Raw genomic sequence first — 57671 nt, forward strand, 5'->3', positions numbered from 1 at the left:
ACTGAGGCCACATCGAATCCTTATCGACTACTTATGCTCTATTTAGACTAGACCATACCGCCGAGGTGACACGCAAACTCACACCGCGGCCTTGCTGCAGGCGGTGCGAGCTGCTGGCGGTCAACGTCTTTGCAGGGTGTTAGATACTAAAACCATCCTTGAGCGGCTCGACCGGACGCTTGAATTCTTTGACGAAGTCCTGTTTCTTAACTTTTTCCGCTTTACCTACACCTTCAGTTTCACCCGTTTTGACTAGCTTCGGCTTCGCTTCCTTGCTCTCGTCAGCACTCTCTTTGCTGCTCTCTTTTTTGCTTTCTCCGTCGCCTGTACCGCCGAACAGGATCCCTAGTTCATCGCGTTGCTGGGCCAGATACAGACTCATTTCAGTGCGCTGCTCTTCGTTGAGTTTGATCGACGGCGGCTTGTCCAGCAGCAATTGATCAACCTCTTCGGCCAGTTCAAACACCTCGTCCCAGTGAGCCGCTTCTTCGGCACTGGTGACCTTGATCTTCTCCTGACCGTTGAGTTCGTAGATATAGACCGTTTTACGTTCAAATCGCTTTTTCATGATATTCACCCGTCCGATCCGGCACGACGTCGGTATCAGGGCCAAACAGCCCTGTTCTTTAAATGTGGATCGGTTACCAAACTTAGTATAGCGACAGCATACGCTTCTGCCGCCTCAGCTCCAGCAATACTCTGTCGATAGCTGATCCAGATCAGAGAAAAAAACGCGGAATTAAAACGGATGTTTCAGTTGGGTTTTCAACAAGGAACACGTTATTAACGGTTGGAGAAGCAATTCGGGCAACAGGCCGGAAAGTTCACTATCAGACCGGTGAATCGGCACCCTGATGCTGATGGATTTCTGCCCCGTACAGCAGCGTCAACGACGCTTCTCCCGACCCTGCGCGCGTGTCAAATTATTTTGACGAATGTATCAATATTTAGTCGCATTTACCCTATAATGCAGCGCGTTCCGGCCCAACCCCAGTAAAGAGGGCTGGCTTAACAATAATATAGGGAGCATTTATGCAAGGCCTGGTTGATTTTCTCAACGGTATCATCTGGAGCCCCGCACTGATCTATCTGTGCTTGGGTGCCGGTCTGTTCTACTCAATTCTCACCCGTTTTGTTCAGGTACGTCACTTCCGGGAGATGTGGCGCCTGCTGTTGTCCAATAAAGAATCCGACAAGGGCATCTCCTCCTTCCAAGCCCTGGCCGTATCGCTGTCCGGTCGGGTCGGTACCGGTAACATCGCCGGTGTCGCCGCTGCCATCGGCTTCGGTGGTCCTGGTGCGGTCTTCTGGATGTGGGTTGTTGCCTTCCTGGGCGCCGCCACCGCCTACACCGAGTCCACCCTGGCTCAGATCTACAAAGAAGAGCAGGACGGTCAGTACCGTGGTGGTCCGGCTTACTACATCGAAAAAGCGATGGGACAGAAGTGGTACGCCTGGATCTTTGCGATCGCGACCATCCTGGCCTGTGGTGTGCTGCTGCCGGGGGTACAGTCCAACAGTATCGGTAATGCGGTCGAGATGGCCTTCGGTCCGGGCCAGATGATTCAGACCGGCATGGGCGAACTGAGCTCTGCCAAGATCATCTCCGGTCTGGCTATCGTGTTGATTCTGGGCTTCATCATCTTCGGTGGTGTTAAGCGGATCGCCCGCTTCACCGAGATCGTAGTTCCGTTCATGGCGCTGGCCTACATCATCATCGCCTGTGTCATCGTAGCCCTGAACGTTGATCAGCTGCCGGCTATCTTCGGCATGATCATCGGCGACGCCTTCACACCAATGGCGGGTGTGGGTGCTGCTATCGGCTGGGGTGTTAAGCGTGGTGTTTACTCCAACGAAGCTGGTCAGGGTACTGGCCCTCACGCTGCCGCCGCTGCTGCGGTTAAGCACCCGGCTCAGCAGGGTCTGGTCCAGGCGTTCTCGGTCTATATCGATACTCTGTTCGTCTGTACCGCTACCGCGCTGATGATCCTGATCACCGGAGCCTACAACGTTCACGGTGTGGGTGATGCATTCCTGATCCAGAACGTTGCCGCCGATATCGCCGCCAACAGCCCCGCCTTTACTCAGATGGCGGTTGAGAGCGTATTGCCGGGTGTCGGCAAGCCGTTTATCGCCCTGGCGCTGTTCTTCTTCTCCTTCACCACCATCCTGGCGTACTACTACATCGCTGAGACCAACGTGGCTTACATCCAGCGCAGCCTGCATATCCCGGGCCTGATCTTCGCCCTGAAGGTCGTGCTGATGGGCGCCACCTTCTACGGTGCCGTGAAGACCGCCAACCTGGCGTGGGGCATGGGTGACGTCGGTGTAGGCCTGATGGCGTGGCTGAACATCATCGGCATCCTGATCATCTTCTTCATGGCCAAGCCGGCTCTGAAGGCGCTGAAAGATTACGAAGCGCAGCAGAAAGCAGGCGTTACCGAATACACTTTCGATCCGGAAAGACTCGGCATCAAGAATGCTGACTTCTGGAGCAAGAAGAAGCGTGAAACGACCAAGGTAGAAACCGATGCGGGAACCGCTCCGGCCAAAGCCTAATCAACGCTGATGCTATTGAAAAAGGGCTGCCCTAGGGCAGCCCTTTTTTGTGGCCGTTCGTAAGATTCGCCAGCTACCGACCCTGGTCTCCTCTAGCGCACATATGGCCTTGAGCACTAACTTGGATTAGACCTATGCGAAATCAATCAGATCACCTCAAGGGACAACCTGTGTAACTATCGTTAGAGAAACGAGGGGGGGTAACAGACTACTCCTGCGCCTGGCGTTTGCCACGGGCATGGAAGACATAGCCGATCAGGTTCATCAATACCTGGGCCGCCAGGATGCTGGTGGATCCGGTCGGATCATAGTCGGGTGCCACTTCGCACAGATCGATACCCACGACCTCACCTTTATTGGCTACCCCCTGCAACACCTCCATCACTTCGTAGTAGGTGAAACCGCCGTGACTGGGTGTTCCGGTGCCGGGAGCAATCGACGGATCGAAACCATCGATATCGATGGTGATGTAATAGTTCACCCCTTCCGGAATCAACGCCAGCACCCCTTCCGGCCCTAGGCGGCGGACATCGCGTACCGACAGCACCGTCGAGCCCGCCGCTTCGGCAGCCTGGTGGTCATGACGGTTGGAGGAGGACACGTTTCGGATCCCCAGCTGGGTCATGCCGGTAATATGGTCCTGTTCGGAAGCCCGACGGATCGGGTTGCCGTGACCGAAGCGCACCCCGTGTCGCTCATCGACAAAATCCAAGTGGGCATCGATCTGGATAATATGGATCGGCCCTTTACCGGCATCGGCAAAGGCGCGGATACAGGGGGCATTGACCGAGTGATCACCGCCGACCACTACCGGCATGGCACCGGCCTCCAGGATTTTACGTACGCCGTACTCGATGTTGGCGTGGGACTTCTCGGTATTGGTGTGGACCATATCGGCATCGCCGATATCCTGAATCCGCACCCCTTCCAGATACATCACATCATCTTCATGATCATAAGCGCCGCTGTGACCAAAGGAGAACAGCGTCGAAGCTTCGCGGACCGAGCGAGGCCCCATACGTGCGCCGGAGCGCCATTGGGTTCCGCAATCAAAAGGGGCACCCATAAAGGCGACATCGGCGTCGATCTGATCCCACTGTTCGCAGGTGGGGCTTTTGGCAAAGGTGCAGAACCCAACAAAGGGCAGGTTCAGGCGTCCGGATTCGTAAGCGTTTTGGCTCATACTGATTAACCTCAGATGGGCAGCGATACTTTCACCGTTCATGCCGAGAAAGTACCGCGTCCCTATCAATTCAGTACATTCAAATTGTACTGAGTGTTATATTCGATTCGGATAATGATCTGGCCCCTTTGCCGGCGGTAAAACCGAGCTTCAGGTCAGTGTAGATGCTGCCTTGAAGAGCTCGGGCTGTACCTGGGTGGATCGACTGATCCTGCCAAAATCATTACATTTAGATTATTCAGCAATCAATTCATGTCAATCAAAATATTAAATCATGACAATTATGATTGAAGCGATCCGCTCACAACTCCCGGCACAAACGGGGCCGCGATACCGCCGTATCGCCCTGGCCATCTGTGCGGCGGTGGACTCCGGTCAGCTGCAAAGCGGCGACAAGCTGCCGACCCACCGAAACCTGGCCGAGCACCTGGGTGTCAGCGTCCAAACCGTCAGCTTTGCCTATGCCCATGCCGAGCAACAGGGCTATGTCCATGGCAAGGTGGGCAGCGGAACCTATGTCGGCCATCGCCAGGCCGAGCAGCAAGCCGAATTTCTCAAGCCCGGCAGCGATACCAGCGACACGCTGATCGACCTGTCGATTGCCAGCGCCATCGCCGGAAACATCCAGCAACAGGCATTCAGTCAAACCCTGCAGGAGATCGCCAACAGTCCTGAAGGGACCGAGCTGATCACGGTGGTCAAACCCTTCGCCGGCCTGCCTCGCCACCGCCAAGCTGCCAGCCGCTGGTTGGATCAACAGGGGATCGAGGCGAGCGCCGACCAGATCTGCCTTTGCAACGGCGTCACCCATGGGCTGATGATCGCCTTGAGCAGTCTGGTCAAACCGGGGGGGATCGTGGCTTGTGAAGCCCTGGTGGACCATGGCCTGATCGCGCTAGCCAGGACCCTAAACATCAAGCTTGAAGGGGTCGAGATCGATGCCGAAGGGATGGTTCCCGAGGCGCTGGAGCATCTTTGCCAGCAGCGGGTACCGGACGCGCTATGCCTGACGCCGAATCTGCATAACCCCACCAGCGCGACCCAGAGTGAATCACGTCGCCAGGCACTGGCAGCCGTCGCCCGGCATTACGGCATTGCGGTGGTGGAGGATGACATCTTCGGCCCGCTAAGCGATCAGAAGCGGCGTCCGATCGCTGCCTATCTGCCCGACAACAGCTACTATCTCAGCGGTTTTTCCAAGGCGCTCGCCTCGGGGCTACGGTTGGGTTATCTGGTCCCCCCCAAGGGCCAGTTGGATGCTGTGGTGGGCCGACTGCGTGCCAGCAGTTGGATGGCGAGCCCGATGACCGCCGAGGTGGCCAGTCGCTGGATCGATGACGGAACGGCGTCGCGGTTGGCGGACTGGCAGCGCCGTACTCTGCTTCGACGCCAACAACTGGCGGCGGATATCCTCAGCGGCTTCGATTACCTGGCCGCCCCTAACGGGCCGTTGATCTGGCTGGCGTTACCCGAAGCCTGGCGGGCCGAGAGTTTTATCTCCCAGGCACGTGCCCGAGGAGTCAGCCTCACCGGCGCCGAACCCTTTGTAGTGGGTCATCAGGCAGCCCCCCACTCAATACGGATCAGCGTCTCTTCGGCCACCTCCGAAGCGGCTCTGGTCGAAGGTTTGAAGCGGCTGACTCAGTTGCTGCAGGAGCAGCCACCGCCCTTGGGCGAAGGCATCCTCTAGCGCAGAATCAAGGCGTCAATCTTTGCCGCAGGATTAACCCGCCAGCTCTGCAATGGCGTCCTCGATATCCTGAGTGAAGACCTTGACGATATTCTGGGGAGCCGGCGAGGCCCGGGTCGCCAAGCAAAAGTCCGATTTCCAGCTTAACCCGAGATGATCGAAAGCCCGCATCTCCCCGCGTTGAACCCACTGTTCCGCATAGTGCTCCGGCAAAAAACCGATAAAGCTGCCACTGGTTATCAGGATCGCCTGGGCCTCCATATTGGAAACCGACGCCACCCCCTGGCTGAGCCGAAAGCCTTTGAGGTCCGCATGCTGCAGGTAGGCTCGGGTCGAAATGGCGTGCTCCCGTATACGATCCGGGGTGATCTCGGCCGCAGGCAGGTCAAACAGCGGGTGCCGGTGGCCACAGTAGAACCCGTGCTGTTCGGTGTAGAGATGGCGGTAACTGAGGTTGCTGTGGCGGTTTTGGAAGATCCCGATTGCCAGATGTAGATTGCCGTTGAGCAGATCCCGCTCCAGCTCCTCCGGCGACTGTACCGTCAGCTTGATCGAAACCTCGTTGGTACGACTGTAGAAACGATTGATCGCCTCGGGGATCGGAAACTCCCGATTGGTGACGGTATTGTCGATCAAACCCACCCGCAGCGTTCCGGTCAGGGTATTTCGAAGCTCGCCCAGATCCGCTTCAAAATCGGAGATCGCATTGAGCATTTCCCGACACTTCTGGTAGGTGTGACGGCCTTTCTCGGTCAGTCGAAAGCCGCTGCGCCCGCGGTGACAGAGCTGGAAACCCAGACGGATTTCGAAGTCCTTGATATGGGTACTGATCGCCGGCTGGCTCATCCCCAGCGCTGACTGTGCTCCGACAAAGCCGCCGTTTTCGACCACGGTACAGAAAGTCACCATATGCTTAATCGAATGTGTGGCCATGACCTGTTCCTCTGACAATTCGCTGGCATTACGCCCAAGATCCCCCGCTCACTGATCACCACTCCGCTAAAACGGGCACCCGAAAAGCTGGGCTTTAACTCAAAACTTACATCAATTATTCAAATGTGAATATAAGTACTTTTATATTTTTTGATGATACTGATTTTGCGATACTCGAACTGTACCTAGCCGGCACCCAACACCTACACAACAACAACTAAGGTAAAGACCATGCTAGAACTGAAGAAGATGTTTAATGGGTTGATTCTTTCTGCTGCCGTTGCGCTGGCACCCACCACCGTCATGGCGGAAGAGTGGAAATTCGCGATCGAAGAGATCCCGGGCTCCATCATGGATACCTATGCGCAGGAATTTAAGAAGCGCATCGAAACCAAAACCAACGGCGACGTGACCGTCAAGGTCTACCCGCTCGGCTCGCTGGGCACCCCTACCGAGCTGGTTGAACAGGTCGCCGACGGCGTTGTCCAGTTCACCAATGTCTCGGTCGGCAACCTGGGTACCATCGTGCCCGAATCCCAGATGTTCCTGCTGACCTATACCCTGCCTAACGATCAGCGTGCGATCTCCAAGATGCTGGCTTCCAGCCCGGTGATCTACGATCAACTGGGTCAGGACTTCGAAAACCGCGGTCTGAAGCTTCACACCATGTATTCGCAAGGCCCGGTGGTCTGGACCACCAACCGAGAGATCCGCAATCCAGCTGATTTCGAGAACTTCAAAATGCGGGTGATGGTCTCGCCGATCCTGCTCAAAGCCTATGAAGATCTGGGTGCCAGTCCGACCCCGCTGCCGTTTGGCGAGGTCTATGGCGCACTGCAACTCAAGCAGGTCGACGGTCAGGTCAACCCGGCTTCCGCCATCGAAGAGATGAAGTTCTACGAAGTCACCGACTACATGATCTGGGCCGGCGAACAGGAGCTGGTCACCTCGGTCATGTCCGGCACCGACTGGTTCGAAACCCAACCGCCCCATCGTCAGAAGTTGATCAAGGAAACCCTGAACGAAATGGAAGGCTTTATCTTTGATGTGGTCCAGCGCTTCAACGATGAGAAGCTGGCCAAGATCAAAGCGGCCAAGCCCGAGATCAAGATGGTCGAGCTGAGCAACGAAGAGCGCGCGGTATTCCGCGATCGCAGCAAGGCGACCCATTCCGCTTACACCGACATGACCGGCTCCCGCGGTGAGGAACTGCTCAACGCCCTGCTGGCAGAGATCGAAAGCCTCAATTGATCCCAACCGCACCGCTCCTGGAACGGGAGTGGTGCCCTTCCCCGCAATTCATCCGTCCGCACGACCTTTGCACCAACCGCAACAGTCGCTAGGCTCTACTAAGCAGCCCCCGATTTGAATGCAGTCGACAGGCCGTCCGGACCCGGCGCCCAGCGCCAGGAGGGACCAATATGAACTCTCAAGACTGCAGCGATCGTCTGGAACACCCGACCGAGGAACGCCCCATGGGCCAACGTCGATTCTCCCCCGCCAAAATCTTTACCTGGCTCGACAACCTGATCGGTAAGATCGAGGCTCAGGTACTGGCCTGGGGCATTATGATCATGGCCGTCAATACCATCGCCAATGTATTCGGCCGCTACTTTTTCAATCAGAGCATCTACTTCACCGAAGAGTTGAACCAGTTTCTGATCGTGATCATCACCTTTATGGGGCTGGGCTTTGTCACCCGCAAAGGACGTCATATCCGCATGTCCGCCTTCTACGATATGCTCAGCCCGCGCCCGAAGAAGCTGCTGATGATCCTGATCGCTCTGGTGACAGCGGTGGCGATGTTTGTCCTGGCCTGGTACGCCTTCGAGTACGTGGCCAAGATTGCCCGTCGCGGTCGCGTTACCCCGGCCTTGCAAGTGCCGCTCTACCTGACCTACATCTGGGTCGTAGTTGGCTTTATCGTCACCGGTATTCAGTACCTGCTCTGCATGGTCAAAAACTTCGACCTCGACGATGAAGAGGTTTACATCTCCTACACCGAGATCGACTGCTACGAAGATCCGGAGATCGCCGAGGTGATGCACCTCTACAACCAGGATCATCCACCCACCGACGCCACCGTTCCCGACGACAATCCGGCTTCGACCACTGTTTCCAATGACGACCAGGAGGCCCGCTCATGACTTTACTGATGCTGACCGTAATGATCGTGCTGCTGCTGATGGGCTTCCCGATGATGATGCCGCTGCTGGCAGCCGCACTGCTGGCCTTCTTCGTCTACCTGCCCGATCTGAGCCTTCAGGTGCTGGTGCAGCAGATGATCGGGGGGGTCAAACCGGCCGCCTTGATCGCGGTGCCGATGTTTATCCTGGCTGCCGATATCATCACCCGGGGCCACTCCGCCGACCGCCTGGTCGATGTCGTGATGCGCTTTATGGGACATATCCGTGGTGGCTTGGCCGTGTCCGTAACCACCGCCTGCGCCCTGTTCGGGGCTGTCTGCGGCTCCACCCAGGCGACCGTGGTGGCGGTCGGAGGCGCGATGCGCCCACGGATGCTCAAAGCCGGCTACAACGACAGCTTCTCCATCGGCCTGATCGTCAATGCGGCCGACCTGGCTTACCTGATCCCGCCATCGATCGGCATGATCATCTACGGGGTAATCTCCGGCACCTCGATCTCGGAGCTGTTTATCGCCGGTATCGGGCCCGGGTTGCTGATCATCGTGCTGTTTTCGATGTACTGCATCTGGTACGCCAAGAAGCACAATATCCCGGTGGAACCCCGCGCCAACTGGGCAGAGCGTTTTGCCGCCCTGCGTCGGGCACTCTGGCCGATGGGCTTCCCGCTGATCGTGGTCGGAGGTATCTACGGTGGTGTCTTCAGTCCCACCGAAGCGGCTGCCATCTGCGTGCTCTACGCACTGGCATTGGAGTGGGTGGTATTCCGCTCGATCAAGGCCAAGGATGTCTTCGATATCGCGTTGTCGACCGGTGCCATCACCTCGGTGGTGTTTATCCTGATCGCCGCCGGTGCGGCCTTCTCCTGGGTACTCTCCTATGCCCAGATTCCGCAGCAGATCATCGCCGCCGTGGGGCTGGAAGGAGCCGGACCGCTGATGACTCTGATCGCCATCAACATCGCCTTCTTCGTCGGCTGCATGTTCGTCGACTCTATCGTGGTGATTCTGATTCTGGTGCCGATCTTCGCTCCGCTGGTCAAAGCCACCGGTCTGGATCCGGTTCTGGTCGGTGTGTTGATCACGCTGCAGGTGGCCATCGGTGCCGCTACGCCGCCATTTGGCTGCAACATCTTCACCGCCGTTGCGGTATTCCGTCGTCCGTTCGTGGATGTGATTCGTGGCGTGCCGCCATTCCTGGTGATTCTGTTTGGAGTGACCGTGGCGATGGTGCTGTTCCCGCAGATTGCGCTGGGACTTCGCGACCTGGCCTTCCGTTGATCTCCATGGTGCCTCCCCTTGTGGTCGCACCCTTTGCTTGCCGGGTCCCTCGGGGTCCGGCTTTTTTTCCATTGGTGATCAGAGCCAACTGTCGGTTAGATCTGATAATCGATGTCCTGATCGATGATTCTGGCTACGCCATCGCTGTGACTGTTTCTCAACAGCGCTTCGAACGCTTGAGCACTAATCGGCGGACGGTAGTAGTAGCCCTGCGCCTTCGGACAGAGGATGTCGGATAAAAAGGTCGCTTGTTCCGCGGTTTCCACCCCTTCAGCAACAACCTCCAGCTGCAAGCTATCCGCCAACGCCATGATGGCCTTAACGATGGCGCAGTCGCTGGGGTCATCCGGGATATCACGGACAAAGGAGCGATCGATTTTTAGCGTGCCGACCGGCAACTGTTTCAGATAGGCCAGCGAGGAATAGCCGGTGCCAAAATCATCGATGGCCAGCGAAACACCCATCAAGCGAAGCTCGTCCAAGGCGGCCATGACCTCATCGCTTTGCTCCATGATCAGACTCTCGACAATTTCCATCTCGAGAAAACTGGCGGGCAGGTTCGAACTCCGTAACGCCTGATTAACCTGCTCAACAAAGTTGCCTTCGGTCAGCTGGCGTTTAGAAAAATTAACCGACATCGTCTCCAACCGGTAACCCGCCCCCAGCCATGTCTGCATCTGTCGGCAAGCCTCGTTTAGCACCCACTGGCCTAGCTTGCAGATCAATCCGGTCTGTTCCGCCAACGGGATAAACTCGTTCGGTGCCAGCCTTCCTCGCTGCGGATGCTCCCAACGGACCAGGGCTTCGGCACCGATTATCTGGCAGTTATCCAGTCGGACCTGCGGTTGATAGTAGATCACGAACTGCTGCTGCTTGATCGCCTCCCGCAGCTGCTGCTCCAACTCGATACGCTGCTGGGCCTGGCGGGTGAATTCAGCGGAGTAATACCGATAGCCATTACGCCCCTGCTCCTTAACCTTATAGAGTGCAGTATCGGCGTTGCGTAACAGGGTTGAGCCTTCGGTGCCGTTTTCAGGCGCAATACTGATACCGACACTGGCGGACAGGTGGAACCAGCGCCCCTCCAGCAGAAAAGGCTCCTCAAACTGGGCCAGAATTTTCGACACCACCTGATCCACCGCATAACGGTCATCCAGATCTTCAGCCAGTACGGTAAATTCATCCCCCCCGATCCTGGCGATGGTGTCCTGCTCCCTCAGGCCCTCGCGCAACCGCTTGGCCACATCCACCAACAACCGATCTCCAGCGGCGTGACCCAGGCTATCGTTCACATGTTTGAAGTGATCCAGGTCCAAGAACATCACCGCCACGGCGTGGTGCTCACGCTTGATCCGTTTCAGCGCCTGATCCAATTTCGCCATAAACAGCAGACGGTTGGGCAACTCGGTCAGGGGGTCGTGGTGGGCCAGGTACTCAAGACGCTGCTCGGACTCTTTGACCACCGAGATATCGGAAAACACCGCTACATAATTGAGCAGCTGGCCGGTCTCATCATGAACCTGTGTGATCGACAACCACTCCGGGAACACCTCGCCGCTCTTACGCTTGTTCCAGATTTCGCCGGACCAGTAGCCATCCCGGATGAGGCAGTGCTTAAGCTCATCGTAAAAGGCTTTGTCGTGGCGTCCGGAGCTTAGTATTCGGGGCGTCTTTCCCAGTACATCGGACTCGGTATACCCGGTTAGGCTGACAAAGGCCGGGTTCACTGCCACGATGGCCTGGGAAGGGTCGGCGATGATGATACCTTCCTGGGTGTTCTCGAATACCGTCGCCGCCAAGCGCAACCGCTCCTCGTTACGAACCCGTTCAGTGATGTCGCGGCGGATGATCAGGGTACCGCCGTCTTGGGTGCGGTATTGATCGACCTCGATCCACTGTCCGTCCCGGGTAGGGTAAGTCAGCTGACGGTCGCAGCGCAGAAACCTCTCCCAGCGCTCCTGCAGCCAATGCCCCCACTGGGCTTTGGGTACCTGAATCAGGCCACTTTCAATCAACGCACGATTCAGTTCTTTAATATGTAAACCGGGCTGCAGCAGATGCGCCACGCCTTTTGCACTGTTGCGATAAGCACTGTTGCACATCAGCAGGCGGTGTTGGCTGTCGAACACCAGAAAGCCCTCGGTGATCGCCTCCAGCGAATCTTCCAGCCGTTGTCGAAGCAAGCGCGCTTCACGGTGGCTCTGAACCTCTTCGGTGACATCCAGCCCCACTCCCCGATAACCGAGGAACCGGTCTGTTGCATCGAAGATGGGATTGCCACTGATACGAAACACCCGCACCTCCCCGTTTGGCAGGTTGGCATCGTATTCAAAGTCGCGAAACGGCTCTCGCCGCTGCAGCACCTGCTGATGAGCTTTCCAGCTCTCCGATGAGCCGTTCTCACCCATCAGGTCCCAACGGGTTTTGCCGATCAGACTGTCTGGATTGACCCCGAGATAGGTTTTCAGCGGGGCTGAGAAATAGCTAAAGCGCAGATCGGCATCCATCTCCCACAACCAGTGGGCGGCAATATCAGCGAACTCTCGGAATCGGATCTCGCTTTCACGCAACGCCTTCTGCGCTTGAATTCGCTCCGAAATCTCAGCGTTCAAGACACGGGTAACCTGTTGGTGATCGAACTCGCTTTTCAGCATCGCCTCAATACAGGCTTTGACCACCGCCGCAAACTGGCGGGCCAGCTCTAACGGCGCCGCCACCCCGACGCACAGTAATCGCTGCTGGTCGAAGTCCACCCCCAGGTTGCAACCTTCGAGCATTACTTCCGACTGCGCCGCCAAGCCCTTATCGATATCCAACACATCGAGTTCAGAACGCAGAATCCGGGCCGCCCCGGGATGCTGAATACCGGCACGGTTGGGCAGTGACGAAGCGACAATCACGCCATCGCTACCCGCCATGATCGATATTTCACAGTTGACCAGGTCCGAAACCTGTAGACAGATCTGCTCGAGCCGCTCGAGGCTGATGGGGAGTTCCTGAAGCTGGAGATCAATGGTGGTATTCATAGCCGGCTTCAACAGCCAAATAGCTGCTTAAACAATGAATTAATTCTTAGTTTAGCCGAACATTAAAAACCCACCGCCAAGCACCCCAGAGCGGGAGCAGCCGGTGATTGAGGGAAGGGCCATATCACAGCCTGGACGCCCGCTTTCTATAAGAAGCAACGCTTAGCGGTACCGGCCCCTGACTCGCGGAACAGCCCCTCCTAGAGAGGGGCTATCGGTGAACAACTACAGCATCAACACCGTGGCGCCCAAGCCCACCAGACTCAGAACCAGGGTGTAGGGCAAGGCCATGACCACCATCCGCATGTACGACAACCGGACTAAGGGTGCGATCGCCGACGTCAGCAGAAACAGAAACGCGGCCTGCCCATTGGGCGTCGCCACACTGGGCAGGTTGGTGCCGGTATTGATGGCGATCGCCAAGGTATCGAAGTGCTGCCGGGAGATGTTGCCGGCGTCAAAGGCCGCTGCCACCTCGTTGATATAGACCGTCGCCACAAAAACGTTATCACTGATGGCCGACAACAGACCGTTGGCGGCAAAGAACATCGCCGGCTGCGCACTCGGCTCCATGGCCAAGACCCAATCGATTATCGGTGTAAACAGGTGCTGGTCATGGATCACCGAGACGATGGTAAAGAACACCACCAGCAACGCGGTAAACGGCATCGCCTCTTCAAACGCATGCCCAATCTGGTGTTCTTCCACCACCCCGTTAAAGCTGGTCACCAGGATAATCACTGTCAGACCGATCAGGCCGACTTCGGCAAGATGCATCGCCAAAGCAACTATCAGAAACAGCGCCGCCGCAAATTGGATGTAGAGGGCCAGTCGATCGCGCTCGGTTCGCTTGGCATCCTGTTCGCGATCGAAATCCCGCAGGATATTGAACACCGTTTCGGGTATCAGCGCGCCGTAGCCAAACCAGCGTTTTTTCTCCAGCACCACTACGGTCAGCAATCCCATCACCAGAACCGGCAGCGAAACCGGGGCGACATTGAGGAAGAACTCGATAAAGTGCCAGCCCATCTTTTCGCCGATCAGCAGGTTCTGCGGCTCGCCCACCAGCGTGCAGACGCCACCGAGCGCCGTACCGACCGCCCCGTGCATCAGCAAGCTGCGCAGGAAGGCACGAAACTGCTCCAGCTCCTCACGTCGATCCTGGGCCACCCGATCATCATTGGAGTGATCGTGCCCCTCTTCGGCATGGGCGCCGGACGCCACCTTGTGGTAAACGGCGTAGAAACCGACACAGGCACTGATCAACACCGCAGTGACGGTCAACGCATCCAGAAAGGCGGATAAAAACGCCCCCATAAAGGAGAAGAGCAGCGAGATCTGGATCTTGTCCCGGACATTGAGCAGCAGCTTGGTGAATACAAACAGCAGCATCCCCTTCATGAAATAGATGCCGGCCACCATGAACATCAACAGCAAGATAACCGGAAGGTTCGCTGCGACCTCGTGGTAGATCTGCTCCGGATGGGTCAGGCCGATAATGACCGCTTCGATCGCCAGCAGCCCCCCGGGCTGAAGCGGATAACACTTCAACGCCATCGCCAGGGTGAAGATAAATTCAAAGATCAACAGCCAGCCGGTGGTTACCGGTCCATAGGTGATCATCAGAAGTGGATTGAGAACTAGAAAGCCGAGAATGGCCGCTTTGTACCAGTACGGGCTATTACCGAGAAAGTTGCGCAGCAACGCATCCCCAAAGGTTTGGATCGATTTCATGTTTGATACTCACAACAGGTCAAACGGGCAGCCGTCTCCCTGCCCTGTTACCAGTGGCTGACATTCGGCTGCACAGAAAGAACTCCATCAGCGACGCTGGGCGCCATATCTGATGGTCAGAGGATCAAGCGGAAGGAGGAGCCTGGGCCCAGTAAGGAAGTTGGAGTCTGCTGTGGGTTTGAGAGCCCTGCGCCGAACCCTGAGAGACTAACGAGCCTGCGAATGAAAGCGCTCCATCAAGCGCGGGGCCGCTTTCTTCGGAATCCTCCAGACTGCCGTCTAAAATCGTTACAACGTCGGGGCCGGCAACAGTCTCCTGCAGGCTGGCGTCGGTCATGCCACCGATCGCAATCAGTAGCGCTAGACCAAATAGCAAGTAACGTGCGACAGCCACTACAGACTCTGCCCCAGAGCCGGACTGATTAACGCTCTCTTCGTCGGGTATCTGATCCGGCAGAAACACCATCTCGTTACTCTTGCAGGGCGCCTCCCACTCCTAGATGAAGACGCGTTTCGATCTGGACATCGGTAGGTCGATCGGTATTGGATCGGCCCCTAGTCCAGTGAACGACTGATTTTCCCCTTCCATCACCCCGGCGGCAAGTAGTATTTATGGACCATCAAGCTTCTGATCCGCAGAGGAGGACTTATAGAATTAGAGGGCTGCGGTAACGATAGAGGCGCTAGTCAGCCCCACTGCGCAAAACCCTATTGGCGCCTCTACAACTCCCTTCTGCTGGATCGTCAAAGAGCGGACCTCCTCGGGTCATAAGCCTTACCAAAGCTAGACCAAAGCTCTCGGCTTTTGATGAAACCAGTGCAGGCTGCAGCCCTGAAATAACCAATTTCCACAACCAACTGCCCATCAAAACGGCTCCCGAACGACGCGAGCTACTGCCATTTCAGCCAATTTAAAATTGTTGAGAAAATTTCACCTGATAACTGCAAAAGCATCGTTTGTAGACTTTAGTCTTAGCCCCTAGCATACGCCCCACTTCAAGCCCCTAAGGCGCTCGGCAAGGTTCAGAGAATCGCCGCGGGGAGCTTATCTTACGAAACAACAGATGAATTTTTTGAGAAACCAGTTATGAGCTCCAGCAACATCAAAATCGACGAATTCGGCAGCATCGATCTCGCCTATTACCGCCGCCAGGGCGAACTGGCTCGTGCCGCGTTTCTCCTTCAGGGCATCAAATCAATCTCCGGTTGGCTGAAAAGCTTGGTACGCATCGAACGCTTCACCCCCTTCCAGTACCACCTGAGCGCTCGATAAAGACGCCGTTTCTATCTTTATTGCAATGGGGTTATTGCACTGGGGTGATTTCCACCCCAGCAAGCTACAGCCAAGTCCGACTATTGCGTCTTTCCGAGTATCGTGACTTCCCGCTGCGGGAACGGAATCTCTACGTGATGCTCCTTAAGCGCATACCAGATCATCAATAACAGATCGGCACCCACCCGGTTTGAACCGTCGTCTACCCCCTCCATCCAGAACTCGATCAGAATATCTATCCCGGATTCTCCAAACTGCTTGATCTCGGCGTCCGGCCGCTCCTCAATGGGAACCGAGTCCCCACTGAGCACCTGGGGGTGCTCCGCCACCACTTGCCTTAACAACGGAAACAGCATGTCGAGATCCGTGCTGTAGGCAACTTGCAACTCCAGAGAATAACGCTGCTTCTTGTTTTTATGGGTCCAGTTGACGAAGGTACCGGTCATAAAGCGTTCGTTAGGCACCATAATGTCCTTGCCATCGAAGGTCTCCAGCGTTGCCGAACGCATATTCAGTTCACGGATCACCCCCGCCCTACCATCTTCCAGCTCAATGTAATCTCCTACCGTAAACGAACGATCCAGAAGCAGGATGATGCCGGAGATGAAATTGGACGCGATGGATTGAAGCCCAAAACCTAAACCAACCCCGAGAGCGCCACCGAAGACCGCCAACGTGGTCAAATTGATCCCCAGCACCTGCAACAGCAGGATAAAGATCACGATCACCAATACCACTTCAAACAGCTTGGCAAAGACCTCCCGGGTGCCTACATCCAGCTCCTCCTGTTTACGGATAATACGTTGCCCAGCTGTGCGAGATACACGTCCCAACCAGAACAGAAGGGAGCCGAAGATCAGCATCCGCAGCACACCATAGGCAGATATTTTGACGTTACCCACCTCCAGGGCGATCGTATCCAGGTAGGCAACCACGGATTCCAGCAGGTCGAAAATATGCAGGATCGAGGCGGGTATCAGAATCCAGACGATTAGTCGCCGCACCAGCTTATTGCGGACAAAATGGTTGATCAGCGAGTAGAGCATGAACACGACCGCCACACTCTGACTGATCCGCACCAGTTGGCTCTGCTGGAAAAGCAGTCCACTTAGATCCACAGAAAAGGCCAACGCCACAATCAACAGCAACGGAAACAGCAACAAACGCGCGGCGTACATCTGATTTCGCAGGCTGGCGTAGGGTCCGGGACGAGGTTCAGCACTGAATATTGGACTGCGAGTTCTGATAAACGCGGCGCTTGCATACGCCAACACAATCGCCATTACGATAAGAGCGCACTGGGCATAGAATTCAGGGCTGCTGAACCAATTCAGCAAGGTAGCGGCAAACTTCTCGAACTGATCCAAAAGCTTCTCTAAATCCAGTTTCACTGATTTCTCCCCTCTACGCAGACTAGATCGTTTCCGCTAATCGAACGAATGCACCCAGAGATGCAGATCCATTGGAGCAAGCTGATACCAACCAGCAACGACAGCGAAATAAGCGGCGACTCAAGCTTGGCGGAATAGTGATTTCTAGCGCGTTCTATACCGCGACTGAATTGTTTTTCTTATAAAAATAGCCCATAGGATTGACCAGCTCCGAAAACAAAAATCCAGAGCCGCTGGTCAAGATAGGCGATGAGGATGCTGAAATAGCGACTGATCAATATGGGGGGATCGAGAATTGATCGGAGTTATCAATCCAAGTTAGCTGCCACGGTTTGATCCGAGCGTGACTTGAGCCTCTGTTGGAAAGATGTCTCTAGCCGGTTACTTCCTCGGTGCCCCTCTAGGACAGAGAGTCCGGTTGAAAAACCTGCAACCGTTCAGCCCAGGTACTCCGGGGTGTTTCCCCCTGAGCCTGTATCGCTTCAGTGATGTATTCAACGAATACTCTCACCCTGGCAGGTAAATACTCTCTCCTGGCATAAAGGAGATAGACCCCAGTTCCGGCCTGGCGCTGACTCGGAAATAGCGGCAGCAGACGGCCCAACTGGAGCCAGTCCCTGGCGATAAAATGGGGTATCTGGGTGATCCCCAACCCCTCCGCGCAAAGCTCGGCCATCGACTCACCGTCGTTGACGATGAAACTTCGGTTGGGATCGTATTCACTAACTCCTTCGGCCCCCTGCACCTGAATGGGCAACAGCTTACCGGTTTGTTTGTAACGAAAACGAATCCACGAATGATCCTGGAATGTTTCTGGCCCAGGCGGAATACCATGACGGTCCAGATAATCCCGGCTGGCACAAATGATAAAGTCGATGGGGCTGAGCTGACGTACGACGAGCTGGCTGTCCTGAACCGAACCGGACCGAATCGAGACATCAATTCCCTGTTCAATGATATCGACATAAGCATCATCGTAATGAATGTCGATGGAAATATTGGGATATCGTCGACAAAACTCCTTCAATAGAGGACGGATATAGAGACGACCATAGGAGACCGGCACATTAATCTTAAGGGTGCCCGATGGGGTATCGTTCTGGCTTTTTAAGGTCTCTTCACACGCTGTTAATTCCTCCAGCACCCTCCTGGCGGTACTGGCATACCGGCGCCCAGCCTCCGTTAACCGTTGCTGTCGCGTCGATCGCTGAAAAAGCTGAATGCCCAAGTCACTTTCCAGGCGATGGATGGCCTTGCTCACCGTTGAGGGATCTGTGCCATAACCCTTGGCGGCTGCAGCAAAGCTACCGCCATCCAAAGTGGCGATAAAAAAACGCAGAGAACGGATTTTATCCATGGAGGAATAGAAACTCTATTCGTGAATTTTGTTCACTATAGATAATAAAAAGCGGCCCTTCAAACACGAATAGCTCTCAATACAATGGCTCTCATCAACTTTATGACTTCAACCCTGAGGTAAAAAATGATGAGTAAATACAGCCTAAAAGCTCCGCTACGCTCGCTGGCAACTACATTATGCATGCTATTTGCGGTAGTGACTGCTGCTGAAGCGGCCGATAAACGAATCGGGATTCTGGTCTATGACGGGGTCCTCACCTCCGATGTCACAGCACCTCTGGAGGTTTTCGGGGTTGCAAGCCGACTCACTTGGTTCAGTGACTATGAAGCGATAACCGTCTCAGTATCAAACCAACAAAGCATCACCACCGAGGAGGGATTGAAGATCGGCGTCGATGCTTGGATTGGGGACGCCCCCGAACTGGACGTACTTATCGTGACCTCCAGCTACGATATGGGCCCGCTGATCGAGAACAACGACCTGATCCGATTTATTCAAGCCACCTCAGCAAAAGCAGACTGGATGTCCAGCAACTGCTCGGGCGCCTATCTATTAGCAGAGGCGGGCCTCTTGGATGGCAAGCAGGCCACAACCTGGGCCGGTGGCGAAGACGAACTACAAAAAGACTATCCGGCAGTGCAGGTACAGGTAGACCGGAACCTCGTCATTGATGACGGGATCGTCACCTCGAACGGCAGCCTGGTGAGTTATCAGGCAGCACTGAAGTTACTCCACCTGATGAGTTCGGAAAGCAAAGCGCAGGAAGTGGCTGATGCCCTGCAATATTCAAGATTTTCCAGCCAACCGTTTTAGGCTGAACTGAAAACCTCAAACACTAAGCGGTGCTATCGGGCCAGATCCCAGAGTACGCATCCACTTATGCCGTTCTAGGCGTAACCTAAATCCTGGCCCGATTTATCCTGATAGCTTTCAGGGTAATCGGGCCAAGCCTCCAACACCCAAGCTAGTCCAAACCAAGCGGTATATCGTCTACAAAGACGCGGGTCTAATCGGTATGTCCGTATAACCACCGTATTTTCCGTCCAGTTCCGACAGTGGCGAGCCAATCTCCTTGAGTGTCTCCAGCGACATTTTTCTCACTCTTTCCTCCAGTAAAAGTTCTTAGACGTCATCAACTTAAGGGCGTTTATTTTGATCCACGTCACAGCCTGATGCTGAAGAGGGCTGAAAAATTATTGAAACCAACTGCCATGGGCGTATAAATAAATTGTTCCTCCCCAAAACACCTGCAGAATACTGCAGTAAGGAATCGACAATGAAGCTCAATATAAACAACCGTCAAGGCAAAGTGTCTCCTGCACTACAGAGCAAGATTGAAGAGTGGTTGGAAGCCAGCCAGGATCGTTATGGAGTAATCAGCTCGGCGCAGATCAACATTGAACAGTCTGAGCGTGAAGATGAAGTTGAAGCGATCCTGCACATCAAAGGCAAAGACATCTTTGCCAAGGCATCCGGACAAAACCTATACGTCGCCATCGATACATTGAAAGATAAGATCGATCGACAGCTGGCTAAAGCAAAAGAGAAGTTGACCAACAAAAAAGGTGAGCGCAAACCAGTACCGACCGAGGATGAGATACTAGTTGACGAGGAACAACTTGAGGTCGAAGAAGGGTAATAGGTTAAGAAGACCTGTATAAACTGAATATCAACAACCTAAGACCCCTGGCTTGATCCAGGGGTTTTTATTTGATCACTACAAGCCGTGTTCCTTTTGCAATAACACCGGCTTTGCAGACTCCTGAGAAGTCACCGAGTGCCTCACGTTTCCTGCTAGCACCTTTAAACCCCACACATTAATGTGATCTATTCGTTCCGGTAGCACTCTGTCAGCAAATCCTGCTGTATATATTTCATCCAACCCATACCCACAACTCGTGTATAATTCGCGCCTTTCGTCGAAGCTACAGGTAATGTGTTGATGTCTGATCAAGAAACACCAAAAGTCGGATTCGTAAGTTTGGGCTGCCCCAAAGTGTTTTAACCAACACAAAGCTTATAGCCTTCTCTCACCTACCGCATCCTCCCTTCCTGCCCATTGCCATATATGCTAGCCTGATCGATTAAACATCGTCATCTCTAGGCAGAAAATGGCTAAATTAGAAACAAACTCAAAGCCAAACAAAGCGCTTATCGAACAAACGCTGCACTCTAATGCACTCATGGCTGTAATCGTTGGCCGAATCATCATTGCGCTCGCTCTTGCAGGAGTTGCTGTAGCTGCAATGTACTTTGGTGTGCAAATGGTTCTTCCTGCAGACCCAAGCCAAGCTAGCCAGATGATTCTGACTTACAAAGACTTCAGCATGTCAGCCCAAGGGTTAGGTGCAGTAATTATGATGTCGGGAGTCGTTCTCGGTATCCTCGCTTTCCTTTGCAAGCCAAAGTTAGAAGTAAGGCCTATAAATAATTCAGGTTTAGTTAACAGACTAAGTAACAAGTCTATCAACGAAGAATCAAAAGAAGACAATCCCTCTAATAATTATTATGAGGACGACGGCCTCATATATGAGCAGTTAGATAACGAAAAAGAAAAATCATTAGATAGAGAAAATAATAATGAAAGGCCAAATGTTTCAAATCATAAGAAAGCAGCTTGAACTTTCATAATTAAATACCAAAGGCCCTTAAATTAAGGGCCTTTTTTTGTGCTACATAGTGAATACTAAGCAAGCAGAGAGATTACAAAGCTGCTCTCAAAAGCCTTCAATTCTAGCCCTCTGTAGTGGTCAAGGAATACTGGCCACGGGTATATAAGCTTTCCAGTAGACTCTCTCGGCCGCATTCGGAGGTAGGTCGTCATTATGGTGGTGCGGTCTGATCTGGCTGTAGTAGCCAACCAATTAGTCCGTGATCGACTGCTTCACTTGAGCAAATGAGCGATACCCTGTTTCGGGTACCCACTCTGTTTTCAGGCTGCGAAAGAACCGTTCCATCGGTGCGTTATCCCAGCAGTTTCCACGACGACTCATGCTCTGTCGGATTTGGTAGCGCCACAAGTGCTGCCGGAACCTGAGGATGGTGTATTGAACGCCCTGGTCAGAATGGAACAACAAGCCTGTGGGTCTCCCTCTGGATTCATACGCCATCATCAACGCTTTGCTAGTCAGTTCGCTATCTGCCTTCAGTGATAGCGCCCAACCAACCGGTTTTCTAGCGTAAAGATCCAACACCACAGCCAGATAAGCCCAGCGCTGCCCTGTCCAGATATAGGAGATATCGCCGCACCACACCTGGTTTCGATCCAACGCATTCGGAATCGCTACATGCAGCTTATCTGCCCGTTTGTAGGCGTGCTTTGGTAGCTGATTACTCACCAGTCCCAGCTCTTTCATCAGCCCACCTGCAACGTATCGCGTTAGCTTCTCACCCCGCTGGCTAACGATGGTGGCTACCGTTCTTGCTCCTGCTGACCCACCACTCAGTTGGTGCGCTGCTCGCACCATCAGCTTGAGCCTGCGTCGATAGGGACTGTCACCCTTCGGGCGGCTGCGCCAATACTTGTAGCTGCTGCGCTGAATGTCGAAGGTCTGGCACAGCATCTTTACCGGATAGCTCTCTTGAAGCCGCTGAATCAGCGAGTATTTTTCAGCTCGTCGGACATCAAGAGAGCCATACCCTTTTTTAGAATGTCTTTCTCTGTTTCCAGGCGTTTTACCTGTCGCTCCAGATCTCGAATCCGTCGTTGTTCAGCAGTCATCGGCGACGCTTTGGGGCTGACACCAATGCGCTCCTGCTTGAGCTGGCGTACCCAGTTCTCCATGGAGGACTTGCTGACGTTCATCGCCTCACAGGCTTCGCGAATGCTATAACCATGATCGACAACGAGTTGGGCCGCTTCGAGGCGGAATTTGGGAGTGAAATTACGGCGGGGTCTGCTATTCATCGGTTCACCTGTGGTCAGAGAAGGTGATGCTATCACCTACAATCAGGTGGCCAAATTCACTATGCCACCACAGGCTATGTGTATGACTATCTTGAAATGGGCTTAAAGAATTTGACAAGTTTTAGGAAAAGTTCACGTGCAAAAAATTAATTCGTTTATTCAACAATGTTATGAAACATCTCAGCATCCAACAAATCACAATTACCTCGGCCCACTAGAATATCCTTTGTGAAATACATCCTATCAATTCCAAAACTTAAAAATGCAGAATAAACTTCTTTGTGAAGACATATAAAATAATCAAGTTCAGAAACAACCCCACCATCACTTAAAATTTTGAATTATATGCCTCTACAAATCCATCATAATCTGCTTTAGCTTCATGGGCACTTTTGACTATCAAATAATTTTATTGATATGTAAGCTGGCTTAAAACCTTTGTTGCCATTATTTCTGCCAAGAAACCGGCAACATAGTACTTAGCAAGGTCGTCTTTGCTAGTAATGGTATTTTTGTTTTTTTGTCCACCCTCCCTAGCCATAATCAGAACAACCCTTTATTGAAATATATATTTCATCAGCAGGGTCTAAATGATTAATAAGGGCTATATGCCCAATCTCATGCATTGCACAGCATACTTTATCGGTATCAACTTCATTTTTTCTTCTACAAAAAAAGCCTGTTCTTTTAGTAAATATTATATTTACTTTCCTGTGCCTTCTATTCTTAGCCCTTAACCTTCCTCTCATCCTTCTCTACAGGCGGAGTAAGTCTTTTAGGTGACTCCTTTTAATTAAAGACCCTAACAATATAAAAATTACTTAACTGATAGAGCTTGCAACCAGCATGGATTAATTCACCTATGCCAGAAAAAATGCAAAAATCAATCACGTCATATCAAGTAATAATTACCTAAAACCAATAATTTAAACACATGACTTATAAGATATAACTGTAAGATTAATAAAAAACCAACTTACCGAGCTCCATTATTAATGATGTAATTAACCCAGAACCTATAGAATCTGAATTTCTATGTAAAAACGCCTCAATTCTATTCTTAGACTCCATCTTTTTATTAATATCAGCATCGGAGTCAACTATTGAAATATCATCATAAAGAGACTTCTTATCGGCATAGCTGACATTTAAGTCATCAACGATACTTTTCAAACTTGAGGCAACCGTATTAATAGAACAATTTGTTACATTATCTCCAACTATTGCATTGCCATTATTTTTAAATTCTTTTATCTCCATGAATCCACCTTCAAAATAGTTATTTACAACATTACTTTCCTTTTCTTTGTCAGGCTGGTCTAAACATAGCATCTCTGATATAGAAACCTTGTCGCCACACTTGTAACATAAAATCCTATCCTCCCCCTTTCTTTGAATATTACGGACAAAGTCATAATTAAACATAAACGGATCTTTGCATGGACAAGGTATTTCCTCTACAACCACCGGGTTATTCAATGAACGATTAATTCTTGCAAAGTCAGCACGAATAAGACCAAGAACATCCATATAATCCGAGCTAAATATCTTAACAGTAATTCTTCTTGAAATACGATCACACTCAATAAGAGAATCTACACCATTATAAGAAATCATAACTCCATTCTTCCAACACAACTTGTCTTTTATATGCTCACTATTTCTAGCAATAAAGCGAGTCATTATCCCAGCTGGCATAAACTCATATTGATACCTATACGTAAAACACTCCGAGTAATCAATATGAATATCTGGTGATGATTCTGGAAAAAGGCTTGGTATTAAAAACTCAGTATCTTTATCTGATTTATAGCATAACTCATACCTAATCATTAGCTGCAACAAATAAGCATGAGTATCTAAAGGGTAGCCCATTTCAAGCCATATCTTTGAAATATAATCAAATTCAAAATGACCTTTAGATCTTAATATTTCTTTTGAATCAAGAGCAACGTAGGCTGCTTTCGTTGCCCACTTAGGATTTAATATAATAATATTTTTTAAATAAGGATCATCTCTGTAGTAAAGCAAAACGCCCAGGTCATGCAGATATTGAGCTAAATTAATTGCATCATGCCCTTCAATACCTAGTTCATTACAAATATCTAAATAGTCTTGAAGAGATATATGATCCTTTCCACTTGTTTCCAAAATAGCACGAACTCTTGACCAATTTGACGGCCACCGATCCCCGATATGAGGAAGCTGAATTAGCGCACTCTCAACAGCTTTTTTTAAAGTAAAAACCCCATCTCCTGTCATGCAACTAGTTTGATAGAACCCTATAACATTATTGAATTTATTTTTGATTGACAATTGATCAACATCTCTTAGCCTCTTATCAATCTTATTTAACACTATTATTATCGGGCTATTCTTACTAAGAAGAGAAATGACATTTAGCCAGTAATCAAAAGACTCTATACTTTCATCTTTCCTAGCCGTCCAAACAAGCACATACAATGATCGATTAGTTAAGAAATACTGATGGGTTGCATAATAAATTTCCTGCCCTCCAAAGTCCCATAGATTGGCACGAAAATTAATCATTCTATCTTTTGATTCTATATACATGTACCAAGAATCAACATCTATACCTTCAGTTGTTCTTTCATTTAAATCCAATTTTGACCCATTATCTATCAGCTTTTTCTTTAATGAAGTTTTTCCTACCTCACCTTGGCCGACGAAAACTATTTTCGCTTCATGTATTTTATCAACTCCATCAGATGATATAGATCGCAGGAATGAAATTATTGCCCCCGTTCCTCTTCGTAATATTTCTTCAGGAACATTATCAATAGGATTATTTTTAAAACAAAGGTATTCAACACCTTCAACATGACTTATTTCTACAGGTATATTTTCAATTAAATTACTAGTCGCTACTAAATCTTTGAGTTTATATAACCCACCTATAGCTTCTGGCAATGCTGAAATCCTATTTCTAGACAAGTCAATACTCTCTAATCCTTTTAGCAGCCCTATCTGTGGAGACACCTCTCTTATAACATTATTACAAAGACCCAAGCTAGAAACACATTTCAATTTACCTAAATTTTGAGGTATATTTTCTATTTGGCATGATGACATGTCTAGAGTCATCAACCCTGACAAATCAAACAATGATGACGGAATATTAACGAATGGGTTATTACCAATAAACAACTCCTCTATCTCTAACAAATTAGAAATACTGGAAGGAACTTCATCGATATTATTACCATTCAAATGAAGAATCTTTATTTTTTTACAAGACAGAATACTTTCTGGAAATATATTTAATTGACAGAATGCTAGATATAATATTTCTAGGTTTTCTAGCTTATGTATCTCGTCAGGAATTTGTTTTATACTTGTACAACTAAGATTCAACTCTACAAGGTTAGAACATTGTAGAATTTCAGTTGGAAAGCCATCAATCAAATAATTATTGCACAAATCAATTTTTTCAATACTGTCAGACAGCTCCAATATAAGATTTGGCTCATAATAGTTCTGATTAGAGAAGTCTAAACTTACTCGTTCAAATTTTTCTTCTCTGAGTAACTCACTCATATACTTTCCGCTATTTTTATAAAATCAACTAAACGACAAATATAATTAGAACAACTTATATAACTACTACAAACACATCAGCCCTGTGGTAATGGTTGCCCTAAATATTGATGATGATATCGAATATATACATCAACTTTTTCGCCGCCCCAACCTTCAGCCTTTTCCAACCAGTGGTGAAAGTCATACTGATTCGTTACTGGATATCGAGACACGATTCTAATCTTACGCTTGTATCGAATCAGCCTTAGCAATTGCCCACCAGCGGACTCAAACTCAAAGAACAACGTCTCACGACGACAAGTTTTTTTCATCGTCACACACTTAACAGTTGCTTGGATCAGGTCTCTAGCTGCTTGCCTTTTTTCTGTGTTTGATTCATCCAACACATCAGCTTCTACATCAGCCAATCATCGCTGTATTCTTCGATTACTGAGCCAGCATCACGCAGCTTGAATTCATCTAGCTCTTTTACTATCTCGATTTTCTGAGCTTCAAGGGCGTGCATATCCCTAAGTAGGGTCGCTGGTGCATTACCCGACATAGCCAATGCACTGGCATTATCTAACTTGGTTTCAATGTCACTTAGCATCTGCGAGCGAATCGCAATAGGTTCCTCGTAACGATTACGCTCTTCTTCTGGTAACCAAACTTTATGAGCGCACATCCAAACCAACGTATCTTCAAGTAACGAAGCGTAGACAGACCATGCTTTACAACTGGTCGTCTGAGTTTGACCACCTAAACATTGATAGCGCAAACGACCAGTACGACGATGCGTGTACTTTGTCATTGATGAGCCGCAGTGACCGCATTTAGCAATACCTAGCCCTGATACCAAACTAAGGTTGCTTTCTCCGCGTGTGGTAACTTTTTTGTTCTCTTTGATGTGGCGCAGCTTGTAGAACTGCTCTTCTGTGAGCACAGGCCAGTAGTAATCGGGGATAACTTCAGTCACATCGTCGATTTTCAGCGACTTCTCACCAATTAGCGCACGGCTACTTGCAAATTTGTTGATCATGTTTACCGACCAACGCTCTTTGTCGCGTTTCTGCTTAGGAGCTTTTGGCGGAGGGTAGTTTTCGTTCAGAAATGTAACGATTCGATAGTTGCCGATGTTCTGCAGCATCATTTCTGCAACTTTCTGAGCCACTTCGAAGTATTTAGGATGTTTTTCTACCGTATTGCCCGTTGTATCTGACCACCAGACGTTACTACCAACAGATTTGATGGCGTAAGCACTACCATTGGGCGCTCGTTTGCCCTGTCGGTGCTCATCAATAATGATCTGGGCACTTGCATTGGTTCTTTTGCGCTTTGTTTCACTCTCTTCGTTGGCCCTGCTGAAGAGCATGATCGAAGTAACCATGCTGACCATCTTTTCAGCTGGATTAGCATCCAAGCGATAAACTTGGTTATCCATGCCAGTGATGATGTTCACGTATTGCAGTAGATCGAGCAGCAATCGAACCGAGTCTTCAATTTTTGCGCGGCTTAAGCGGTCAAGGTTTTCGACAACTAACCAAGATCCCTTTGCTATGGCTCCGGCTTCGCAAGCACGTAAAAAATCACCTAAAGCGCCACGCTCTTTGTTCATGCCTTTAAACGAAGACAAGCCCTCATCGATCATTTCGACGAGTTCTAAATCGTATTCTGTAGCGAGATCTCTGGCTTGTTTGAGCTGACGGGCGTGCGTAGAGCCTGAGCTTTGTTTGTCAGTATTCCAACGTATGTAGCTGTAAAGGCGTGGCTTTTTGCTCATGAAGAACCGCATCCGTGCAAGTTCCTCTGAGCATAACCGTTTCATTTATCGATGGGCAATCCTATAAATTGTCACAGCCCATCCTTAACTGGTTACTTAGTAGTCAACTACATCTTTGTGTTGATGTATAATTTTCGACTTTGTTTTTCGAGTCATCGTTGACGGTACTTGCTGTATGTCTAATAAAGAAAACCCGCGTGTTGGGTTCGTAAGTTTGGGCTGCCCCAAAGCACTGGTCGATTCAGAGCGGATTCTGACCCAGCTGAAGCTGGAGGGGTACGATCTGGTCAATCGCTATGACGATGCCGACGTGGTGGTGGTCAATACCTGTGGCTTTATCGATGCTGCCAAGCAGGAATCGCTGGATGCGATCGGCGAAGCGATCAACGAGAACGGTAAGGTGATCGTCACCGGCTGTATGGGGGCCGACGCCGAGGCGATTCGCGAAGTCCACCCGCAGGTGCTCAGCGTCAGCGGACCTGAGCAGTACGAACAGGTGGTCGAAGCGGTGCACGAGTGGGTCCCACCGAAGACCGAGCACGACCCCTTTGTCGACCTGGTTCCCCCTCAGGGCGTCAAGCTGACCCCGCGTCACTATGCCTACCTAAAAATATCCGAAGGCTGCAACCACAGCTGCAGCTTCTGCATTATCCCGTCGATGCGCGGTAAGCTGGTCAGTCGTCCGGTGGGCGAGGTGTTGAAGGAAGCCGAAGGGTTGGCCCGCGCCGGGGTCAAAGAGTTGCTGGTGGTCTCCCAAGATACGGGCGCTTACGGTCTCGACACGCGCTACAAGCTGGATATGTGGGATGGCCGTCCGGTCAAAACCCGCCTGCGCGAGATGGCCGAAGCGATGGGCAAGCTGGGGATCTGGGTACGGCTGCACTACCTCTACCCCTACCCCCATATCGACGATCTGATTCCGCTGATGGCCGAAGGCCTGATCCTGCCGTATCTGGATATTCCGTTCCAGCATGCCAGCCCCCGGGTTCTGAAGCTGATGAAGCGTCCGGCCAGCAGCGACAATATCCTGCAGCGCATTGCCGACTGGCGCGCCCAGTGCCCGTCGATCACGATCCGCAGCACCTTTATCGTCGGCTTCCCTGGTGAGACCGAAGAGGATTTCCAGGAGCTGCTCGATTTCCTCGAGGAGGCCCAGCTGGATCGGGTCGGCTGCTTCCAGTACTCACCGGTCGAAGGTGCACCCGCCAACGATCTGGGGCTGGAAGAGGTTCCGGATGAGATCAAGCAACAGCGTTGGGAGCGGCTGATGGAGCTGCAGCAGCAGATCAGTGAAGCCCGTCAGCTGGACAAGATCGGTCAAACCATCGAGGTGATTATCGACGAAGTCGGTGACGACGGTGCCTGTGGTCGCAGCAAGGCCGACTCTCCGGATATCGACGGCAATGTCTATCTGGAAGGAGCCACCCAGCTGCAGCCCGGCGACATCGTCAAAGCGGTGGTGATCGATGCCGATGCCTACGATCTTTGGGGTGAGCTGACCGAGTCAGACGACTGACCGACCTCCCTGACCCAACACGAGTAAGGGGCGGCTCCAACGGAGTCGCCCCTTTTTTATCGCAAGCGTCTTCAAGCGCCCCATTACGATCGATCCCCGAAAAGAAATTGATGGCCGGCCGCTACCCCGGCTGATCTTGCCAGGGACTCAATTGCAGACAGGGCCCGCGGAACAAAACCGTCCCCTCGGGGCTTTCACCACGCACCACCAGCAGCTCCTGGCTGGCCTTGATCGCCAACCACTCCGGCTTGGTTAACAACCGGTTTGTCTGCATCGCATCGAGCGACCCCAGGTCGGTTAGCGCCTGGGTTTCACGGTCAACAGCCCATAGCCTCAATCCGCTTAGATCCATCGCATCGAGCCGTTCGTTCCACTGGATATGCAGCTGAGATCGGCCCGGCTTATCGCCCTTGTAAGCGGTGATGATCATCGGTGGTTCGGGCTGTTCCGGTAAGCTCTGCATCACCGCCATGTAGTTAACCGAGCGGAACTGCGGTGACTGGGGCCAGAGCCATACAGCCAGGCAGGCAACCAGCATCAGGGCGGTGGCCCCTCGCCAAAAAGCCAGTCCCTTCCAGAAGCGCCTAGCCCCCGAGGCGTGATCATCCGCCTCCATCTGCCCGCTAAGCTGTTGCCATACCCGCTCCGGTGGTTGCACCGGCTCGACCTCATCGTTCAGTCGATTCATACGCTGCTGCCAAAGGTAAATCATCGCTTCGAATTCGGAGTCTTCCCGCATCAGCCGCTCACAACGGCGCCGCACCCGCTCACTGAGGGAACCCAGAACGTAGTGGCTGGCCAGATGCTCTCGAACTTCGGCAGCTTGGTATCTTAGGCTTCGAGACATTGATGCAACTCCTTCAACCCGCGCCGAATCCAGGATTTCAACGTTCCCAGGGGGACCTGCAAACGCGCCGATAGCTCGGCATGGGTCAACCCATGGATATAAGAGGAGAGGATGGCGACCCGGGGCTCCTCGCGTATTTTCTGCAGACAACGGCTCAAATCATGGTGCTGCTGCCATAACCCACTTTCGTCACCAGCCAGCTGATCGATCAAGCTGTCGTCCAGTTGTTCCGGTTGCCGTTGAATCTGGCGGACCCGGTCGATGGCGTTATTTCGGCTCAGTTGGCAGATCCAGGCCCAGCCACCCCCTAGATCACTGCGATAGGCATCGGCGTTGTTCCAGATTTTGGCATAGCTCTCCTGCAACGTATCCGCCGCCAGCTCTCGATCTGAAATGATCTTCAAGGTCAGGCCATAGAGTCGGGCACTGGTCAGCCGATACAGTGTCTCGAAGGCCGGTCGATGCCTGAGCTTGATCTGCGCAAGGCAGGCTTCGATCTCTCGATTCCATTGTTCTGGTTGCAATCTAAGGTTCCTCGTTGGAGCCGCCACCGAGGTCGTGAACGGCTCCGCAGGGTCAGAGTGTATCGACTAGGGTTGGACGGCTAGATTCCACAGCCCTTTAACCCCATCCCCGCTGATATCGCCTGGCTGCGTATCCTTGACCCAGGTATACAGGGGAAGGCCATTCAGCGCCCACTGCTGGGTTCCATCTTTCCGCGCCACGATCGAATAGGGACCACTGGCGACAGCCCCTTCGGCGACCGTCAACGGCGGCCAAAGTTTGGCACACTTTTGGTAACAGTTGGATTGCCCCGGCTGATCCTTGGCGAACGTGTAAAGGCTGAATTGACGCTCGTCGGTCAAAATCCGAACTCCGTCCTTACTGTATACCTTCACTGGTACATCATCGGCGCGGGCAGAGAACCAGATGTTTTTAACCCCGTGACCGCTAGTATCACCGGCTCGCTGATCCTTAAACCAGGTGTAGAGCGGCTGCCCCGCTAGTCGCCACTGGCGTGACCCATCTTCTCGGGTAGTGAGATCAAACGCCCCCTGCGGCTTGGCACCATCGGCGGCGATATAAGGTGGCCATTTTTCGGCACAGGGGCCGTAACAATTGGACTGGCCCTCAGTGTCCTTGGCGAAGGTGTACAACGTCATCCCTTCAGGCGTTCGCCAAACGACGCCCTGTTCGGTCTGCTGTTTATCCGCCGGTAAGGTAGTCTTCTTGGTGTCGGTAGAGGCACAGGCAGCCAGCCCACTAGCCAGAACGATCGGAAGCAAAACGGTTGTCGGTTTCATCGAATTCCCCTGGTATTTAATAAAGGTACCTAGGGAAACGAACCGGACAGTCCTATGGATGCATGGGGGATAAATTTTTTCATCCACCGCGGAACGGCACGCGCTACTGTTGAATCAGCTGAGCCAGCTCCAGCAGGGCCGGGTCCAGCGGCAAACGCTCACCCAGATCAGCCAAGGGGCGCTGCACCAGGTGACGATTTTCCACGCCGAGCAGGCAACCACCCTGGCCCGCCTGCAGCACCTTGACCGCCACCGCACCCAGACAGGAAGCCAATACCCGATCCCGCGCCGACGGATTTCCGCCCCGTTGGATATGTCCCAGAATGCATACCTGCGGGTTGAAGCCTCGTTCGGTCAACGCCTGCGCTAGGCGCTGGGTCCGCCCCGGCTTGCGCCCTTCGGCCACGACGATGATCCGGCTGCTCGGTCGGGCGCTGGAATCTCCCTGCTTTAACGATTCGCTGACCCGATCCAGATCGATCGCTTGCTCGGGTACCAGGATCATCTCGGCGCCACCGGCAATGCCGACTTCGGTGGCCAGAAAGCCTGAATCCCGCCCCATCACCTCAACCAGAAACAATCGCTGGTGGGAGTTGGCGGTATCCCGAATCCGATCGATCGCGTCCAGGCCGGTATTGGCGGCGGTATCAAAACCGATGGTCTCGTCGCTGCCCTCAATGTCGTTATCGATCGTCGCCGGCAACACTACTAGCGGGAAGTTGGTCTCGGCGGCAAACTGGCGAGCCCCGGCCAGCGAGCCGTCACCACCGATCACCACCAGACCGTCCACCTCCATCTCCCTTAGGTGCTCGTAGCCCTGCCAGCGCACTGCCGGCTTATGGAACTCTTCGCAGCGGTCACTCTTAAGCAGGGTACCGCCACGCTGCAGGATATTACCCACCAGCGGTGACGTTAGGGGACGGATATCCGCCTCCACCAAGCCGCTGTAACCACGCTGAATCCCCAGCACATCAATGCCCTGATGTAACGCCGCTCGGGCAACCGCACGGATCGCTGCGTTCATACCCGGTGCATCGCCACCGCTGGTGAGCACGGCGATTCGACGGATATTCACGCTAGGGGTTAATTCGGGCAGATGGTACATAGTCTAAGCTTCCGGCTAAGTTCAACCCAACCAGCCTAGCGTCCAAATATGACCGAATAAGGAAAATAACAAACCGTTAAGTCGGATTTTGATAGCCATCAAAACCACTTTGAGGAGCACTGGCAACCATCGATCAGATAGGACAGAATTGATTCAGCCCTCAACCAACGAGGGATTGTCCTGAAGGTTACGGTGCCGAATAACCCAACTCAGATTTAGATCTGCAACAACTAACGAGCTACCGAATCAGCGACAACCCCGACAAATTTGAACAGCTAAGGAATTTATATGTTCATCAAGATCAAAAAGAATTGCGGCATCCTGATGGAAAATAACGCAATGGATCAAGGCATCGTGGTGCCGGTTTCCAGCAACTTCCTGATCAACCTGAACCAGGTCGCCGAGATCTCGTTCTATACCCTGAAAGAGAGCAAAAAGCGCCAGAATATCGATCATGCCGAGCTGGTGATCCCGACCAACACCCGCGTTATCCATCTGACCATGGATTACCGCTACGAGAGCCACCAGGAAGATCGCCCCGGCGTTTTCAACCGCCAGGTTAACCAACGCGCATACTACAAGCTGTTCTTCCTACCCGAATGCCCGGGCCAGTACGAAGAGCTGCGCGGTTACATCGAGCAGCAGGTTCTCAACCTCTGATCGATCGACCCAGCCAAGCAGCAGAGGCTTAGAACAGGCTCTGCTGCGGCTCCACCAACTGTTCAAAACTGTCACCGACCAGCGGTAGGATCGCCTCGGCAACGGGTTTGAGTTGTTTCTCCAGATAGTGCTGATAGTCGATCGAAGCGGTGCAGTACTCGGCCGGTTGCGCGCCTTGGACGGTAATCAGATAACTCACTGACCCACTCCGATGATATTTCGGCAGCTCACCACGCTGTTGACGCTGCTGCTCTTCTATTCTCGCCGCCTGAACATGGGGCGGCTGCGACTTTACGTACTCCTGTAACGGCCGCCGCAGTCGTTTTCGGTAAACCAGTTCATCGTCACACTGCCCGGCCAGCAATGCCTCAACCTGTTGCTTCAACCAATGACGGTAGGGCTGGTTCAGAAAAACCCGCCGGTAGAGTTGTTGCTGAAACCGTCGAGCCAACGGGGTCCAGTCACTCCGAACACTTTCCAACCCCTTAAACACTAGCGTCGGCTCCCCATGCTGATCTACCGTCATCCCGGCATAGCGTTTTTTACTGCCCCGCTCGGAACCACGAATGGTCGGCATCAGGAAACGTTGAAAGTGGGTTTCAAACTCGATCTCCAACCAGCTCTCCACCCCGTGCTCTGCCTGTAGCCGTTGCCGCCACCAGTCGTTCAACCTGACCACCAACTGCTTTCCAAGCAACACCGGATCGATCGATTCGACGCTTGCCGGCGGCTGCTGTGCCCAGACAAACAGTGAATCGGTATCGCCGTAGATAACGGTATAACTGCTCTTGTCGTCGGATAAGCCTTCGATAAAGTCGCGACTCTGCATCAGCACCTGATGCCCTCGCAGGGTGATCGAGCCGGACAGACGGTGATCGAAGAAACGGCACTGGTCCGAACCCAGTACTCCATAAAAGGAGTTCATGATGATCTTGATCGCTCGCGACAACGGCTCGTTTTGCTCCGCCTTGGCCTGATCCCGGGCCTGCCACAGAGTGGCGATCAATCCGGGAAGAATCGGATGACGTCGGGAGAATCTGGCGCCGTTGAACCCCTCAACGCAATGTTCGGCGTCTTGTTCAAGCCCGTCGTATAGGCCGTGGGGGTCGATCAGGAAACTACGAATCAGGCTTGGATACAGGCTTTTGAAATCCAGCACCAAAACATCCTGGTACAACCCCGGGCGCGAATCCATCACGTAGCCACCCGGGCTACTCATCCCGGCTTCACCGGAGGCATAGGGTGGCGCGGTACGACCAGCACGGTGCAGCCGCGGTAAATAGAGATGGTCGAAGGCCGCGGCTGAACCACCGACCCGATCCAACATCAGGCCGGTCAAACAGCTTCGTTCGATCAGGTAATCCAGCAGCTTGGCCTTAGCGAAGATCTGCCAAACCAGGCGGCAGTCTTCCAGGTTATAGCGCGCCAATGCCAGCTTATCATGGCGAAACAACCGGGTAATCTCGTTACCTCGCTGGTCCACATGATCGATCTTCTTACCCCGGCCCAGCAGCTGTTGCGACACCGCTTCCAGCGAATAGCTCTCAAACTGAAAAGTAGCGCCCTTGAGGCAGTCGATGCCATCCACCACCACCCGGCCCGGCAGACTGACCCGCGCCCAACCCGTTTCCCGTTCGTGCCACTTTAACGCGCCACCGCCCCGCCCCAGGTTCAATGACAACCCCAGCTGCTCAGCTTTGGCGCGCAGGAAGCGCAGGTCAAAGTCGATCAGGTTCCAACCGATCAGCATATCCGGATCAAACTCTCGCACCTGATCCATAAAGGCCTGCAGCAGCGCTTTTTCGCTGGGGAAATAGTGGATCGAGAGCGGCTCCTGGGCCTCGTCGCCGGACGACCCCTCAGCACCGCGCATCAGGACCCGTGCTAGTTCGACCTTATCCGGCCCTGTTTGACGGTCCCTTCCATTGGCGAGCACTCCGTAAAGGCCGATGGAATAGAGCTCTTGCCCCCGCATCGAGGTTTCGATATCGAACGACAACACCCGCAGGCGCGGGCGATAGTCACAGGGAGCGATACTCGCCTGTTCCAATTGCTGCCAACGGCTACCGGCCCCGGCAGATTGCCACTGACCGGCATTGATCTGCAGCCCACCGCAGATAAAGCGCTCCATCAGATAGCGCTCGGCAGGTCGGATATCATCTTCAATCAGGGTGACGCCGAAACGCTGCAGCTGCTCGCGGGCGCGGTACAGAGCTTCCAACTGATTGAGGTAGAGGCCATCGACCGAGCGCCCCTGAGGGTCGGTCAGTTGCAACGGCTGAAGTCGCCAACAGTTGGCGGCGGCATTACCGGAGAACAGGGATCGTAGCAGCTCCTGCACCTGCTGCCGCTCTTCGGCAAGGGTAAAGAAAACCGCTTCCTGATCACGCACCAGCCAGCGCACCGGGCCCTGGTCGGTACTCAACCAGTACTGAAAATCGAGCCCCTGTCGGCCCTGACGGGCCTGTTGGGTCAGGACAAAACCCGACCGCTTCTCGGGTGGGTTTAGACCGTTTTTACCGGCGTGGGTCACGGCGTCGGTCTCTAAGGTCAAGCGGCCTCAAACGGTGCCACCACCTGCAGCGACGGAAACGCTTTCAATACCGCTTGTTGATCCTGACCTTGGAACAGCAGTTTGAGGTTGGGACCGGCATCCATAGTGAAGTAGAGCGGCAGTCCCTGTTCGCGCAATGCCCAAACCTGCTGCATCGCCGCGACCGACTCGGGCTGCCAGTAAAGCAACGGCGGCCAGGAGGCGATCATGGTGGCATGCATGGATAGCGCATTCTGCTCCGCCGTAGCCCCAAGCAGTTCGAAATCCTGTTGCTCGATCGCCTGATGAATGCGCTCTAGATCGGCGGCGGCCTGCAACGGCCAGCTCTGGTACAGGTGAGCGGTATCGACGGTGCGCTGCATACCGGCACGCGAGCCCACCGACTTAGCCGCCGAAGTCAGCGTCAACAGGCCGATCCGAAAGTTGGGCCAGCTCTGAGCTAAAGGCCGCGCATGGGAGTCCATGCCGTCGTCGCGAACCCCCATCTGCCACTCGACGAATCCCTCAAAGATAGAGCGCGATGCACTGCCGCTACCGAGCCGGGCAAAGGCGGACAACTGCTCGGGGCTCAAACCGAAATTATAGAGTTTATCGACCGCCAGCATCAGCGCGGCAAACCCCGACGCCGAGGACGCCAGTCCAGCTGCGGTCGGGATGTTATTGTGGGTATCCACCTGCAAGCGGGGCGAACCGGGCTGGCGGAACAGATCCAGAAAGCTGACCACCTTGGCCGCAAAGCCCCCTTCCAGCGATTGCACCTCGCCGTTCAGAATCACCCGATCTTCCGCCCCATCGATCGGGCTGAGTTCGGTACGACTGCCCAGCTGGCCCAGGCTCACCGACAGGCTCGGATTGATCGGCAGATTCAGCGCCTTGTCGCGCTTACCCCAGTATTTACACAGGGCGATATTACTCGGCGCGAAGGCGCTGGCCTGCGGGCCGGGTTGCGCCTGCTTCGGCAGCTGCTGCTGTACGATCTGACGCGGGCTTGGGTTCTGACTCATACTGTGTTTTTCCTAAAACGCTAAGGGCGGATGGAGCAGGCTTGGCAGCAAGCGGTGTGACGACAGTCCTCAGTCTAGCCTGAGGCCTAGAGAGGCTACCTGTACCGGGATCCGATCCGGCAATTCAACCGCCTGGGGTTGCCCCAGAGAGATCACACAATCCCCCAGGCCGGAGCCGGAAATCTTGGCGCCTTGCACCAGCGAATCGCCCCGTAACTGATAGATCATCTGCGATAACTTGGCATCATTGACGCCCAACGCATCCATCAACCCCTGATAGTAGTTCATCAACCGCCCCAACAGGGTCCAATCGCCCTGGCCAGCGGCTTCGCAGGCCTGCTCGGCGCACTCGGCCATCAGCTGGTAGAGGTGCTGGTAAAGCAGTGGTAACTGTTCGGCAGCCTCGGCCACCCGCTCCAACACCAACGGGGTCTTCAATTTATAGCCGCAGTAATACAGTCCGATCGATGGCAGCGGTGCCAGTTTCTGCCGCTCACCGCTCTGATGATAAGCCACCATTCCGCCTTCGATCGCCGCCGCCAGATCGGCACCCGATCCACGCCCCTGCACCCGTAACATCACCGCCCGAGCCTGTTCAAACAGTTGATCTGAGTTCGGGCTTTGTCCCAACCAGCGGTTCAATACCGCCAGGGTTGCAACGGTCACCGCCGCCGAAGAGCCCAGCCCCACCAGATGGGAAAAGTCGGACTCAACCTGTAGCCGAACCCCGGTGCCGGGCGATATCCCGGCCTCGACAGCAAAGGCCGTATAACAATGTTCGAACGCTGCCAGAATAAAGCTGAAGGTAGCATCGGCATGTCTCTGATCGATGGGTGCTCGATACTGCCCCAGGGCAGATTCTATCTCCAGCTGCGGCTCATCCAACGGTGTAAGTTCGACCCGTATCCGTTTATCCACCGCCAGTACCAGCGCGCGGGAGCCATGCAGCACCGCATGCTCACCCAGCAGCATCAGGGTACCGGGGGCCGAAGCCCGAATGCTGCTATCGATCTGATTCATATACCGCTCCCATCGTATCCATCTGCAGAGGCTGCCAGGCTGCGGATTGGCTCGACAACGACTCGAGCGTCCGATCCGGGGCATAGATCAACACCAACCCTGCCCGGTTGCCGCTTACCGCACCGGCACCACTGATCTTGGCACTGGCGCCCTGCTGCTCAAGTTCACGCACCTGTTGCTGTACCGATTGCGGTACGACGCCAATCCGCTCCAACAGGCGTTGATTTTGTCGTACCGAGGCATGAATTCGCTCCGGACTGGCCCCCAGCAGCGCCTGCTGGAACTGTTCGGTGACCTCGGCAAACTCATCCCAGATGCCGCTACGTCCGAACTGGCGCCTAACTTGGCTGCCACACTGCCCGGTCGAGCAGTCCGGTTTCCCACTGTCGAAAAGATACCAGCCCTGCTGAAGCGACGCCGGCAATGGTTGAACATCGCCCTGCTGGAAACGCAGCATCCCTCCGCGACCGCAGACTGCCGGGTCCAGTCCACTGGAACGGCCATGCTGAAGTTGCTCACAACGGGTTACCAGAGCCACCAATTGCGGGGTGGCCAACGGCTTGCCGGCATAGCCACTGACCGCTTTGAGCAGCGCGGTGACCGTGGCTGCCGATGATCCCATTCCGGCCCCCAAGGGGATCTGCGAACTCAAGCGCAGCCGACACCCGGCTATGGCAGACCAACACTCGGGAACTAGGGACAGGGCGTACTGAAACAACAAGGCTGGTTGCGCCATCACCGCTTCGATGGGCAGGTCTCCATCGAGAAAGTCCTGGTGGCGTTGCTGTAATTGTCGCTGCAGAGGATCCAGCTGATCCAGACGGACCCGCTCACGGGTATTGAGGCTGTCGAGGACAAGCTCAACATCAGTACCCAGTCCGGCGGCGGCTTCAAGCTCGACTGTGGCATAGCGGCACAAGGCCAAGGCAAGGGCGGGCCTACCGTAGACGACGGCGTGTTCGCCGCTCAGGATCGCCTTGGACGGGGCCCGGGCGTGCATCAGCGGGCGCTGTAAACCCGCTTATGCTGGTTGATCGCTTCCAGGCGGAACGGACCTTTGGTCTGCTCGGGCATACGGTGGTCGCCACCATCGGCCGGGCACTCAAAGTTATAGAACTTGAGGTATTCGGTGTAGCTCAGCTCGGTCCGTGCCTGCAGCATCGCTTGATGCTTATCGGTATGCAGGTAATCGCGGTAACCGGGCATCACCGTGCCGCTGAAGAATTCGGAAACACAGCCGGAACCGTAGCTGAAGAAGCCAACCCGCTGACCGCTTAACTCCAGCTCTGGGTTGTCCAGCAATGAGGCCAGGCCGATATAGATCGACGCGGTGTAACTGTTGCCGATGATGCGGTTGTAGTTCAGCGTCGGCATCACCATCGCATCGAGGGCTTCTTTATCGCGCTCGCTGTGGGTATAGCGTGACAGTTGGGTCTGCGCTTTCTCGGCCATGCGGCTGAACGGCAGGTGATAGCACAGGTAGTCAAGCTGATCGAACTCGGCACCACCCTGCTCCAGGTAGTCGCTATAGGCCTGCTTCAGCGCGGTCAGGTAGATCTTGGTGGAATACTTGCCGTCCACCAGCGCGGTAGAGCGATAGTTGGGACGCCAGAAATCCATCACATCTTCGGTATAACGGCCCGATTCGGGGGCGATCTCGACCAGTTTTGGATTCGCACCGATCAGTACCGCAACGGCACCACAGCCCTGGGTCGCTTCTCCGGAAGAGGCCAGATCATAACGGGCGATATCGGAGGCCAGCACCAGCACTTTGCGCCGAGGGTCTCGGGCCACGATGGCGCAGGCCATCTGGATCGCCGCGGTGGCGGAGTAGCAGGCTTGCTTGAGCTCGACGACCCGGCAACGGTTGGGCAGATCCAGCAGACCATGAACGAAAACACCGGCAGCCTTGGATTGGTCTACACCGGTTTCGGTGGCGAACATCAGGGTATCGATCTGGGAGCGTTCACAACGCTCCAGCAACGGCAATGCCGCCGCCGCCGCCATGGTCACGACATCTTCGTCGGCACCGACGATGCCCATCTTTTCCTGGCCGATTCCCTGGTAGTACTTCTCGGCATCGATATTTTGTACGTCTGCTAAGCTCTTGAGATCAAGGTAAAAATTCGACGTATAAAAGCTGATATCATCAATACCGACAGACATGCTCTAAGAAAATCCTATTCGTCCAACAGTAGCGCATCGTTCAGCCGCAGCTGTTCCAGATCGGCCGCACCGAGCAGGAACATCGCCGTGACAAACTCACGCTTAATGTGTTCAATCGTTGTCATTACCGCTTCGGGCGATTCCATGGCCGGCTTTAAGAAAGGAGCCGCCATGCCGCAAAGCGAGCCGCCGAGTATAACAGATTTCACCATGTCGATACCCGATCTGAGACCGCCGCTGGCAATAAATTGTGCCTGTTGCATATAAGGCCTGGCCAAGCCTAGGGCGGTCGGGGTCGGAATGCCCCAATCCTGGAACAGTAGCCCGAGCGAACGCTCGCCATCGGGACGACATCGGTGGTGCTCGATACGACTCCACGAGGTCCCGCCGCTACCGGCCAGGTCGAAAATCTGTACACCGTTCTCCAGGCCCAGCTCAACATCTTCCGGCGCCAGCCCTGCGCCTACCTCTTTTAAAATAACCGGCTGATCAAGCGCTTCAACCAAGGCTTTGATCTTCTTATCTAAACCGGAGAAATCCGTGTCGCCCTCAGGCTGAACCGCTTCCTGCAGCGGGTTTAGGTGAAGAAACAGCGCATCGGCGTCGAGAATCTCGACCGCTCGACGAGCCTGCTCGATATCAAAGCCGTAATTCAGCTGTACCGCGCCCAGATTGCCCATCAGCAGTGCTGTTGGCGCATACTGGCGTAGCTCAAAACTCGCCTTGGCTCCCGGGTGGCTGAACATCACCCGCTGGGATCCGACCGCCATCGCCACACCACAGCGTTCAGCGGCAATGGCCAGATTTCGGTTGATGGTTCGCAACTGTTCGTGATCGCCACCGGTCATCGATGAGATCAGAAGAGGAAAACTGAGTTTTTTACCAAGAAATTCGCAGCTCGGATCGATCTGATTCAGATCCAGTTGCGGTAAGGCCCGATGACGCAGCCGGATGGCGTCGTAATGATGGTGGTTGCGGTCAACACCGGCATCCTTCTCTATCGCCCGGATATGTTCGGTCTTGCGGCTGTTGGTCGGATCACTCATTTCGTGCTCGAATCGGGATGGCTATAAAAGCAGGATAAGCGCCGGCTAGCGCTCCATGGCCAGATGGGATTGCATCAACTCACCCGGGTTGGTCTGGGCTGCCATCAATGACAGTTCGCCACAGAGAACCGTGGCCGCACACCAGACCGCTAGTCGGCGGGCATTTTCCCCGGGCTCACGCTCTTCTTTACAACCCAGCATGGCCAGATTCTCTTCGACAAAATCCAGTCCTTTGCCATTACCGACACTGCCCATGATCAGGTTCGGCAGCGTAGCGGAGAAATACAGATCACCGTCTCGAACTTCCGCATGCACCACCCCTTGCGAGCCTTCCACAATATTGGCCGCATCCTGACCGGTAGCCAGGTAAAACGCCAACAGCATATTGGCATAGTGGGCGTTGGCACTACGGATGCCCCCGGCCATCAGGGTGCCGATCAGGTTTTTCTTGATGTTCAGCTCCACCACCTGCTCCGGGGTGGTCTTCAATCGACGCTGGCAAAGTTCTCGCGGAATGGTGACTTCGGCGACAACATACTTGCCGCGACCGAGAATACCGTTCACTGCCGTGGCTTTTTTGTCCGAGCAGTAGTTGGCCGAAATCGACACGTAACTGAGCTGCGGATACTGCTCCAGAATCCAAGGAAACAACTGGTCGGCCGCATTGGTGACCATATTGTGGCCGGATGCGTCGCCGGTAGTGAACTCCAGCCGCAGGTAGATCATGTTGGCCACCACCTGGGTATGCAGGTCGATCAGCTTGGCAAAACGACTACTCTTGGCGACTACTGCGTTGAGTTCGGGCAGGCGGCTTTTGAGACTGTTGATCGCGCCCAAGGCAGCACCGGCATCCGCAGCCTCAAGCAGAATCGATCGGCTCATCCGGTCATCGATTACGGTGGCACGGATGCCCCCGGCCAACTTGGTAACCCGAGCCCCACGACCTACCGAAGGCCACAGCGGGGTTTCATAGGTTGCCAGCGGCACCATCACTTCATCGTCAACCTCCTCGCCGATAACTTTAACGGGACCGACATTGCGCATCGGGATCGGGGCTGTAGTGATTTTGTGTGATTTCATCCGCTCGGCTTAATTGGTAGCTGGCAAAGAGAGGTGGTTGAAACAGCCCTGGTAGAACTGTCCAATGGTGGTTTTGCAGCTCAGCAAAGCATAGGTACAAAACCACCCTAAAAAGGCTGGGGCGATTGTATCTGCCGCCTAGAACGAATGCAATTTAGGAACTAACAGCGCCAGCTGGGAGCATCCTTAACAGCTGGTCCCGGGGCGATTACCCTGCAGTTCAGATAGTGACCACGTGGCTATGACTGTTTCTGCGCTTGCTCACTAACACGAGGGGGACTGTAATTTAGTCCCATGGTTTTCTTAGTCTTCGGTCAACAGGCGATAACCGTGCTGGTGCACGGTTTCAATCTCATAGCCGCTGCCTTCCAACGAGAGTGACTTGCGTAGACGGCTAATATGCATATCCACGGTTCGAGTATTGACCTCCTGACTCACCCCCCAGACCTCGGACAGCAGTCGGTGCCGGGATAACAGCTGATTAGGGTGAGTGAAGAGATAATCGGCCAGGCAGAAATCCTTGCCGGTCAGCGCCAAAGGCTCGCCATTGCGACTGAGCTGGTGTTGATTTCGATCGATCAGAAAGGGACCGAACTGCTGCAATTCCGGTAGCTGCTCCTGCTGCTGCTCGTCGAAACGACACAGCAGCACCCGAATACGCGACAATAACTGGTCGGCTTGAAGCGGCTTACAGATGAAGTCGTCAGCGCCCTGTGCCAGCGCCTTGACGATTTGACGCTCAGCCTCGGGAGCACTGATAAACAACAAAGGAATCCGCTCGGCTTGACTGGCAAGTCCCTGCTCGATCAACGCAAAACAGGCCTCGTCGTCGCAACCGCAGTCGACCAGCATCAGATCGAACGGTTGCTGCTGCAGGCAGGCAAGAAATTCAGCGGGTTGGGAGCAACAGGTATATTCATGCCCTGCCTGGTGCAACCAAGACATGATCGATTCAGCCAGTTGACGATCCGGCTCCAGCACAGCGATATGAAGCATTAAGCCCCCTTCCGAGATCAGTCGGTACTACTGCCGACCTACCATCTGAAACAAACACTGGAACGAAACGCTTGGGCAGGTCGGTCGACATCCGGCCACCTTAGGATAGCTGCATGTCTTTTCAGTAAGTATAGAAGCCCTGCGGGCGGGTAAGTTCAGAAATAACCCGGTTTTGTACAACTAAAACACTGTTGCTCAGGAATCGAACTCGGGATCGGACAGCATCGCCCGACGATCACTCAGGGCGCGAAAACGGTCCTGCTGCTTGGTGTTCATGGCACCGATGCTTACGTTGAGCAGACGCTCATTACAGACCGCCAGAATCTCTGTCGCCCGCTGAGGTTGCAACTGCACCAGCTCATAACCGGTCTGAACTAGATTCAACAGCACACTGGGACTATTGGGAACCGTCTCCAGCGCCTTAAGAAAGTACTCGAACGCCTCTTCAAACTTACCTTTCCGGTAGTAGCCGATACCCTGTAGGTTATTACGCCCCCACTCGGTTTCGGTGAAAACCCGACGGCTAAAATCGGCTTTATACTCTTCAGCGACAGCCTGCAACTGGGTGTTTTCCAACCCCTCGAGCAGATTATCGAGTTCTTCCGCCTGCTGACTATCGTCCAGTTTCTTAAAGTCAGCAAACGCGTCCTGAGCCGCAGCATTGGCGCGCTTGATATCACCCGATAATTTATAGGTCTCCGAGGTCATCAACCGCGACTTGAAACGGATCAGACGGTCTTCCTGGTACTCGTAGGCCACATCTTCCAGCGCCCGTACCGCCTCCTGCTCCGCTCGCGATGATAACGGACCACCCTGAGGAGAGACTTTGGTTTGAAGGCAGCGGGCCAGACCGAAATAGTTGTTGGGCTTCTGATAACAGGAGTGACGGGCATACTTGACCGATTCACGGAAAGCACTGATCGCCACATCCCAGCTGCTGTTTTCGCTGGCCACATCGCCCAGATCGGACTGCAGTATCGGTACGGTGGGGTGGACTGCGACCGCTTTTTCCAACAATTTCTGAGCCGGCTCATTTCGCCCGATCACTCGGTACAAGCGAGACAGCCAGTCAAACGCCTCGATACTCTCCGGCGAACGCTCCAACACCTGATTGAAACAAGCCATCGCTTCGGCAAAGTGTCCCTGATGGTAATGGCAGACACCCATTCCCATATAGGCCCAAGACATTCCCCGCTCATCGGCAGCGATCTGCAACAGCTGTCTAGCGCGGTCATAATCCTGCCGATTTATTAGAAGCCGGCACTGCAGCCGGGTCAGATAGGGTCCCAACGAAGGCATCTTGCGCAGCATCTGCTCAATCAGCTGGATCGCTTTTGTCTCATCCCCTTTATCGATCAACTCTTCGGCAGGTTTTACCGCCTGCTTCAATTTGAGGAGTTTTTCCAGCCGATTACCAAACAGCTGGGACGATACCGGTTTAACAAAGAATGAATCGGCAAACGACTCCAATGAGTCGTTGGCAACGCTGGTACTGCCTTCCGGAAGAATCAGTATCTGACAATCCACCGCACGCTTGAGACCTTCGCGCACGGACTCTTCGATGACTTGGTAACCGTTCTTTTCCCCCTCACCGAGGCCGTGCTCAATCAGACACAGATCAAATGACTGCATCCGCAACAGGCTCAAAGCCATATTGGCCGACGACGCCACCTGCACCAATCCGGCTTGCTGGTCCTGCACCAGCGTACGCAGCGCGCTCAACGACTCCAGTCGCTTCGCCACGATCAGTACGGTTTTGTCGGCCAGCAGTGCTGCCATACAAGGGAATCCAAAATTCAGTTGGAGAGTTACGGATAGTTAAACAGACAATACCAAAAAGTGCCTGCCACTCAAGCGCAAACGTTGATGAAGAACAAAATCAATTCAAAAAAAAGCCCTGTCAATTCAGGGCTTTTTATCATTACTGACTTTAGTCGCGAATACTCAGTCTTCTAGCAGACTGCGCCCTTTACCAGCAGCAATACGCATCCGAAGGGCGTTCAGCTTGATAAAGCCGGCCGCGTCCTTCTGATCGTAGGCACCGGCATCGTCTTCGAAGGTTGCGATTGACTCGTCAAACAGGCTGTCATCGGAGCTACGACCGATCACTTCCACGTTGCCCTTGTAGAGTTTCAGGCGCACTTTGCCGTTCACGTCACGCTGGGAGTAGTCGATCATCGCCTGAAGCATCTTACGCTCTTCAGACCACCAGAAGCCGTTGTAGATGATCTCGGCATAACGCGGCATCAGCTCATCTTTCAGGTGCGCGGCTTCACGGTCCAGTGTGATGGACTCGATGGCACGGTGGGCACGCAGCATGATGGTGCCGCCTGGGGTTTCGTAACAACCACGGGACTTCATCCCAACGAAGCGGTTCTCGACGATATCGAGACGGCCGATGCCGTTCTCACCACCGATCTTGTTCAGGTATTCCAGCACGGTCGCCGGGCTCATCGGCTGGTCGTCGATGGCGACGATATCGCCTTTCTGGTAGGTCAGTTCGATATAGGTCGCCTTGTCCGGGGCCTGCTCCGGAGAAACGCTCCAGCGCCACATATCGTCTTCGGCTTCGGCCCAGGTATCTTCCAGAATGCCGCCCTCGTAAGAGATATGGAGCAGATTGGCGTCCATGGAGTAGGGAGACTTCTTACCCTTCTTCTTGAAGTCCACCTCGATACCGTGTTCGTCGCAGTAGGCCATCAGCTTATCGCGAGAATTCAGATCCCACTCACGCCAGGGCGCAATCACTTTAACGCCCGGCTTCAGTGCGTAGGCACCCAGCTCGAAGCGAACCTGGTCGTTACCCTTACCGGTCGCCCCATGGGAGATCGCATCGGCACCAGTCTCGTTGGCAATTTCAACCAGACGCTTGGCGATCAGCGGACGGGCGATGGAGGTACCCAGCAGGTATTCACCTTCATAAACGGTATTGGCGCGGAACATCGGGAATACGAAGTCACGGACAAACTCTTCGCGCAGGTCTTCGATGTAAATCTCTTTCACACCCAGCGCTTCAGCCTTGGCGCGAGCCGGTTCGACCTCTTCACCCTGACCCAGGTCGGCGGTAAAGGTTACCACCTCACAGTTGTAGGTCTCCTGCAGCCACTTAACGATGACCGAGGTATCCAGACCACCGGAATAGGCCAGAACGACCTTCTTAATATCTGACATGGTTGACTCCGTAAACGACCCGCTCCAGAACGGTAGCGGACTGCCGAAAAAAGAACCGCAGAATTATACACGTAAAAACAGGGCGCTGGGATAGCTCAGCCAAAAAACTCTATGCGCGCTGCGGCCAAGATCAACCCGAAGCGCCCTGACTACCCTTCCCGCTCAAGCCTTACCGTGACCCGGCGGTTACGGGCTCGGTTGTTGGAATTGGTATTTTTGACCACCGGATAGCGCTCTCCGTGATAACGGGTCGTGATCATATCCTCATTAATACCGATCTTGGTCAGGTAACGGGTGACCGCCTCAGCCCGCTGACGCGATAGGTCGCGGTTAGCCAATCGGCGCCCCAGATTATCGGAGTGGCCATCGACATAGATGGTTTTGACTGATGGATCATTCTTCACATAGAGCGCGACCAGATCGAGACGCTGCCGGGTAGAGTCCGACAGGCGCCATTGCGCCGACGGAAACAGCACGGCCGACCGGGCAACTTGCTGGAAGTTCACCGGCAACAGCTCGCCAACACAACTCTGATAATTGCTGTAGGCCTGCTGAAAATTGGCGGACGAGATCGCGACCTTGACCGCCGTGTCGGTGCCGTACCAGTTCTGATTGGTCAGCGCCGGCGTACGCCCTTGATAGAGCGAGGTGAGGATATCCTTGGCCAACGGCGGCTGCAGCCTGAACGACTTACTATTGACCGCATCACGAATCATGCCGATCCGATGGGTACCCCGCCCCGGATGCCAAGGCGGCGCTTCGGCCATGATCAGGGTTTCCTTGCCCAGCAATTCGGCCTGGGGCGAGCTGATAACAAACTCCAGCTGCTCTCCGGCCCGATGTTCAAAACTGGCCGTACCGAAATCCGGAATCGGCTGCGACAACCGGCAACTGAACTTGGAGGCTTCCAGCTCCCAACGGGTATCATCCAGCGGCGCGATAAAGGTCACGGCCTGAGCCGGCCCGACCAGCAACGCCGCCACTGACGCCGCCATACTGGCTCGTGCCAACCAAACTGAAACCTTTTCAAAAGCCATCGACATTACCGCGCATTGTGCCTGCAACATCAACAGATGCAGGGAAAGAAAGATTGCCAACTATTGTATTGGTTCGCCTTCGATTGGCAAAACTTTAGCCAAAACTGTTTGAATCCAATCCCCAGGACGGTGGTCGGTTTTCACCGGGGCTGATAAAATCAGCGCTTCTCAGCAAGCTGTTTCCAAGGATCCCCATGCAACGTCTTGAAATCACCCGTCCGGATGACTGGCATGTCCACCTGCGCGACGGAGAAGTACTGCGCAACACCGTCGCCGATATGGCCCGCTACTTCGGTCGCGCGATCATCATGCCCAACCTGGTTCCGCCGGTCACCACCACGGAACATGCCAAGGCTTACCGTCAGCGTATACTGGCGCAGATGCCGACCGAGCGCAGTTTCGATCCGCTGATGACCCTGTACCTGACCGACGGCACCAGCGCTGATGAGCTGCGCAAAGCCAAAGCCAGCGGCTGCGTCACCGCGGTCAAACTCTATCCGGCCGGCGCGACCACCAATTCCGCGTCCGGTGTTACGGCGCTGGAAAATGTTTACGACGCACTGGAAGCGATGCAGGAGCTGGGAATTCCGCTACTGGTCCACGGTGAAGTCACCCATGCCGATATCGATATCTTCGAGCGCGAGAAGGTCTTTATCGAGCAACAGCTGATGCCGCTCACCGAACGCTTCAGCGACCTGAAGATCGTGATGGAACACATCACCACCGCCGACGCAGCCCAGTTTGTCGCTGCCGCCGGTGACAACATCGCCGCCACGATCACACCTCAACACCTGCTGTTCAACCGCAACGACATGCTGGTTGGCGGGATCAAGCCACACCTGTACTGCCTGCCAATCCTGAAGCGCAACATCCACCAGCAGGCACTACTCGAAGCCGCCACTTCCGGCAGTGCTAAATTCTTCCTCGGCACCGACTCGGCCCCTCATGCCCAGTCCGCCAAGGAAAGCGCCTGCGGCTGTGCCGGCTGCTACAGCGCAACCTCGGCAATCGAACTCTACGCCGAAGCCTTCGAATCGATGAACGCGCTGGACAAACTGGAAGGTTTTGCTTCCTTCCACGGCCCCGACTTCTATGGCTTGCCCAGAAACAGCGACAAGATCGTGCTGGAGAAACAGCCCTGGACCCAGGCCGAAACCCTGCAGTTCGGCGACCAACCGATCGTCCCGCTGCGTGCCGGCGAAACCATCCAATGGCGCGTGGTCGCCTAGCCTGAATTCGATAAGGACTTCTATCAGTGGCTAACACCCTATCCCCGATCGCCCAATTGATGTCAGAGCGTTTTCGCGGCTACCTACCGGTGGTGATCGATGTCGAAACTGCTGGTTTCAATCCAAAGACCGACGCCCTGCTCGAGGTCGCGGCCTCACTGCTGACCATGGATGACGAGGGCTTGCTGATCCCGGATCAGACCATCGACTGCAACGTCGAACCCTTCGAAGGGGCCAACCTGGAGAAAGCGGCACTGGAGTTTACCGGCATCGACCCTTACAGCCCCTTTCGTGAAGCGGTGTCTGAAAAGGAAGCGCTGGAGCAGATCTTCAAGCCGATCCGCAAAGCGATCAAAGCCCACGGCTGCAAGCGCGCCATCCTGGTCGGTCATAATGCCGCCTTCGACCTGAGCTTTATCAATGCCGCCTGCGAGCGCGCCGAAATCAAGCGCAATCCGTTCCACCCGTTCTCCTGCTTCGACACCGCCACCCTGGCGGGTTTGGCTTTCGGCCAGACCGTGCTGGCCAAAGCCTGCGAAGTGGCCGGTATCGATTTCGACAATCGCCAGGCCCATTCGGCGGCCTACGACACCGAACGTACTGCCGAGCTGTTCAGCCTGATCGTCAATCGCTGGAAAGAGCTGGGTGGCTGGGACCCGGTAATGCACGATTAAGTCGTATTCCGACCAGAGCTTGACCAACCAGTCAGACACAAAAAAGCCCGCTAAAGAGCGGGCTTTTTATCGCCTGTAAAAAACTTACAGCTTGTCAGCGTTGTCGCTCAGGTACGCAGCCACACCGTCCGGAGAGGCGTTCATACCGGCATCGCCCTTGTTCCAGCCAGCCGGGCAAACTTCACCATGCTCTTCGTGGAACTGCAGCGCGTCAACCAGGCGAATCAGCTCGTCCATGTTACGGCCCAGCGGCAGGTCGTTAACGATCTGAGAACGAACCACACCGTTGGTGTCGATCAGGAAGGCGCCACGGAAAGCTACACCGCCGGCGGACTCAACGTCGTAGGCTTTGCAGATGTCGTGGTTCATGTCGGCAGCCAGGGTGTACTTGACCGCGCCGATGCCACCCTCGTTAACCGGGGTGTTACGCCAGGCGTTGTGGGTGAAGTGTGAATCGATGGAAACACCGATGACTTCAACGTTACGCTCTTTGAACGCGTCTACACGGTGATCCAGAGCGATCAGCTCGGACGGGCAGACGAAAGTGAAGTCCAGCGGGTAGAAGAAGACCAGACCATATTTACCTTTGATCGCTTCTTTCAGGTTGAACTGGTCAACGATGGAACCGTCACCCAGTACCGCAGGAACGGTAAAGTCCGGTGCTTCCTTACCAACGAGTACGCTCATTATTAGCTTCTCCAAGTTGCTTTTGGGATTAAAGTTATAAGGACAGACCCCCCGACCTGCCCCAGCAACAGCCAATGGAATATTAGCTTATGCGATTATTCGCTGTCAGCTGCCTTTTGCGCTGCAGCTTTGATCAGAGTCTCAAGCTCACCATTCTGCGCCATCTCGACAATGATGTCGCAGCCGCCGACCAGCTCGCCTTCAACCCAGAGTTGCGGAAAGGTAGGCCAGTTGGCGTACTTCGGCAACTCAGCGCGAATTTCAGGATTCTCCAGGATATTGACGAAAGCAAAACGTTCGCCACAACCCATGATCGCCTGGGATGCCTGGGAAGAGAAACCGCACTGCGGGAACTTCGGCGTACCCTTCATGTAGAGCAGGATCGGGTTGTTTTCAATTTGATCTTTAATGGTATCGACGACTGTGGTCATGGTTCACCTGTAAGTTAGTTTAAAGAGCGCTCAGCTCCCCCCGGGAATTGCCATGCAAGCCCCTTTTGCCTGCGATTATACCCATATCCGACTATTTTTGTCTGGCTCTATAACGAGATATTTTTGTGACGAAATGAAGTAAATCGATAACCGCTGGCTATACTGACCGTTTCACTATTCTATTTGGCAAATCAACTTCCTGCCAGACTTGACAGTCGCCGCAAGAGTTTGCCAAATCCGAAAACCCGTGGTTAGAATTGACCCTTTTTTTCATCTGGGCACTCGAAGCTCGATAGCTCCTTATAGCCGCCGTAAAGGAATTCGAAAATGACACAATCTCCGCTGATGAATAACTACTCCCGGCTCTCCGTGGCGTTTGAGCGCGGCGAAGGCGCCTGGCTTTACGATCAGCAGGGAAACAAGTTTCTGGACGCACTCAGCGGCATCGCGGTCTGCGGACTGGGGCATGCACACCCGAAAGTGACCGCCGCCATCAGCGAGCAGGCCTCCCGGCTAATCCACACCTCCAACCTGTATACCATCCCGTTGCAGACCGAGCTGGCTCAGCGCCTGTGCGATCTATCCGGCATGGACAATGTCTTTTTCGGTAATTCCGGGGCGGAAGCCAATGAAGCGGCGATCAAGCTGGCTCGACTCTATGGCCACCAGCGCGACATCGATAATCCTGCCGTCATTGTGATGGAACACTCATTCCACGGCCGCACCATGGCAACCCTGAGTGCCACCGGCAATCGCAAAGCCCAGGCTGGCTTCGAACCCCTGGTCTCCGGGTTTGTCCGTGCGCCCTTCAATGATGTTGAGGCTATTCGCACTATCGCCGCCAACAATAGCAACGTGGTCGCGATCCTGGTCGAACCGATTCAGGGCGAAAGTGGTGTGCGGATTCCGGATCAGGATTATCTCAACCAGTTACGCCAGATCTGTGATCAGCAGGATTGGCTGCTGATGCTCGACGAAGTCCAGACCGGCAACGGCCGTACCGGGCGCTATTTTGCCTATCAGCACAACGATATCCTGCCCGACGTGGTCACCACCGCCAAAGGACTTGGTAACGGGGTACCGATCGGCGCCTGCCTGGCTCGTGGCGTAGCCGCCGAGATTCTCGGCCCGGGCACCCACGGTTCCACCTTCGGCGGCAACCCACTGGCCTGCGCCGCCGCGCTGGCCGTCGTCGACACCATCGAATCCGACAGCCTGTGCCAGAAGGCCGCCGATATGGGCGCCCTGCTGGTCGAAGGTTTCCAGCGCGAATTCGAAGGTGCCGGCTACGTTCGCGATATTCGCGGTAAGGGCCTGATGGTCGCCATCGAACTTGACCAGGAGGTCACCGAGCTGGCCGTACTGGCCAAGGTCAAAGGAATTTTGCTCAACGTTACCGGAGAAGGTAAGATCGTTCGCCTGCTGCCACCGCTGATCCTTAACGAAAGCGAAGCCAGCCTGATCATCGGTGTAATCAGCAAACTGATCAAAATTCTGGTTTCCGACGAGTAATCGTCGAACCGACAAACAGTTTAGAGCCGACAACCGTCGGCCATCATTCAACTCCAACACGACAGCGCCCTTGAGTTTTCGAGGGCGTTTTAGGTATTTAGTTATGGACGCTCAAACCCGACACTTCATGACCCTCAAAGATCTCAGCCCGGAAGAGCTGGATTACGTCATCGCCCGCGCGATCAAACTCAAGTCAATGCGCAACGAAGCCGTCATCTACGAGCCGTTCAAAAACCAGGTGCTGGGGATGATCTTCGAAAAGTCCTCTACCCGTACCCGCGTCTCGTTCGAAGCCGGCATGACCCAATTCGGCGGCAGCGCGATCTTCCTGTCCCCGCGCGATACCCAGCTGGGCCGCGGAGAGCCGGTTGAAGACAGCGCCCGAGTGATCTCGCGGATGGTCGACATCATCATGGTCCGCACCTTTGACCATCAGCAGCTCGAACACTTTGCCAGCTACTCCAATGTGCCGGTCATCAACGCTCTGACCGATGATTTCCACCCCTGCCAACTGTTGGCGGATATGCAGACTTACGTCGAGCAGCGCGGTTCGATCAAGGGTAAGACCGTGGTCTGGATCGGCGACGGCAACAATATGTGTAACTCCTACATCAACGCTGCGGCCCAGTTTGACTTCCAACTGCGGATCGCTTGCCCGGAAGGCTACGAGCCCCCGGCAGCGCTGGTGGAAGCCCACGCTGACCGCGTCACCATCCTGCGCGATCCGGCCGAAGCAGTTCGAGGGGCCGATCTGATCACCACCGACGTCTGGGCCTCCATGGGCCAGGAAGAGGAACAGAAAGAGCGTGAAGCGGCTTTCGCGGGTGTCTATCAGGTCAGCCCTGCTCTAATGGATCTGGCCCACCCGGAAGCGATCTTCCTGCACTGCTTGCCGGCTCATCGCGGCGAAGAGATCAGCGAAGATATGCTCGACGACCCGCGCTCAGCGGTCTTTGACCAAGCTGAGAACCGTCTCCATGCCCAAAAAGCGCTAATGGAGTTCCTGGTCTTCGGCATCCAAAAACACATCCCCTGAGTTCACTCATCGACAGTTGGGGCGGCAATTGCCGCCCCCTGTCCACCCCGTCGGCGCCAATTCCGACTATACTTGAATTTCGTTCATAACCAGTCAGCAATGACTCAACGAGAGAGGCGGATGTATGGTCGAATTGAGGCACCTGAAAACCCTGGCCGCGCTACGCGACACCGGTAGCCTGGTTGAAGCTGCCGAGCGTGTCTTCCTGACTCAATCCGCCCTGTCGCACCAGATCAAAGACCTGGAAGAGCGACTCAACTGCTCGCTGTTTATCCGCAAAACCAAGCCGATCTGTTTCACCAGCGCAGGCCAACGACTATTGGCCCTAGCCGATGATGTGCTGCCGATGATCCGCAACGCCGAGCGAGACATTGCCCGCCTAGCCGGCGGTGAAACCGGAAGGCTGAATATGTCGATCGAGTGCCACAGTTGCTTCCAGTGGCTGATGCCCACCATCGACCGTTTCCGCGAGAACTGGCCCGAGGTGGAACTGGACCTGGCCAGCGGATTCAATTTTTCACCGCTACCGGCACTGGCCCGAGGTGAGCTGGACCTGGTTATCACCTCCGACCCGCAACCGATCAACAGCATCCAGTACGAACCCCTGTTCGCTTACGAGATTCTGCTGGCGGTGGCCAACCAGCATCCTCTGGCACGCAAGGGCCATGTCGACCCGAGCGACCTCGAGCAGGAGACGCTGATCTGCTATCCGGTCGATCGCAACCGCCTCGATATCTTTACCCGTTTCCTTGATCCGGCCGATGTCGACCCGGAGATCCGCACCGCCGAGATGACGGTGATGATGATGCAACTGGTAGCCAGCGGTCGCGGCGTTTGCGGATTGCCCAACTGGGCCCTGAGCGAATACCTCGAGCGTAGCTATGTCAGCGCCTGCCAGCTTGGCTCCAAGGGTGTCTGGTCAACCCTGTACGCCGCTATTCGTGACGATCAGAAGGACGCCGAGTTCATGCGCGATTTCCTCGATACCGCCCGTGAAACCTCGTTCAAAACCCTTAACGGCATCCGCGCTACCGCCAAGAACTGAGCAGCCTGCTGTTACCGGCGCGATTCCCTAGTCATCCTCGAAAACAGGGCGTACACTAACGCCCTGTTTTTTCTGTGCACATCGAGTGCACAAGCTCTATATAGGTCGACTCATGGAACTTTGGACACCCGATAGCTGGCGCGGCAAGCCGATTCTGCAACAACCCAACTACACCGACGCCACCCTGCTCAGCAAGGTCGAACAGCAACTGTCTCAACTGCCGCCGCTGGTCTTTGCCGGCGAAGTAAGAGCCCTGCGCAACCAACTGGCCGAAGCCACCGAAGGTCGCGCCTTTTTACTGCAGGGCGGCGATTGCGCTGAAAGCTTTGCCGAGTTCCACGCCGACAACATCCGCGATACTTTCAAAGTCCTGCTGCAGATGGCGGTAGTACTAACCTTCGCCGGCAGTTGCCCGATCGTCAAGGTTGGCCGGATGGCTGGCCAGTTCGCCAAACCCCGCTCCGCCGACACCGAAGTCGTCGATGGAAAGGAACTACCCAGCTACCGCGGCGATATTGTCAACGACATCAATTTCAATGCCGATGCCCGGGTACCGGACCCGCAGCGGCTGCTGCAGGCCTACAACCAGGCCGCGGCAACCCAGAATCTGCTGCGCGCCTTCGCACAGGGCGGCTTCGCCGATCTGGGTCAGGTACATGCCTGGAACCTGGGCTTTGTCGATAAGAGCCCGCTGGGCGAGAAATACCGTGATCTGGCCGATCAGATCGATCAGGCGCTGGCATTCATGAAAGCCTGTGGCATCAGCGGCAATAACACACCGCAGATCCACGAAACCTCGCTGTATACCTCCCACGAGGCGCTGCTGCTCAACTTTGAGCAGGCACTGACCCGTCGCGACAGCCTGACCGAGCGCTGGTACGACTGCTCCGCCCACATGCTGTGGATCGGCGACCGGACCCGACAGCTGGATGGAGCCCATATCGAATTTATGCGCGGCATTCACAATCCGATCGGCGTCAAGGTTGGCCCCAGCATGGCCGCCGACGAGCTGCTGAAGTTGATCGAGATCTTGAACCCCAACAACGAACCGGGGCGTCTGAACCTGATCTCACGGATGGGTGCCGAGCAGGTTGGCGACAAGCTCAGCCCGCTGGTTCGGGCCGTCAAGGACGCGGGGCTGAAGGTCCTCTGGAGCTGTGACCCGATGCACGGCAATACCATCAAGACCAGCAACGGTTACAAGACCCGTGCGGTCGATCAGGTACTGTCGGAGATGAAAGGCTTCTTCCAGGTCCATCAGGCCGAAGGCACCATTGCTGGCGGGGTCCACTTCGAAATGACCGGTCAGAACGTGACCGAGTGCATCGGCGGGGCTTACCAGATCACCGAAGCCAATCTGGCCGATCGCTACAACACCTACTGCGATCCGCGCCTGAACGCCGATCAGGCACTGGAATTGGCATTCCTGATTGCCGACACTCTCAAGCACGCCCGACGCCAGTAATACTGGCACGTCGGTAAAGCGTTCAGGAGTTCGTAATGGTCGATCAAACCGAGGTCAGAACGGCGCTAGACCAGATCGAACAGGAGCTACGTAAGCTGGGCCTGTGGTCCAGCATGCCCCCCAGCCCAGAGGCATTGCAGAGTGTCGAGCCGTTCTGTGTCGACACGCTGAGCCTTAGCGAATGGTTACAGTGGATTCTGATTCCACGGATGAATGCACTACTGGATGGCGGCCTACCTCTACCCGGCTATTGCCAGATACTGCCGATCGCCGAAGAGAGTTTCAAAGAGCTTAAACAGGACCACAGCGCCCTGCTTGACGCCATCGACGCCTTCGACAAGGCGTTGTAAAAGTCTGCATGGCTTCGCGGATCCAACCCTGTGGCTGGATCCGCTAGGCTATCAGCCCCTACTGCTGCTCCGCGAACAGCCCATCCAACACGATATCGTTGTAGCTGACGATACCGCGTATCTGGTCCTCATCAATTACCGGCGCTAATGAGATTCCCACATTCTCAAACAGACGGGCGCAGTAACGCACATCCATCCGGCCTTTCACCCCGATAGTCGGCTTGGCCATAATCTCATAGACATTGACCCGATCCGCCGAGCGATCACAGGCGATCACCTTCTTAGCGATATCAGACAACAGCACCATACCGAACTCATCGTCCTCATGGCGCTTCTTGACGATCAACACCCTGGCACGGCTCTCACGAGCTATATCCAGTGCTTGAGCCACCGTCATCAGGCCGTCCACCTCGACAAAGTCAGACTTCATCACATCTTCGGCCCGAACGATCTTCTTCCCGCTCATAACGAGTCCTCAATTTTCTCAGACAGTTCTTTTACCTGGTGAGCAACACCAACGGCATCTTCAACATCCAGCTGCACCGCGATTCCGGTTCCCGGCTTGGTATCGAAACAGCCGACCTCGGAGATGCGCTCGAGAATATGCCGGCTCAAGTGCTCTTCAACCAGAAAGATGACCACATCACGCTGCGACTCCAGCGACAAGCCGAAGAAGGTTTTGCTCTTGTTAAGCCCCTCTCCGCGAGCATTGTTAATGATCGTTGCCCCGGTCGCTCCCGCTTCACGTGCGGCATCCATCACCGCTTGGGTTTCCGTATCCTCGACAAAGGCGAGGATCAGTTTGAAATGCATAGGTTAACCCCTCGATTCCCTTAAGATTGCTCTCGGTCGAACTCGGCCTGACGCCGAGCGCGGGAGCGCTTTTCTTTAAATTCAGTTATCTGTGCATAGCCCATCACCGTGATCATCGGGAACAGACTGGCAAACGCGATCAGGCCGAAACCATCCAGCAATGCGCTGCGTCCAGGTACGGTTTCAGCCAATCCCAGGCCCAGTGCCGCCACCAGCGGTACGGTCACGGTAGAGGTGGTCACGCCACCCGAGTCATAGGCCAGCGGCACGATCATCTTGGGTGCAAAGAAGGTCTGGATCACCACGAACACATAACCGGTGATGATGAAATAGTGAATCGGTACTCCGGTCACGATCCGATAAGTTCCCAACGAGATACCGATCGCCACCCCCAGCGCAACCGCAATCCGCAGCCCCCAGATCCCAATGGTGCCGCCGGAAACCTCGTTGGCCTTGATCGCGACCGCAATTAGCGAAGGCTCGGCAATGGTGGTACTGGCCCCGATCGCAAAGGCGAACAGGTAGACCCAGTAATAATCCTGCCAGCGCAATACTTCAGCCGCACCGACAATGCCCTGGCGGATAAACTCAGGGTTGGTCAGCTGCTCGGCCATCAAACGGCCTAGCGGGAACAGCGCCTTCTCCAATCCCAGCAGAAAGAACGCCAGCCCGACGATGACGTAGGCAAAGCCGAACAACACCCGTTTCAGGTTAGGGATACGACGACGGATAACAAAGATCTGAAACCCGAAGATAATCGCGGCGATCGGAATCACGTCCTTGATAGTCGATAGCAGAATCGACAACAGATTAGTCAACAATTCCATCAGACGATCATCCCGTAAGCCATAACAAAGATCATCGGCGTCAGCGACGCGAAGGCGATCAGACCGAAGCCATCGATCATCGGATTTCGACCCTCAATCGATGACGCCAAGCCCACACCCAACGCGGTCACCAACGGAACCGTGATGGTCGAGGTGGTGACACCGCCCGAGTCGTAGGCAATACCGATAATCTCCTTGGGCGCCAACGCGGTCATGATGACTACCAGTACGTAGCCCCCCATGATCATGTATTGGATCGACCAGCCCTTAAGGATTCGTACCACGCCGAGCACGAT

General features: G+C 54.3%; 50 protein-coding genes and 1 pseudogene (2 of these 51 only partly in view). 18 read left to right on the forward strand and 33 right to left on the reverse strand.

Features of this window, described 5'->3' with window-relative positions; translation table 11 throughout:
- Window positions 1-11, reverse strand: partial view of a substrate-binding periplasmic protein gene (locus DV711_RS05075; RefSeq protein ID WP_114694543.1) — the 5' portion only. The gene continues 769 nt to the left of window position 1, outside the view; only the first 11 of its 780 coding nucleotides appear in the window; the start codon lies at window positions 9-11; the stop codon falls past the left edge of the window.
- Between the two features lie 128 nt (window positions 12-139).
- Entirely contained in the window at window positions 140-568 is a 429-nt protein-coding gene (locus DV711_RS05080; protein WP_133297399.1) for a YebG family protein, read from the reverse strand.
- Between the two features lie 464 nt (window positions 569-1032).
- On the opposite strand from DV711_RS05080, the gene DV711_RS05085 reads away from it, so the two are divergent.
- The gene (locus tag DV711_RS05085; RefSeq protein ID WP_114694545.1) at window positions 1033-2559 is read left to right on the forward strand and encodes an alanine/glycine:cation symporter family protein; all 1527 of its coding nucleotides are present in this window, start codon (window positions 1033-1035) and stop codon (window positions 2557-2559) included.
- Between the two features lie 208 nt (window positions 2560-2767).
- On the opposite strand, the gene speB is transcribed toward DV711_RS05085, so the two are convergent.
- The gene (gene speB / locus DV711_RS05090; protein ID WP_114694925.1) at window positions 2768-3742 is read right to left on the reverse strand and encodes an agmatinase; all 975 of its coding nucleotides are present in this window, start codon (window positions 3740-3742) and stop codon (window positions 2768-2770) included.
- A gap of 274 nt (window positions 3743-4016) precedes the next feature.
- Between speB and ehuR the strand changes: the two genes are divergently transcribed.
- On the forward strand, window positions 4017-5432 hold the full coding sequence (ehuR, locus tag DV711_RS05095; protein WP_114694546.1) for a MocR-like ectoine utilization transcription factor EhuR: 1416 nt from the start codon (window positions 4017-4019) through the stop codon (window positions 5430-5432).
- Between the two features lie 33 nt (window positions 5433-5465).
- Here ehuR and DV711_RS05100 read toward each other — a convergent pair whose 3' ends face one another.
- Window positions 5466-6365: a LysR family transcriptional regulator gene (locus DV711_RS05100; RefSeq protein ID WP_243633734.1), complete on the reverse strand. Its 900-nt coding sequence runs from the start codon at window positions 6363-6365 to the stop codon at window positions 5466-5468.
- 231 nt (window positions 6366-6596) lie between these two features.
- On the opposite strand from DV711_RS05100, the gene DV711_RS05105 reads away from it, so the two are divergent.
- From DV711_RS05105 to DV711_RS05115, 3 genes are all read left to right on the forward strand, one after another.
- Window positions 6597-7616, forward strand: coding sequence for a TRAP transporter substrate-binding protein (locus DV711_RS05105; RefSeq protein ID WP_114694547.1), 1020 nt, complete (start codon window positions 6597-6599; stop codon window positions 7614-7616).
- 170 nt (window positions 7617-7786) lie between these two features.
- On the forward strand, window positions 7787-8512 hold the full coding sequence (locus tag DV711_RS05110) for a TRAP transporter small permease (protein WP_243633735.1): 726 nt from the start codon (window positions 7787-7789) through the stop codon (window positions 8510-8512).
- Window positions 8509-9789 carry a TRAP transporter large permease gene (locus DV711_RS05115; RefSeq protein WP_114694548.1) on the forward strand — a complete coding sequence of 427 codons (1281 nt, stop codon included), beginning with the start codon at window positions 8509-8511 and terminating at the stop codon, window positions 9787-9789. The genes DV711_RS05110 and DV711_RS05115 overlap by 4 nt, the downstream gene beginning before the upstream one ends.
- Window positions 9790-9884: 95 nt before the next feature.
- Here DV711_RS05115 and DV711_RS05120 read toward each other — a convergent pair whose 3' ends face one another.
- Window positions 9885-12815, reverse strand: coding sequence for an EAL domain-containing protein (locus DV711_RS05120; RefSeq protein ID WP_114694549.1), 2931 nt, complete (start codon window positions 12813-12815; stop codon window positions 9885-9887).
- Window positions 12816-13040: 225 nt separating this feature from the next.
- Complete coding sequence (gene nhaB / locus DV711_RS05125; protein ID WP_114694550.1) at window positions 13041-14549, reverse strand: sodium/proton antiporter NhaB; 1509 nt, start codon at window positions 14547-14549, stop codon at window positions 13041-13043.
- Window positions 14550-15636: 1087 nt separating this feature from the next.
- On the opposite strand from nhaB, the gene DV711_RS05135 reads away from it, so the two are divergent.
- Window positions 15637-15822, forward strand: coding sequence for a hypothetical protein (locus tag DV711_RS05135; protein ID WP_114694551.1), 186 nt, complete (start codon window positions 15637-15639; stop codon window positions 15820-15822).
- An 80-nt stretch (window positions 15823-15902) separates the two neighbouring features.
- Here DV711_RS05135 and DV711_RS05140 read toward each other — a convergent pair whose 3' ends face one another.
- Complete coding sequence (locus tag DV711_RS05140; RefSeq protein WP_243633736.1) at window positions 15903-17000, reverse strand: mechanosensitive ion channel family protein; 1098 nt, start codon at window positions 16998-17000, stop codon at window positions 15903-15905.
- A gap of 613 nt (window positions 17001-17613) precedes the next feature.
- Window positions 17614-18570 (reverse strand): LysR family transcriptional regulator, encoded by a 957-nt coding sequence (locus DV711_RS05145; protein WP_114694552.1) that lies wholly within the window; start codon window positions 18568-18570, stop codon window positions 17614-17616.
- Between the two features lie 129 nt (window positions 18571-18699).
- On the opposite strand from DV711_RS05145, the gene DV711_RS05150 reads away from it, so the two are divergent.
- The 3 genes from DV711_RS05150 (at window position 18700) to DV711_RS05160 (ending at window position 21194) form a co-directional block, all read left to right on the forward strand.
- A complete protein-coding gene (locus DV711_RS05150; protein ID WP_114694929.1) occupies window positions 18700-19386 on the forward strand; it encodes a DJ-1/PfpI family protein in 687 nt (228 codons plus the stop codon).
- A gap of 463 nt (window positions 19387-19849) precedes the next feature.
- Entirely contained in the window at window positions 19850-20212 is a 363-nt protein-coding gene (gene hpf, locus DV711_RS05155; protein WP_114694553.1) for a ribosome hibernation-promoting factor, HPF/YfiA family, read from the forward strand.
- Between the two features lie 472 nt (window positions 20213-20684).
- On the forward strand, window positions 20685-21194 hold the full coding sequence (locus tag DV711_RS05160; protein ID WP_114694554.1) for a hypothetical protein: 510 nt from the start codon (window positions 20685-20687) through the stop codon (window positions 21192-21194).
- A gap of 129 nt (window positions 21195-21323) precedes the next feature.
- Here DV711_RS05160 and DV711_RS05165 read toward each other — a convergent pair.
- From DV711_RS05165 to DV711_RS05175, 4 genes and pseudogenes are all read right to left on the reverse strand, one after another.
- Window positions 21324-22480 (reverse strand): annotated as a pseudogene (locus DV711_RS05165) (IS3 family transposase).
- A gap of 960 nt (window positions 22481-23440) precedes the next feature.
- Window positions 23441-26038, reverse strand: a complete 2598-nt coding sequence (locus DV711_RS05170) for a COR domain-containing protein (protein ID WP_114694555.1) — start codon at window positions 26036-26038, stop codon at window positions 23441-23443.
- Between the two features lie 77 nt (window positions 26039-26115).
- On the reverse strand, window positions 26116-26448 hold the full coding sequence (locus DV711_RS19280) for a hypothetical protein (protein ID WP_133297400.1): 333 nt from the start codon (window positions 26446-26448) through the stop codon (window positions 26116-26118).
- A complete protein-coding gene (locus DV711_RS05175) occupies window positions 26436-27800 on the reverse strand; it encodes a recombinase family protein (RefSeq protein WP_165840005.1) in 1365 nt (454 codons plus the stop codon). The genes DV711_RS19280 and DV711_RS05175 overlap by 13 nt, the downstream gene beginning before the upstream one ends.
- A 175-nt stretch (window positions 27801-27975) precedes the next feature.
- Between DV711_RS05175 and rimO the strand changes: the two genes are divergently transcribed.
- Entirely contained in the window at window positions 27976-29316 is a 1341-nt protein-coding gene (gene rimO, locus DV711_RS05180; RefSeq protein WP_114694557.1) for a 30S ribosomal protein S12 methylthiotransferase RimO, read from the forward strand.
- A gap of 121 nt (window positions 29317-29437) precedes the next feature.
- Here the strand turns inward: rimO and DV711_RS05185 are convergent, their stop codons facing one another.
- From DV711_RS05185 to pfkA, 4 genes are all read right to left on the reverse strand, one after another.
- Window positions 29438-30163, reverse strand: a complete 726-nt coding sequence (locus DV711_RS05185) for an anti-sigma factor (protein WP_114694558.1) — start codon at window positions 30161-30163, stop codon at window positions 29438-29440.
- Window positions 30148-30687, reverse strand: a complete 540-nt coding sequence (locus tag DV711_RS05190; RefSeq protein ID WP_114694559.1) for a sigma-70 family RNA polymerase sigma factor — start codon at window positions 30685-30687, stop codon at window positions 30148-30150. Before DV711_RS05190 ends, DV711_RS05185 begins: the two co-directional genes overlap by 16 nt.
- A 66-nt stretch (window positions 30688-30753) precedes the next feature.
- Complete coding sequence (locus tag DV711_RS05195; protein ID WP_114694560.1) at window positions 30754-31467, reverse strand: hypothetical protein; 714 nt, start codon at window positions 31465-31467, stop codon at window positions 30754-30756.
- 103 nt (window positions 31468-31570) lie between these two features.
- Window positions 31571-32572 (reverse strand): 6-phosphofructokinase, encoded by a 1002-nt coding sequence (pfkA, locus tag DV711_RS05200; protein WP_114694561.1) that lies wholly within the window; start codon window positions 32570-32572, stop codon window positions 31571-31573.
- Between the two features lie 288 nt (window positions 32573-32860).
- Between pfkA and DV711_RS05205 the strand changes: the two genes are divergently transcribed.
- Window positions 32861-33232 (forward strand): hypothetical protein, encoded by a 372-nt coding sequence (locus tag DV711_RS05205; RefSeq protein WP_114694562.1) that lies wholly within the window; start codon window positions 32861-32863, stop codon window positions 33230-33232.
- 28 nt (window positions 33233-33260) lie between these two features.
- Here DV711_RS05205 and DV711_RS05210 read toward each other — a convergent pair whose 3' ends face one another.
- The 11 genes from DV711_RS05210 to DV711_RS05260 form a co-directional block, all read right to left on the reverse strand.
- Window positions 33261-35786, reverse strand: coding sequence for a DNA polymerase II (locus tag DV711_RS05210; RefSeq protein WP_243633737.1), 2526 nt, complete (start codon window positions 35784-35786; stop codon window positions 33261-33263).
- Window positions 35783-36790, reverse strand: coding sequence for a diphosphomevalonate decarboxylase (gene mvaD, locus DV711_RS05215; RefSeq protein WP_114694563.1), 1008 nt, complete (start codon window positions 36788-36790; stop codon window positions 35783-35785). The genes DV711_RS05210 and mvaD overlap by 4 nt, the downstream gene beginning before the upstream one ends.
- A gap of 69 nt (window positions 36791-36859) precedes the next feature.
- Window positions 36860-37810 (reverse strand): mevalonate kinase family protein, encoded by a 951-nt coding sequence (locus DV711_RS05220; RefSeq protein ID WP_114694564.1) that lies wholly within the window; start codon window positions 37808-37810, stop codon window positions 36860-36862.
- Window positions 37794-38810 (reverse strand): mevalonate kinase family protein, encoded by a 1017-nt coding sequence (locus DV711_RS05225; RefSeq protein ID WP_114694565.1) that lies wholly within the window; start codon window positions 38808-38810, stop codon window positions 37794-37796. The genes DV711_RS05220 and DV711_RS05225 overlap by 17 nt, the downstream gene beginning before the upstream one ends.
- On the reverse strand, window positions 38810-39976 hold the full coding sequence (locus DV711_RS05230) for a hydroxymethylglutaryl-CoA synthase (RefSeq protein WP_114694566.1): 1167 nt from the start codon (window positions 39974-39976) through the stop codon (window positions 38810-38812). Before DV711_RS05230 ends, DV711_RS05225 begins: the two co-directional genes overlap by 1 nt.
- Window positions 39977-39990: 14 nt before the next feature.
- Window positions 39991-41022 (reverse strand): type 2 isopentenyl-diphosphate Delta-isomerase, encoded by a 1032-nt coding sequence (fni, locus tag DV711_RS05235; protein ID WP_114694567.1) that lies wholly within the window; start codon window positions 41020-41022, stop codon window positions 39991-39993.
- A 45-nt stretch (window positions 41023-41067) separates the two neighbouring features.
- Window positions 41068-42102: a hydroxymethylglutaryl-CoA reductase gene (locus DV711_RS05240; protein WP_114694568.1), complete on the reverse strand. Its 1035-nt coding sequence runs from the start codon at window positions 42100-42102 to the stop codon at window positions 41068-41070.
- 303 nt (window positions 42103-42405) lie between these two features.
- Complete coding sequence (locus DV711_RS05245) at window positions 42406-43098, reverse strand: response regulator transcription factor (RefSeq protein WP_114694569.1); 693 nt, start codon at window positions 43096-43098, stop codon at window positions 42406-42408.
- A 195-nt stretch (window positions 43099-43293) separates the two neighbouring features.
- Window positions 43294-44877 carry a tetratricopeptide repeat protein gene (locus DV711_RS05250; protein WP_114694570.1) on the reverse strand — a complete coding sequence of 528 codons (1584 nt, stop codon included), beginning with the start codon at window positions 44875-44877 and terminating at the stop codon, window positions 43294-43296.
- Between the two features lie 165 nt (window positions 44878-45042).
- A complete protein-coding gene (locus DV711_RS05255; protein WP_114694571.1) occupies window positions 45043-46269 on the reverse strand; it encodes an argininosuccinate synthase in 1227 nt (408 codons plus the stop codon).
- A gap of 149 nt (window positions 46270-46418) precedes the next feature.
- Window positions 46419-47264, reverse strand: a complete 846-nt coding sequence (locus DV711_RS05260; protein WP_114694572.1) for a flagellar protein MotY — start codon at window positions 47262-47264, stop codon at window positions 46419-46421.
- Window positions 47265-47500: 236 nt separating this feature from the next.
- Here DV711_RS05260 and pyrC point away from each other — a divergent pair, with 236 nt between their 5' ends.
- Together pyrC and rnt are read left to right on the forward strand one after the other, a co-directional pair.
- The gene (pyrC, locus tag DV711_RS05265; protein WP_114694573.1) at window positions 47501-48535 is read left to right on the forward strand and encodes a dihydroorotase; all 1035 of its coding nucleotides are present in this window, start codon (window positions 47501-47503) and stop codon (window positions 48533-48535) included.
- 59 nt (window positions 48536-48594) lie between these two features.
- Window positions 48595-49209, forward strand: coding sequence for a ribonuclease T (gene rnt / locus DV711_RS05270; protein ID WP_114694574.1), 615 nt, complete (start codon window positions 48595-48597; stop codon window positions 49207-49209).
- A gap of 84 nt (window positions 49210-49293) precedes the next feature.
- On the opposite strand, the gene DV711_RS05275 is transcribed toward rnt, so the two are convergent.
- Entirely contained in the window at window positions 49294-49896 is a 603-nt protein-coding gene (locus DV711_RS05275) for a peroxiredoxin (protein WP_114694575.1), read from the reverse strand.
- 95 nt (window positions 49897-49991) lie between these two features.
- Window positions 49992-50327 carry a Grx4 family monothiol glutaredoxin gene (gene grxD / locus DV711_RS05280; RefSeq protein WP_114694576.1) on the reverse strand — a complete coding sequence of 112 codons (336 nt, stop codon included), beginning with the start codon at window positions 50325-50327 and terminating at the stop codon, window positions 49992-49994.
- Between the two features lie 327 nt (window positions 50328-50654).
- On the opposite strand from grxD, the gene DV711_RS05285 reads away from it, so the two are divergent.
- The 5 genes from DV711_RS05285 to DV711_RS05305 all read left to right on the forward strand — a co-directional run bounded on the left by DV711_RS05285 (window position 50655) and on the right by DV711_RS05305 (window position 55735).
- Window positions 50655-51839, forward strand: coding sequence for an aspartate aminotransferase family protein (locus DV711_RS05285; RefSeq protein ID WP_114694577.1), 1185 nt, complete (start codon window positions 50655-50657; stop codon window positions 51837-51839).
- A gap of 103 nt (window positions 51840-51942) precedes the next feature.
- Window positions 51943-52875: an ornithine carbamoyltransferase gene (argF, locus tag DV711_RS05290; protein WP_114694578.1), complete on the forward strand. Its 933-nt coding sequence runs from the start codon at window positions 51943-51945 to the stop codon at window positions 52873-52875.
- Between the two features lie 124 nt (window positions 52876-52999).
- A complete protein-coding gene (locus DV711_RS05295; RefSeq protein WP_114694579.1) occupies window positions 53000-53920 on the forward strand; it encodes a LysR family transcriptional regulator in 921 nt (306 codons plus the stop codon).
- A 112-nt stretch (window positions 53921-54032) separates the two neighbouring features.
- A complete protein-coding gene (locus tag DV711_RS05300; protein ID WP_114694580.1) occupies window positions 54033-55385 on the forward strand; it encodes a class II 3-deoxy-7-phosphoheptulonate synthase in 1353 nt (450 codons plus the stop codon).
- A gap of 35 nt (window positions 55386-55420) precedes the next feature.
- Window positions 55421-55735, forward strand: coding sequence for a YqcC family protein (locus DV711_RS05305; protein WP_114694581.1), 315 nt, complete (start codon window positions 55421-55423; stop codon window positions 55733-55735).
- A gap of 58 nt (window positions 55736-55793) precedes the next feature.
- On the opposite strand, the gene DV711_RS05310 is transcribed toward DV711_RS05305, so the two are convergent.
- The 4 genes in view from DV711_RS05310 to DV711_RS05325 are tightly spaced (at most 20 nt apart) and all read right to left on the reverse strand, a layout consistent with a single transcriptional unit that may run on beyond the window.
- Window positions 55794-56201 carry a CBS domain-containing protein gene (locus tag DV711_RS05310; protein ID WP_114694582.1) on the reverse strand — a complete coding sequence of 136 codons (408 nt, stop codon included), beginning with the start codon at window positions 56199-56201 and terminating at the stop codon, window positions 55794-55796.
- Entirely contained in the window at window positions 56198-56548 is a 351-nt protein-coding gene (locus tag DV711_RS05315) for a P-II family nitrogen regulator (protein ID WP_114694583.1), read from the reverse strand. Before DV711_RS05315 ends, DV711_RS05310 begins: the two co-directional genes overlap by 4 nt.
- A 20-nt stretch (window positions 56549-56568) precedes the next feature.
- Window positions 56569-57375, reverse strand: coding sequence for a DUF1538 domain-containing protein (locus DV711_RS05320; protein ID WP_114694584.1), 807 nt, complete (start codon window positions 57373-57375; stop codon window positions 56569-56571).
- Window positions 57375-57671, reverse strand: the final stretch of a protein-coding gene (locus DV711_RS05325) for a DUF1538 domain-containing protein (protein WP_114694931.1). It continues 405 nt past the right edge of the window; the window shows 297 of its 702 coding nt (coding positions 406-702); the start codon falls outside the window, past its right edge; its stop codon occupies window positions 57375-57377. Before DV711_RS05325 ends, DV711_RS05320 begins: the two co-directional genes overlap by 1 nt.

This window comes from Motiliproteus coralliicola, from assembly GCF_003345655.1.
In the GTDB taxonomy this organism is placed as follows: domain Bacteria; phylum Pseudomonadota; class Gammaproteobacteria; order Pseudomonadales; family Balneatricaceae; genus Motiliproteus; species Motiliproteus coralliicola.

Bases quoted from the DNA above. Each gene is read 5' to 3' on its own strand.
- DV711_RS05080 (WP_133297399.1), bottom strand. From the start codon at position 568: ATGAAAAAGCGATTTGAACGTAAAACGGTCTATATCTACGAACTCAAC.
- DV711_RS05085 (WP_114694545.1), top strand. From the start codon at position 1,033: ATGCAAGGCCTGGTTGATTTTCTCAACGGTATCATCTGGAGCCCCGCA.
- speB (WP_114694925.1), bottom strand. From the start codon at position 3,742: ATGAGCCAAAACGCTTACGAATCCGGACGCCTGAACCTGCCCTTTGTT.
- ehuR (WP_114694546.1), top strand. From the start codon at position 4,017: ATGACAATTATGATTGAAGCGATCCGCTCACAACTCCCGGCACAAACG.
- DV711_RS05100 (WP_243633734.1), bottom strand. From the start codon at position 6,365: ATGGCCACACATTCGATTAAGCATATGGTGACTTTCTGTACCGTGGTC.
- DV711_RS05105 (WP_114694547.1), top strand. From the start codon at position 6,597: ATGCTAGAACTGAAGAAGATGTTTAATGGGTTGATTCTTTCTGCTGCC.
- DV711_RS05110 (WP_243633735.1), top strand. From the start codon at position 7,787: ATGAACTCTCAAGACTGCAGCGATCGTCTGGAACACCCGACCGAGGAA.
- DV711_RS05115 (WP_114694548.1), top strand. From the start codon at position 8,509: ATGACTTTACTGATGCTGACCGTAATGATCGTGCTGCTGCTGATGGGC.
- DV711_RS05120 (WP_114694549.1), bottom strand. From the start codon at position 12,815: ATGAATACCACCATTGATCTCCAGCTTCAGGAACTCCCCATCAGCCTC.
- nhaB (WP_114694550.1), bottom strand. From the start codon at position 14,549: ATGAAATCGATCCAAACCTTTGGGGATGCGTTGCTGCGCAACTTTCTC.
- DV711_RS05135 (WP_114694551.1), top strand. From the start codon at position 15,637: ATGAGCTCCAGCAACATCAAAATCGACGAATTCGGCAGCATCGATCTC.
- DV711_RS05140 (WP_243633736.1), bottom strand. From the start codon at position 17,000: ATGTACGCCGCGCGTTTGTTGCTGTTTCCGTTGCTGTTGATTGTGGCG.
- DV711_RS05145 (WP_114694552.1), bottom strand. From the start codon at position 18,570: ATGGATAAAATCCGTTCTCTGCGTTTTTTTATCGCCACTTTGGATGGC.
- DV711_RS05150 (WP_114694929.1), top strand. From the start codon at position 18,700: ATGAGTAAATACAGCCTAAAAGCTCCGCTACGCTCGCTGGCAACTACA.
- hpf (WP_114694553.1), top strand. From the start codon at position 19,850: ATGAAGCTCAATATAAACAACCGTCAAGGCAAAGTGTCTCCTGCACTA.
- DV711_RS05160 (WP_114694554.1), top strand. From the start codon at position 20,685: ATGGCTAAATTAGAAACAAACTCAAAGCCAAACAAAGCGCTTATCGAA.
- DV711_RS05170 (WP_114694555.1), bottom strand. From the start codon at position 26,038: ATGAGTGAGTTACTCAGAGAAGAAAAATTTGAACGAGTAAGTTTAGAC.
- DV711_RS05175 (WP_165840005.1), bottom strand. From the start codon at position 27,800: ATGAGCAAAAAGCCACGCCTTTACAGCTACATACGTTGGAATACTGAC.
- rimO (WP_114694557.1), top strand. From the start codon at position 27,976: ATGTCTAATAAAGAAAACCCGCGTGTTGGGTTCGTAAGTTTGGGCTGC.
- DV711_RS05185 (WP_114694558.1), bottom strand. From the start codon at position 30,163: ATGTCTCGAAGCCTAAGATACCAAGCTGCCGAAGTTCGAGAGCATCTG.
- DV711_RS05195 (WP_114694560.1), bottom strand. From the start codon at position 31,467: ATGAAACCGACAACCGTTTTGCTTCCGATCGTTCTGGCTAGTGGGCTG.
- pfkA (WP_114694561.1), bottom strand. From the start codon at position 32,572: ATGTACCATCTGCCCGAATTAACCCCTAGCGTGAATATCCGTCGAATC.
- DV711_RS05205 (WP_114694562.1), top strand. From the start codon at position 32,861: ATGTTCATCAAGATCAAAAAGAATTGCGGCATCCTGATGGAAAATAAC.
- mvaD (WP_114694563.1), bottom strand. From the start codon at position 36,790: ATGAGTCAGAACCCAAGCCCGCGTCAGATCGTACAGCAGCAGCTGCCG.
- DV711_RS05220 (WP_114694564.1), bottom strand. From the start codon at position 37,810: ATGAATCAGATCGATAGCAGCATTCGGGCTTCGGCCCCCGGTACCCTG.
- DV711_RS05225 (WP_114694565.1), bottom strand. From the start codon at position 38,810: ATGCACGCCCGGGCCCCGTCCAAGGCGATCCTGAGCGGCGAACACGCC.
- DV711_RS05230 (WP_114694566.1), bottom strand. From the start codon at position 39,976: ATGTCTGTCGGTATTGATGATATCAGCTTTTATACGTCGAATTTTTAC.
- fni (WP_114694567.1), bottom strand. From the start codon at position 41,022: ATGAGTGATCCGACCAACAGCCGCAAGACCGAACATATCCGGGCGATA.
- DV711_RS05240 (WP_114694568.1), bottom strand. From the start codon at position 42,102: ATGAAATCACACAAAATCACTACAGCCCCGATCCCGATGCGCAATGTC.
- DV711_RS05245 (WP_114694569.1), bottom strand. From the start codon at position 43,098: ATGCTTCATATCGCTGTGCTGGAGCCGGATCGTCAACTGGCTGAATCG.
- DV711_RS05250 (WP_114694570.1), bottom strand. From the start codon at position 44,877: ATGGCAGCACTGCTGGCCGACAAAACCGTACTGATCGTGGCGAAGCGA.
- DV711_RS05255 (WP_114694571.1), bottom strand. From the start codon at position 46,269: ATGTCAGATATTAAGAAGGTCGTTCTGGCCTATTCCGGTGGTCTGGAT.
- DV711_RS05260 (WP_114694572.1), bottom strand. From the start codon at position 47,264: ATGGCGGCGTCAGTGGCGGCGTTGCTGGTCGGGCCGGCTCAGGCCGTG.
- pyrC (WP_114694573.1), top strand. From the start codon at position 47,501: ATGCAACGTCTTGAAATCACCCGTCCGGATGACTGGCATGTCCACCTG.
- rnt (WP_114694574.1), top strand. From the start codon at position 48,595: ATGTCAGAGCGTTTTCGCGGCTACCTACCGGTGGTGATCGATGTCGAA.
- DV711_RS05275 (WP_114694575.1), bottom strand. From the start codon at position 49,896: ATGAGCGTACTCGTTGGTAAGGAAGCACCGGACTTTACCGTTCCTGCG.
- grxD (WP_114694576.1), bottom strand. From the start codon at position 50,327: ATGACCACAGTCGTCGATACCATTAAAGATCAAATTGAAAACAACCCG.
- DV711_RS05285 (WP_114694577.1), top strand. From the start codon at position 50,655: ATGACACAATCTCCGCTGATGAATAACTACTCCCGGCTCTCCGTGGCG.
- argF (WP_114694578.1), top strand. From the start codon at position 51,943: ATGGACGCTCAAACCCGACACTTCATGACCCTCAAAGATCTCAGCCCG.
- DV711_RS05295 (WP_114694579.1), top strand. From the start codon at position 53,000: ATGGTCGAATTGAGGCACCTGAAAACCCTGGCCGCGCTACGCGACACC.
- DV711_RS05300 (WP_114694580.1), top strand. From the start codon at position 54,033: ATGGAACTTTGGACACCCGATAGCTGGCGCGGCAAGCCGATTCTGCAA.
- DV711_RS05305 (WP_114694581.1), top strand. From the start codon at position 55,421: ATGGTCGATCAAACCGAGGTCAGAACGGCGCTAGACCAGATCGAACAG.
- DV711_RS05310 (WP_114694582.1), bottom strand. From the start codon at position 56,201: ATGAGCGGGAAGAAGATCGTTCGGGCCGAAGATGTGATGAAGTCTGAC.
- DV711_RS05315 (WP_114694583.1), bottom strand. From the start codon at position 56,548: ATGCATTTCAAACTGATCCTCGCCTTTGTCGAGGATACGGAAACCCAA.
- DV711_RS05320 (WP_114694584.1), bottom strand. From the start codon at position 57,375: ATGGAATTGTTGACTAATCTGTTGTCGATTCTGCTATCGACTATCAAG.